Raw genomic sequence first — 45,475 nt, forward strand, 5'->3', positions numbered from 1 at the left:
GCGTACGGGACGCTGGCCGGCTTCCGGGAGGGCCGGGAGGTGGCCCCCGTCCCGGACGGCAGCTGCGACGTCACCGCCCACGTGGCCCTGGACTCCTGCGCCGGGCCGGGCGCGGTGCTGCTGACCCAGCGGGAGGCGCTGGCCGCGCTCGGCGTCTCGGGCGCCCGGCCGCCGCTCGCGCTGGCCTCCTCGGACCCGGCGGGCTACGTCCGCGCCCTCGCCTCGGCGGGGGAGGCGGCCGAGCTCACCGCCCGCGGCGGGCTGGGCGACTTCGGCTGGCTGGTGCAGCCGGTCGGCGTGGCCGCCTGGCCGGACTGACACGTGCTGGAGGGGCCGGCAGCGCCGGCCCCTCCGTCCGCCCGAAGGCGACTGCCACCCGGTTACCCGGTCACCCCGGTTACCCGGTCACCCCGGTTACTCGGTCACCTCACTGCCGTGTCCGGCGTGCAGGCCGCCGCTGCCCGAGCCGCCGCCGGTCGGCTGCGAGACCACCGGCTTCGACAGCGGCGCCAGGTCGTGGGCGTAGTGGCCGACCGCGTCCGCGATGACGTCCACGTTGATGTCCAGCGCCTTCTGGTCGATGTTCTTCAGGTCGTCGCCCTTGGCGTGGTAGTTCGGGTCGTAGGCCTTGCCGGCCTCCCCACCGAACTTCGCCGCCTGCGCCGCCGTCTTGATGCCCTCGGCGCCGGTGAAGGTGCCGCCGGCCGGGATGCCGGCCTCGATGAACGGCCCGTAGTCCGAGCGGCCGTCGAAGTCGGTGCCCTCGTGCGGGATGTTCTTCGAGTCGAGGAAGTCGGTGATCCCCCGCTCCAGCTGGGCGGAGCCCTCCGGGCCCGGGCCGGCGCCGACGCCGTCGGAGTTGTCGCCGTCGTAGACGAAGTAGGCCGGGTTCGGCGAGCCGATCATGTCGAAGTTCAGGTACAGCTTGATCTGCTTCTTCTGCGCCTCGGTCAGGCCGCCGACGTACGCCTCGGAGCCGAGCAGGCCGAACTCCTCGGCCGACCACCAGGCGAACTTCACCTTGTTCTTGATCTTCTTCTGGTCGCCCGCGAGGCGCTGCGCGACCTGGAGGATGCCGGCCGAGCCCGAGCCGTTGTCGTTGATGCCCGGCCCGCCCGCGACCGAGTCGAGGTGGGCGCCGAGGAAGACGGTGTTGTTCTCGTCGCCTCCCTGCGTCTCCGCGACGACGTTGAACGTCTTGCGCTGCTCCCGCAGTTCGCGGATGTCCAGGGTGACCTCGACCGGGCCGGCGGCGGCGTCGGCGGCGAGGCGCTGGCCCTCGGCCTGGGTGATGCCGCCGGTCGGGATCTTGCCGACGGCCGGGTCGCCGAGGGTGCCGTTGAGGGCGCCGTCGGTGTTGTTGTAGATGATCGCGCCGACGGCGCCGGCCGCGGCCGCGTTGGTCTGCTTGGCGGCGAAGGTGCAGCCGCCGCGCTTGATCAGGGCGATCTTGCCGGTGAAGGCGCCCGCGGCGAAGTCGCCGGGCTCGCAGCCGTTGGTGCCGTCGGCGTCGACGGGCGCCGGGGCGATCTGCGCCGTGACGCCGGACTCGGGGCCGCTCGCGGTGTACGTCATCAGGTGGATCGGCACGTCGCGGCCGCCCGCGCCGTTGACCTTCAGGGTCTCGGCGATGGTCTCGACGTAGGTGAACTCGAACTCGTTGCGCGAGACCTTGTACCCGGCGTTCTTCAGCACCGCCTCGACGTACTGGGCGGACTGCACGTGGCCCTTGGATCCGGCCACGCGGGTGCCGTTGTTGTAGTCGGCGATGGACTGGAAGACCTTCAGGTGGTTGTAGGCGCCTTTGCCGGTCGAGTCCTTGACCAGTTTCCTGGCCAGTGCGTCCGCCCGGGCTGCGTCGCTCTGCGGGCTGGTGGCGCCGGCCGGGCCGGCCAGGAGCAGCGGCGAGACGAGGGTTGCGGCGGCCAGGGCGGCGGTCGCTGCGGCTATGCGGCGTGAGGGCATGAAGGTCCTTCCACGACAGGTGCGAGCAGACAGACGGATGGCAATGCGCGGTACGTGGGGGGAGTGGTGGACGCACGCTATAGACGAGGAGGCGGATCTGGCCAGTGTTTTCGCTGATTCCGGTTTGTGAATTCCGTATATCGGAGCATCTGCGCAGTAAGGAACCGGCCACCGCTAGCGCAGGATGCCCTCGATGAAGTCGGGTCCGATCCGGGCAACGACGCCCAGATCCAACTGGTGCTGGGCATACCGCCCCTGACGCCGCGTATGGAGCAGTCCGGCCTTCTTCAGGGCGGACAGGTGCCGCGACACCTCCGGCGGGGTGATCCCGAGTACGGTCGCCAGCTCGCTCGTCGTGTACGGCGCGCGGGCCAGGCTCCGGCACAGCAGCATCCGCACCGGGTGGGCCAGGGCCTCCATCCGCCGCCGGAGCAGCTCCACCGAACCGGAGGACGGCAGTTCGGGGTTGCGGACCGGGTAGTGGACCACCGGCCGCCAGCCGGGGGCGTGCAGCACGAGCAGGTGCGGCCAGCCGAAGTGCGTCGGGACGAAGACGAGGCCGGCGCCTATCTCCCGATCGGTCGCGGTCGCGGTGCCGTTGACCATCTTGTCCGCGGTGATGGTGGTGCGGGCCTCGTCGACGCTCAGCGCGGCGGAGACCTCCTGCAGCGCGGCGGGCAGCCCCTTGCGGCGCAGCACCTCGGTCTTGTGCCGGGCGTCGGCGATCTGCTCGGGTTCTATCCGCCGCCAGGTCTCGGCGAAGAAGGCCTCCTCGCAGTCCTCCAGGAGCCTGCGCATCCAGACGCGTACGCCGGCGGTGTCGTCCAGCAGCCGAAGCGAGAACTCCAGCCGGCCTGGCCCGCGGGCGGCGGCCGTCTCCAGCACCCGGGCCCGGGCGCCCGCGTCGGTCAGCGGGGAGGGCCCGCCGCCCTCGTTGTACAGCGCCAGCCAGCAGTGCTCCAGGGCGGCCATCACGAACCGCTCGTCGTCCAGCGCGTCGAGTACGTCGAGCTCCTCGGCCAGGGTCGCGGCGGGCCGCCCGGTGCCGCCGGGGATGCCGGCGAAGGCCATGAAGATGTCGGAGAAGGAGGAGCGCCACATGAAGTCGCCCTCCAGCAGCCGGTCCGCGAGGCAGGGGTCGAGCCCGGCGGCGGTGGCGGCGGTCCAGGAGGCGAGCCCGGGGTGGTGGGCGGGCTGCGAGAGCGCGTGCAGGGTCATGCAGAGCTCGGCGAGCGGCGAGGGGGCGAAGGAGATGTGCTCGTCGGGGAGCCCGGCGATGTCGATGGTGACGCTCATCGGCCCATTCTGGCCGCCGCCGGCCCCGATCCGGGCGTGCCGCGGCCACCGGCGCGGCGCAGGGCCGCCGACTGTCCCCCGAAGGGCGGCAGTGGGGGCTGCGCCGCTGGTCAGAGCGTCGATTGACCAGCGGCGTCAATCGACGAGCGGTCTGCCGCCGGAGGGCTCAGGGTGGACGTATGACAGCGATCGAGCAGTACCTCATCGACACGTACCGGGCGTCCCAGCAGGGCGCCCCCATGCCCCCGCCGCCGGGCCGCGACGACGTCGCCGTGGTGCGGGCGGCCCGGGGCTACGTGCAGTTCCGGGCCGTACTGGACGGCCGGACGGCACGCCGCCCGTGGCGGGCGGCCCTGCGCCGCCTGCTGAGCCGCCCGAGGCCCTGCTGAGCCGCACCGGCCCCGCCGACCGCGGCCCTGCCGGCCGCACCCAGACCCTGCCGAGCCGCACCGGCCCTGCCGAGCCGCACCGGCGCCGCCGACCGCGCCCCTGCCGGCCGGCTCAGGAGAAGTTCGGCGCGTTCCGCTCGTAGACCAGGCGCAGCCCGATCAGCGTCAGCCACGGCTCGTGGTCGTCGATCACCGACGACTCGCCGAGCACCATCGGCGCCAGCCCGCCCGTGGCGATGACCCGGACGTCGTCCGGATCGCCGTGCGGGCCGGCCAGTTCCCGGGCCATGCGGGTGACGACCCCGTCGACCTGGCCCGCGAATCCGTACACCACGCCCGACTGCATCGCCTCGACCGTGGACTTGCCGATCACGTGCCGCGGCCGGGCCAGCTCGATCTTGCGGAGCTGCGCGCCGCGCACGCCCAGGGCCTCCATCGAGATCTCTATGCCCGGGGCGATCACACCGCCGACGTACTCGCCCTTCGCGGACACCGCGTCGAAGGTGGTCGCCGTACCGAAGTCGACCACGATCGCCGGGCCCCCGTAGAGGTCGACGGCCGCGACCGCGTTGATGATGCGGTCCGCGCCGACCTCCTTCGGGTTGTCCATCAGGATCGGCACGCCCGTCTTGATGCCCGGCTCGACGAGCACCGAGGGGACGTCGCCGTAGTAGCGGCGCGTCACCTCGCGGAGCTCGTGCAGCACCGACGGGACCGTCGAGCAGATCGCGATGCCGTGGATGCCGTCGCCCAGCTCGCTGCCGAGCATCGGGTGCATGCCCATCAGGCCCTGCATCAGGACGGCCATCTCGTCGGCCGTGCGGCGCGGGTCGGTGGAGATGCGCCAGTGCTCGACGATCTCGTCACCGTCGAACAGGCCGAGCACGGTGTGGGTGTTGCCGACGTCGATGGTGAGCAGCACCGGTTACACCGCCGCGCGCAGGTCGAGCCCGATGTCCAGGATCGGCGAGGAGTGCGTCAGCGCGCCGACGGCAAGGAAGTCCACGCCCGTCTCGGCGTATGCCCGGGCGTTCTCCAGGGTCAGCCGGCCGGAGGACTCCAGGATCGCCCGGCCCTTGTTGTGCTCCCTGTTCAGGATCACGGCCTCCTCGGTGTCCATCGGCGTGAAGTTGTCGAGGAGGATCAGGTCGGCGCCGGCGTCCATGACCTCGCGCGCCTGGTGCAGGGTGTCGACCTCGACCTCGATCGGCACCTCCGGGAACGCCTCGCGCACGGCCCGGAACGCCTGCGCGACCCCGCCGGCGGCGACGACGTGGTTGTCCTTGACCAGCGCCGCGTCCGACAGGGACATGCGGTGGTTCACGCCGCCGCCGCAGCGCACCGCGTACTTCTCCAGCGAGCGCAGGCCCGGCGTGGTCTTGCGGGTGTCGCGGACCTTGGCGTTGGTGCCCTCCAGCACGTCCGCCCAGCGGCGGGTGGCCGTCGCGATGCCCGACAGCCGGCACAGGATGTTCAGCGCGCTGCGCTCGGCGGTCAGCAGGTCCCGGGTCAGGGCCCGCACCGACAGCAGCACGTCGCCCTTCTTCACGGTGTCGCCGTCCTCGGCGTGCCGCTCGACCTCGAAGGCCTCGCTGCACGCGACGGAGAAGACCGCCTCGACGACGCGCAGCCCGGCCACGACGCCGTCCTCGCGGGCGACGAAGTCGGCCACGGCCTCGGCGTCCTCGGGCACGGTCGCGACGGTGGTGACGTCCACGCCGCCGTCGAGGTCCTCGGCCAGCGCCATGTGGGCGATGTCCTCGACCTCGACGGGGTCGAGGCCCGCGTCGGCCAGCAGTCCGGCGAGGGCCGGGTCCAGGCCGCTCTCCTCGCCGTCGCCGCAGCCGCAGTCGTCGCCGCAGCCGCCTTCGTTCTGCTCGATCAGGGGGAGTTCGGGGGTGCTCACGATGCCTGCTCCTGGCTCAAGGGGTGCTGTACGGACGGGAGGTCCGCGGAGTCGGTGGGGATGACGACGAGGGCCCGCTTCTCGGTGCGGGACAGCCTGACGACGAGGTGGCGGCGCCAGGCGGCGTCGTCGCGGTCGGGGAAGTCCTCGCGCCAGTGGCAGCCGCGGGTCTCCTCGCGCCGCAGGGCCGCGGCGACCAGGACCCGGGCCACGCACAGCAGGTTCGTGGCCTCCCACGTCTCGGTGCCCGGCACGGCGGTCTTGCCGTTCGTCTCCAGGGCGGTGAGCGCGGTGGCGTACAGGTCCTCCAGGGCGGCGGCCGCCGCCCGCAGGGACTCCGCGGAGCGGAGCACGCCCGCGCCCTCCGTCATGATGCGCTGGACCTCGTAGCGGGCCTCGGCGGGCTGCAGCGGGCCCGTCGAGGGGACCGGTATGCCCGGGCCGCTGCCCGCCGGGGCGCTCGCCACGATGTCCTCGGCGATCCGCTCGGCGAAGACCAGCCCCTCCAGCAGGGAGTTGGAGGCCAGCCGGTTCGCGCCGTGCACACCGGTGCAGGCGACCTCGCCGCACGCGTACAGGCCGGGCACGGTGGTCCGGCCGGACAGGTCGGTGCGGACGCCGCCGGACGCGTAGTGCGCCGCCGGTGCGACCGGGATCGGCTCGGTCACCGGGTCGATGCCGTGGGCCCGGCAGGCGGCCAGGATGGTCGGGAAGCGCTGCTCCCACATCTCGGCGCCGAAGTGCCGGGCGTCCAGGTACATGTGCTGCGCGCCCTGCTCCTGCATGCGGCGCGTGATGCCCTTGGCGACGATGTCGCGCGGGGCTAGCTCGGCCAGCTCGTGCGCGCCGACCATGAAGCGGACGCCGTCCGCGTCGACCAGGTGGGCGCCCTCGCCGCGGACCGCCTCCGACACCAGCGGCTGCTGCCCCTCGGCGTCCGCGCCGAGGAACAGGACGGTGGGGTGGAACTGGACGAACTCCAGGTCGGAGACCTCGGCCCCGGCGCGCAGCGCGAGCGCCACCCCGTCGCCGGTGGACACCGACGGGTTGGTGGTCGCGGAGAACACCTGGCCCATGCCGCCGGTCGCGAGGATCACGGCGGGCGCGTGGACGGCGCCGACCCCGTCGTGCTGGCCCTCGCCCATGACGTGCAGGGTGACACCGGCCGTGCGGCCCTCGGCGTCCTGCAGCAGGTCCAGGACCAGCGCGTTCTCGACGGTCTCGATGCCGGCCGCGTGCACGGCCTCGACCAGCGCGCGGGAGATCTCGGCGCCGGTGGCGTCGCCGCCCGCGTGCGCGATCCGCCGCCGGTGGTGGCCGCCCTCCCGGGTCAGCGCGATCTCACCGGTCTCCGCGGACGTGTCGAAGACGGCACCGGAGGCGATCAGCCGGCGCACCGCGTCGGGCCCCTCGGTGACCAGCAGCCGGACGGCCTCCTCGTCGCACAGGCCGGCGCCCGCGACCAGGGTGTCGTCCAAGTGCTGCCCGGGGGTGTCGCCCTCGCCGAGCGCGGCGGCGATCCCGCCCTGCGCCCAGCGGGTGGAGCCGTCGTCGAGCCGGGCCTTGGTGACCACGACGGTACGGCGGCCCGCGGCGGCGCAGCGCAGCGCGGCCGTCAGACCCGCCACGCCCGAGCCGACGACCACGACGTCGGCCTCGACGGCCCAGCCGGGGGCGGGCGCGTGAAGCCGTATGCCGGTACCGGCGGGACCTGTGCCTGGGGTGCTCACGAGTGTGCTCCGAACTCCAATGGGATGTTGTCGATCAGCCGGGTCGCGCCGACCTTCGCGGCGACGGCCAGCACGGCCCGGCCGGTGAAACCGGGGCCGACGTCGGTGAAGTCCTGCGGGTCCACCAGCGCCAGGTAGTCCAGGACCAGCGGCGGCTCGTGCCGGCCCGCCTCCTCCAGGATGTGCCGGGCCGCGGCCCGTACGGCGTCCGGCAGGCCGGTGCCCGCCGCGGCGGCCGCGGACGACACGGCGTGCGCGTCGGCCGAGGCCCGGATCTCGCCCAGCCGGGCCAGGGCCGTGGCCCGCTCGTCGCTGGCGGGCGCCGCCTCGGCGCGGGCGCGCAGCGCGGCCTGCGCGGCGAGCCGGTCGCGGCCCGCGAACAGGGCGCGGGACAGGGCCAGGGCGGTGCGCCGCTCCGGGGCGGAGAGGTAGCGGTTGCGGGAGGACAGCGCGAGCCCGTCCTCCTCGCGGACGGTCGGTACGCCGACCACCTCGACGGGGAAGTTCAGGTCGGTCACCATCCGCCGGATCAGCGCCAGCTGCTGCGCGTCCTTCTGGCCGAACAGGGCCAGGTCGGGGCGGGTGAGGTGGAGCAGCTTGGCGACGACGGTCAGCATGCCGTCGAAGTGCCCGGGCCGGGTGGCGCCCTCCAGGCGGGTGCCCATCGGGCCGGCGCTGACCCGCACCTGGGGGTCCCCGCCGGGGTAGACCTCGTCGACGGCCGGGGCGAACACGGCGTCCGCTCCCGCCCCGCGGGCCAGCTCCAGGTCGGCGTCGAGGGTGCGCGGGTAGCGGTCGAGGTCCTCGTTCGCCCCGAACTGCAGCGGGTTGACGAAGACGGTGACGACGACCTGGCCCTCGGGCCCGGCCTGCTCCCGGGCCGACCGGATCAGGGTGGCGTGCCCCTCGTGGAGGGCGCCCATCGTCATGACGACCGCGCGCGGCCCGGAGCCGGCGCGCGGCAGCTCCGCGAGCTTCTCCGCGGTGTCGATCAGCAGCAGGTCGTGGCTCACCGGCCGTTGCCCCCTTCGGGTCCCTCGGTGCCGTTCACGTCTCGCCCGCCCGGACCGGCGCCCGGACCGGTGTCCGCGCCGGCGCCGTCCGCGAGGACCCCCAGCAGGTCCTCGGCCAGCTCGGGCTTGAGCAGCCCGTGCGCCAGGGCCCGGTCCGCGGTCGTCCGGGCCATCGCCAGGTACCCGGCGAGCGTCCCCGGGGCGTGCCGGCGCAGCTCCGCCACGTGCGCGGCGACCGTCCCGGCGTCGCCGCGGGCCACCGGCCCGGTCAGCGCGGCGTCCCCCGAGCGCAGGGCGTTGTCCAGGGCCGCGCCGAGCAGCGGGCCGAGCATCCGGTCGGGGTGCTCCACACCGGCCTTGGCCAGCAGCTCCATGGCCTGGGCCACCAGCGTGACCAGGTGGTTCGCGCCGAGGGCGAGGGCGGCGTGGTAGAGCGGGCGGTTCGCCTCCGCGATCCACTCGGGCTCCCCGCCCATCTCGATGACCAGGGCCTCGGCCGCGAGCCGCAGCTCGTCGGGGGCGGTGACGCCGAAGGAGCAGCCGGCGAGCCGCTGCACGTCGACCTCGGTGCCGGTGAACGTCATCGCGGGGTGCAGGGCCAGCGGCAGCGCGCCCGCCCGGCGGGCCGGGTCCAGCACGGAGGCCCCGTACCGACCCGAGGTGTGCACGAGCAGCTGCCCGGGCCGGACCGCGCCGGTGTCGGCGAGGCCCTGTACGAGGCCCGGCAGGGCGTCGTCGGGCACGGTCAGCAGCACCAGGTCGGCCAGCTCCAGCACCTGCGCGGGCGGGACGAGCGGCACATCGGGCAGCATCCGCTCGGCGCGGCGGCGGGAGGCGTCCGAGACGCCGGACACGGCGACCGGGCGGTGCCCCGCCTGCTGGAGGGCGCGCGCCAGGGCCGGGCCGACCCGGCCGGCCCCGACGACGCCGACGGTGAGCCGGGCAGGTCGGGCGGACGGATCCCGGGGTTCCGTCTGATGGGGTGCGTTCACGCGGGGCGGGCCTTCCGTTCCAGTCCGCGGGGGTACCGGACGATACGCCGCCATGCTAAGCGCTCCGCGGGAGGCGCCGCGATGGGCCGGCGGCCGTCTGCGGCCCGGTCGCGGCCGGTCGCGCGGTTCCCCGTGCCCCTTCGAGGTGATCGGCGATGATCTGGGCCATGACCGATGACATCGAGCGGACGGACCGGCTGGTCGCGGCGGGGCGCTCGGCCGGGCGCAAACTGTGGGGCGGCGCGCGCGAGACGACGGTCGGCGAACTGCTCGCCGAACTGGCCGCGCCCGACCCCGACGAGCCCGCCGACATCTACGGCGACGGGGTCGTGGCCAGGCTGGAGGAGCGGGTCGCCGAACTCCTCGGCACGGAGGGGGCCGCCTTCTTCCCCTCGGGCACGATGGCCCAGCAGATCGCCCTGCGCTGCTGGGCGGGCCGCACCGGGAACCCGGTCGTCGCCCTGCACCCGATGAGCCACCCCGAGGTATGGGAGGGCGGCGCCCTGTCCCTGGTCTCGGGCCTGCGCACGGTGCACCCCACCCGGGAGCCCCGCCAGCCCACCGCCGAGGAGGTCGCCGACCTCGCCGAGCCCTTCGGCACGCTGATGCTGGAGCTCCCGCTGCGCGAGGCGGGCTTCCTGCTGCCGTCCTGGGAGGAGCTGGAGGAGCTCGTCGGCGCGGCCCGGGAGCGGGACGCGGTCGTCCACTTCGACGGGGCCCGGCTGTGGGAGGCCACGACCCGCCTCGGCCGGTCCCTGCCGGAGATCGCGGCCCTGGCCGACTCGGTGTACGTGTCCTTCTACAAGTCGCTGGGCGGGCTGAGCGGCGCGGCGCTCGCGGGCCCGTCCGCGCTGATCGCCGAGGCGAAGGTGTGGCGCCACCGCTACGGCGGCCAGATCTTCCGCCAGTTCCCGCAGGCCCTGTCGGCCCTGGCCGGCCTGGAGCGGGAGCTGCCGCGGCTGCCCTCGTACGTCGCGCACGCGCGCGTCGTGGCGGAGGGGCTGAGGGAGGGCTTCCGGGCCGCCGGGACGCCCTGGTTCCGGATCCACCCGGAGGTGCCGCACACCCACCAGTTCCAGGTCTGGCTGCCGTACGAGGCGGACCGGCTGACGGACGCCGGGATCCGGCTGGCGGAGGAGACGGGCACCGTCCTGTTCCGCCGCTGGGAGCCGGCGCCCGTGCCGGGCCTGGCGGTGACGGAGGTGACGGTCGCCGAGCCCGGCCTGACCTGGACCGGCCAGGACACCGCCGACGCCGTCGTCGCCTTCCTCACCCGCCTCTGACACCCCGCAGGCCCACGCACAACGACACAACCAGCCCCCCAGCGCCCCGCAGGCGCGCGGGGAACCGCGCGACCAGCCCCTCACCTTGCCCGCCTCCAGCGCGCCCCGCAGGGGCGCGGGGAACTGCGCGACCAGCCCCCCACCGGCCCGCAGCAGGGGCGCGGGGAACTGCGCGACCGGCCCCCGCCGGCCCGCGGCGCCATGACCGGACTCCCCGCGGAGCGACCCGGTTTCGGCCATCTCCAGGCCGGTCCGGGCCGTTCCCCGGCCCGGACCGGCCGACCGCGGAACGCCGTTCCGCAGCCCGCTCCGGGGTGGTTCCGCCCGCCGCCACGGCACCCCGGCCCGCCGGGTGCGACGCACCGGATTCGGCCGAAGTGGCCGACCAGGGGCCCCTGCGGGGTTACCGTCCCACCACGGGAGCACCAGCCCGTCGATCGGAGGAGAGACACCATGACCGCTGACCCCGCGTGGCAGAAGTCCTCGTACTGCGGTGAGGGGGAGGCCTGCGTCTACGTGCTCGCCACCCCCGGGCACCTCGTCCGCGTGGCCGACCGCGCAGACCCGGCGCACCTCGTCCTGGCCACCACGCAGGCCGCCTGGGCCGACTTCCTGCGCGCCGTGAAGGAGCGCGGCTGACCCGCCGCCGGCCCGCGGCCGTTCCGCCGCGCCGGAATCACGGCGATCAGGGGATTTTGTCCGATTAGCGCGTATCTTCGGCGCATGCCCACGCCCTACGGATCCCGCGGCGGCATGGCGTTCAGCGCCGCCGAGCTGCGCGTGCTCAGGCGCACCCTCGCCCATGCCCTCCAGTCCTCCACGGCCCCCCTGACGGCACCCGAGGTGCAGGACTGCCTGCGTCTCGCACAGTCGGTGGACGAAGCGGTCCAGGAGGCGGGCCGGCTCAGAACGTTCCTCCTCGCCGACCTCGCGCGCTACCGCAGCGCCCTGCCCGGCAGCCTCTCCGGCTACCTGGAGCTGCTCCAGGACGCCCTGGCCGCCGGCTACGAGCCCACGCCGGACGATCTCGCCGCCCTGCGCGCCCTGCGCGCCAACCCGGTCGCGGCGGTCCTGCTGGAGCATGCCCAGGCCGTTGCCGGGCGCGCGCTGCGCCGGCGGCTGCCGGCCGCCCCGCCGCCCCGGACCCGGCTGCTGGCCCTGGCCGGCGGCAGGGACTCCACCAAGGAGCCGCCGCGCCCCCAGCCGTCCCGGCCGTCCCCGGAGACCCCGCCGCGCCCGGACCGGCCCGTACCGACCCCCGGCGAGGTGTTCCCGCCGCGCCGGAAGCCGACCCCGCCCCCGGCGGCCGGGCTGGCCGCCGGGTAGTCGACCGGCCGTGGGGAAGTCGACGGCAGTTCGGCAGCGCCCGAAGGGGCGCGGGGAACTGCGCGATCAGCCGCGGCCGGGCCGCAGGCGATCGCCGGACCCGCGCCCGGACCCCATCGCGGCCCCTCCCGCGGAGCGCTTAGGCTGGGGCCATGGACTACGTTTCCGCGCTCGTTCCCCCGTTCGTGATGGCTGCGTTCTTCATCGCTCTCGTCGTGACGATCGTGAAGAGCCAGGGCGGCGCCAACAAGGCGAAGGAGGACGCGGCCGTCGACGCCGCCCTCTCCCGCGCCGAAGCGGCTCAGCAGGCGCAGCCCCGCCCTTAGCGGGCGGGTTGTTCCGGGCGTACGGCCTCCGGGCCGTACGCCCGGTTTTTGTTGCCCGGTGTCGCGTGAATGGCCGGGCAATTCCCCACAATCCGCACTATCGTGCTGGTGTGCCTCGCCCCTTGGGAGAACTCGAAGACGCGGTCATGACGCGGGTGTGGCAGTGGAACCGCCCGGTCACCGTACGTGAAGTCCTGGAAGACCTCCAGCAGGAACGGTCCATCGCGTACACCACGGTGATGACCGTTATGGACAATCTCCATCAGAAGGGCTGGGTCCGCCGGGAAGCCGAAGGCCGCGCCTATCGATATACGGCGGTCTCCACCCGTGCCGCCTACTCGGCCGCACTGATGAACGAAGCCTGGTCCACGAGCGACAGCCCCGCGGCGGCTCTGGTGGCCTTCTTCGGGATGATGTCCCCGGAACAGCGCGAAGCGCTCCGCGACGCCATCCGGATCGTCCAGCACGACGAGGAGTCGGCCGCCGACCAGGCCGCCGACCAGGCCCCCGGCCCCGCGCCCCGGCAGGCCCCCGAGGCCCCCGAAGCCGCCGGACAGGCCCCCGAAGCCGCACCCGAAGCGGCCTCGGGCACCGAGGGGGACTCCGCCGCCGACCGCCCCGGCCCGGGGCGATAACGTCCCGTCATGGCCGAGATTTCCGCTGCCCCAGCAAAAACGGTGACGATCCGCCGTGCCCGTACCGGCGATGTCCGCGCACTGCGCCGCCTGCTCGACCAGTACGTGCAGCAGCGGATCCTCCTCGACAAAGCCCCGGTCACGCTTTACGAGGGCATCCAGGAGTTCTGGGTCGCGGAACGCCTCTCCGACGGCCGGGTGGTGGGCTGCGGCGCACTCCACGTGATGTGGGAAGACCTCGCCGAAGTGCGCACTCTCGCCGTCGACCTCGACTTGAAGGGGGCGGGAGTCGGCCATCAGCTGCTCGCGCAGTTGTTGGACACCGCCCGCGCCGTGGGGGTCCGCCGGGTTTTCTGCCTCACCTTCGAAGTGGACTTCTTCGCGAAGCACGGCTTCGTCGAGATCGGGGAGACGCCGGTCGAGACCGATGTGTACATGGAGCTCCTGCGTTCCTATGACGAGGGCGTCGCCGAGTTCCTCGGTCTCGAACGAGTGAAGCCGAACACCTTGGGCAACAGCCGGATGCTTCTGCACCTCTGAACGATCACGCCGACTTTTCCCGGGCTCCGCGCACCTGTGGCCTATGTCCGAATCGCGTACGTTTCCCTCCTCGCTGCGGTCCTGAACCTCTCCCGGGGGGTTTGTGTTTTTCCGGGAAAGGCGGTTTCCTTTCCGCGTACTGCTTTTCGATGAAAGGAAATCCGGTGGCACAGAAGGTTCAGGTCCTTCTTGTCGACGACCTCGACGGTGGCGAGGCGGACGAGACCGTGACGTTCGCTCTGGATGGCAAGACCTACGAGATCGACCTCACCACCGCCAACGCGGAAACGCTCCGTGGTCTGCTCGAGCCGTACACCAAGGGCGGTCGCCGCACCGGCGGCCGTGCCGCCGCCGGCCGCGCCAAGGGCCGCGCTGCAGTGAGCTCCGGCAACCCGGACACCGCCGAGATCCGCGCCTGGGCCAAGGCCCAGGGGATGAACGTCAACGACCGCGGTCGGGTTCCGGCGGAAATCCGCGAGGCCTACGAGAACGCCAAGGGCTGATCCCGTACCGGCGTACGCCGTCGCAGCCGCGCCCGGTGGCATTCCGTCGCCGCCGCGGCGACCAGGCGTACGAGATCGGGCGCAGCACCCGGCCGGAGGCCGAGGCCGCCCTGCCCAGGACCGGGCAGGGCCGGCAGCAGCGCCTCACACCCCTGCTCGGGGGGTCGCAGCCACACGGCGGCCCCCCGGGGACTTCCCCCCGCGGCCCGTCCCGGGGGAACCGGAGCCGTGATCCGGCCACCGGCGCCCAGGGCGGTGAGGTCGAGGGCGACCCCGCCCCACTCCAGCCAGTCGAGCAGCCCCGGCAGCTCCTCCGCGGACCCCGCCGCCACCAGGAACCGCATCCTGCGGCCCATGAGGGCGACCGGGCCGGTGGCCACCGGCCGCCGCAGCAGCTCCGCCCCCGCGTCGGACGGCAGCTCCAGCACGTCGAACCGGGTCCCGGTGACCAGCTGGGCGGGCGGCCCGCCCGCGACGGTCCAGCCCAGCACCCCCTCGTACCAGGACGCGCAGCAGTCCTCCGGAGCGGTGCGGGGCGGGGGAACGGTGAAAGCCATGACAGGAGCAACTCCGAACGGCTTCCCGGGTTACGCTGTGCACTCCGGCCAATGCGGAACGTAAAGCTTCAGGGGGTGGGGTCCCACATTCGGGACCGAATCGTGTTCGCCCGTAGCGGAGTCACCCGGTGGCGAGCGCATGGACCGTCAGTGCTTACGGGTAAGACATTCCTAGTGGATCGGGGCGACACGCTGATTTGAGCGGGTTCCGTTCGCCATCGGCGTACACCTGTGACGGGTATCTGCCTGGCCTGCGGGAACATCGTCTCGCACCATCGGGTTGGAGCAGTTGTCGGCTGTTGCAGCCGGTTTTCCCCACTGACATGGGGGTGAGCCGCGGACGGATGTCGGCAGTTGGAATGAGCTGTCCCGCCCCGCGGGACTAGCATGCGGAAGGACAGGGCGGGGACCGACCCCGAACTGCCCGACCGCTCTGAGGAGCGATAAACGATGTTCGAGAGGTTCACCGACCGCGCGCGGCGGGTTGTCGTCCTGGCTCAGGAAGAAGCCCGGATGCTCAACCACAACTACATCGGCACCGAGCACATCCTCCTGGGCTTGATCCACGAGGGTGAGGGTGTCGCCGCTAAGGCCCTGGAGAGCCTCGGGATTTCGCTCGAGGCTGTTCGCCAGCAGGTTGAGGAGATCATCGGCCAGGGCCAGCAGGCCCCGTCCGGCCACATCCCCTTCACCCCGCGGGCGAAGAAGGTCCTGGAGCTCTCGCTCCGAGAGGCCCTCCAGCTCGGCCACAACTACATCGGCACCGAGCACATCCTGCTGGGCCTGATCCGCGAGGGCGAGGGTGTCGCGGCCCAGGTCCTGGTCAAGCTGGGCGCCGATCTCAACAGGGTCCGGCAGCAGGTCATCCAGCTGCTCTCCGGCTACTCCGGCGGAGGCAAGGAGTCGGCCACGGCAGGCGGCCCGGCCGAGGGCACCCCCTCGACCTCGCTCGTCCTGGACCAGTTCGGCCGCAACCTCACCCAGGCGGCCCGCGAATCCAAGCTCGACCCGGTCATCGGGCGCGAGAAGGAGATCGAGCGGGTCATGCAGGTGCTGTCCCGCCGCACCAAGAACAACCCGGTCCTCATCGGCGAGCCCGGCGTCGGCAAGACCGCCGTCGTCGAGGGCCTGGCCCAGGCCATCGTCAAGGGCGAGGTGCCCGAGACCCTCAAGGACAAGCACCTCTACACCCTCGACCTGGGCGCGCTCGTCGCCGGCTCCCGCTACCGCGGTGACTTCGAGGAGCGCCTGAAGAAGGTCCTGAAGGAGATCCGCACCCGCGGCGACATCATCCTGTTCATCGACGAGCTCCACACGCTGGTCGGTGCGGGTGCCGCGGAAGGCGCGATCGACGCGGCCTCGATCCTGAAGCCGATGCTGGCCCGCGGTGAGCTCCAGACCATCGGTGCCACCACGCTCGACGAGTACCGCAAGCACCTGGAGAAGGACGCGGCCCTGGAGCGCCGCTTCCAGCCCATCCAGGTCGCCGAGCCGTCGCTGCCGCACACGATCGAGATCCTCAAGGGTCTGCGCGACCGCTACGAGGCCCACCACCGCGTCTCCATCACGGACGAGGCCCTCGTCCAGGCGGCCACCCTGGCCGACCGGTACATCTCGGACCGCTTCCTGCCGGACAAGGCGATCGACCTGATCGACGAGGCCGGCTCCCGGATGCGCATCCGCCGGATGACCGCGCCGCCGGACCTCCGCGAGTTCGACGAGAAGATCGCGGCCGTGCGCCGGGACAAGGAGTCGGCCATCGACTCCCAGGACTTCGAGAAGGCGGCCTCCCTCCGCGACAAGGAGAAGCAGCTCCTCGCCGCGAAGGCCAAGCGCGAGAAGGAATGGAAGGCCGGCGACATGGACGTCGTCGCCGAGGTCGACGGCGAGCTGATCGCCGAGGTCCTCGCGACCGCGACCGGGATTCCCGTCTTCAAGCTCACCGAGGAGGAGTCCTCGCGCCTGCTGCGCATGGAGGACGAGCTCCACAAGCGGGTCATCGGCCAGAAGGACGCCATCAAGGCGCTCTCCCAGGCGATCCGCCGTACCCGTGCGGGTCTGAAGGACCCGAAGCGCCCGGGTGGCTCGTTCATCTTCGCCGGCCCGTCCGGTGTCGGTAAGACCGAGCTCTCCAAGACGCTCGCCGAATTCCTCTTCGGCGACGAGGACGCGCTGATCTCCCTCGACATGTCGGAGTTCAGCGAGAAGCACACGGTTTCCCGCCTCTTCGGTTCGCCCCCCGGCTACGTGGGCTACGAAGAGGGCGGCCAGCTCACCGAGAAGGTGCGCCGCAAGCCGTTCTCCGTCGTCCTCTTCGACGAGGTCGAGAAGGCCCACCCGGATATCTTCAATTCCCTTCTCCAGATCCTGGAGGACGGCCGCCTGACCGACTCCCAGGGCCGGGTCGTGGACTTCAAGAACACGGTCATCATCATGACGACCAACCTGGGCACCCGGGACATCTCGAAGGGCTTCAACCTGGGCTTCGCCGCCCAGGGCGACGTCAAGACCGGCTACGAGCGCATGAAGGCCAAGGTCAACGAGGAGCTGAAGCAGCACTTCCGCCCCGAGTTCCTGAACCGTGTCGACGACACGGTGGTCTTCCACCAGCTGTCGCAGGAAGACATCATCCAGATCGTCGACCTGATGATCGCCAAGGTGGACGAGCGCCTCAAGGACCGCGACATGGGCATCGAGCTCAGCGGCGAGGCCAAGCTCCTGCTGGCCAAGCGCGGCTACGACCCGATCCTGGGCGCGCGCCCGCTGCGCCGCACGATCCAGCGCGAGATCGAGGACATCCTGTCGGAGAAGATCCTCTTCGGCGAGCTGCGCCCCGGTCACATCGTGGTCGTCGGCACGGAGGGTGAGGGCGAGAACGTCAAGTTCACCTTCCGCGGCGAGGAGAAGTCGGCCCTGCCGGACCTCCCGCCGATCGAGGCCACGGGCTCGGGCCCGGACCTCAGCAAGGGCTGACGGCCCGCCCGCACCGCGGGCAGCCGTCACAGGCACCAGGGGCGGCCCCGGAACCACACACGGTTCCGGGGCCGCCCCTCGTGCGTGCAAGGCCCCTTGCGGCCCGGGGCGGGGATCCTGCGGGGCCCGCACCGCGGGGCGCCTGCGGGCCGTACGGCGGGGGTGGCGGGAGCCGTCGTACGGCAGTGGGGCCGGGGGAGGCGTACGTACGGCAGTGGGGGCCGGGGAGGCGGCCGTCCGCGGGCTGCGGGGGAGGGATCCGAGGGCTCCGGGGGGAGGGCTGCGGGGGTCTGCGCGGCTCTGCGGGATGCAGGACTTCGGGCCCGGAACGGGGCCGCGGGGGCCCTGGGGCGGTGACAAGCCGCACAGGGCAAATCGGACCTCCTACCACCTTTCGTAGATCCGATATCCGATTTGTCCCCCATGTTCACCCAGGAAGAGGCCGGTCAAGCAGGTGCGCCACACCCCCCTCCCCTACGAGCCGCCGTAGTAATCGGGACGTTTGGGGATGTCGCAGGACGCGGGTTACCAAGGTTGGGCAAGCCCGGCACACCGCCGCTCGCGGTGCCGGGCTCGCTCACTGCCTGACTGCCCCGTCCCCGGCCCCGGAGGTCTCCTACATGTCCGCGAAGCGCATCAGCACCCGTCGTACCCGCCTCGCCATCGGCGCCACCGCCCTCGGTGCGACCCTGGCCCTCGGGGCCGGCGCCACTGCCGCCTTCGCCGCCACCCCCGCCGCCCTGCCCGCCGCACAGTCCTCCACCTCGGCCGCCTCGGCCAAGGCCGGCGCCTGGCAGAAGCCCCTCGCCGCCTACACGCTTTCCGCGACGTACGGCAAGGGCGGCAACCTCTGGTCCGCCAAGCACTCCGGCCAGGACTTCGCCGTCCCCGTCGGCACCGCGGTCACGTCCGTCAGCGCCGGCACCGTCGTCAAGGCCGGCCCCAACGGCGGCGGCGACGGCCCGGCCTACGGCAACGCCATCGTGGTCAAGCACGGCAACAACACGTACTCGCAGTACGCGCACCTGGCCAAGATCCAGGTCAAGATCGGCCAGAAGGTCGCCAAGGGCGCCCAGATCGGCCTGTCCGGCAACACCGGCAACTCCACCGGCCCGCACCTGCACTTCGAGATCCGGACCACGCCGAACTACGGCTCCTCCGTGAACCCGGTCGCCTTCCTGCGCGCCGCCGGCGTCACCCTCTGACGCACCCGGACCACCCGGGACCATCCGGACAGGCAGCAGAACCGGCCCGCCGAGCGGGCCGGTTCTTCGCGTGTTTTCCGCGTCTTCCTCGCGTGTTCCCCGCGTGTCAGAACAGCAGCCACGCCCCCGAGGGCTTGGTCTTCGCGTCGACCCGGCCGGCCTTGAGGGTGTCGATCTGGGCGGGCGACAGCAGCGCATCGTAGGTCTGGATGCTGTCCATGGCGCCGCTCCACGCGGCGGTCCACTTGTCCTCGTGGCGGGCACGGGCCACCTGGAGCGGGCCCGGCGCCTGGAAGACGCCGGTGACGGCGCTCTCCCCGGCCTTCTTGCCGTTGACGTACAGGGCGATCTGCTTGCGCTCGGCGTCGTACGTCGCGGTCAGCTGGGCGAAGGTCTTCTCCATCTTGGCGCTCTCGCCGCTGACGGTGACGACGGTGGACTCGGCGCCCTGATCGCCGGTCTGCACGCGGAAGACCCACGCCGGCTTGCCGTTCACCTGGTCCAGGCCCAGCTCGAACGCGAACGACTTCTCGGCGCCCTGGCTGACGGCCATCTGCCGGCCCTTCGCCGAGCGGCTCCACACCCGGGCCGAGACGGTGAAGCTCTTGGACGTGTCCACGATCTGGCTCTCGGCCTCGGCGTACGAGTTCTCGTTGCCCTTGGTGCGGAGCTCGAACCGCTTGTCGATGGGGAAGACCCCGGCGTCGGCGCCCATCTTCAGCGGAGCCTTGCCGGCGCGGTCCCGGATCTTGGTGGGGTCGTCCTTGACGGTCGGCGTGTTGTCGACCGGAGCCTTGCTCTTGGAGCCGCTGGGGGAGGGCGAGGCCGAGGCCGAGGTGGAGGGCGAGGGGTCGCCGCCGGCGTCGTCGCTGCCCTTGTCGTTCCCGCCCATGAGCAGGAACGTTCCACCGCCGGCGAGCAGCGCCAGTACGGTCACCCCGCCGCCGATCATCCACAGCCGCTTCTTGCGCCGCTCGGCCGCGGAGCGGTCGGCCATCGCCTCCCAGTCGGGCTGCTCGGACTGCAGCGGCGGGAACGGCCCGGGCCCCGGGGCGTCCTGGACGGGCAGCCCGGCCGGCGGCCACTGCGCGGGCGGGACGGCGGCGTTCTGCTGGAACGGAGCAGGACCCCCACCCGGTTGATACGGACCCGCCCCCGGACCCGCAGGCGCGCCCGGAGCCCCCGGAGCGCCGGGACCCCCCGGAGCCGCAGGCGTGCCCGGGACTGCCGGAGCACCGGGTGCGCCCGGAGCTCCCGCCTGCCCCGGGAAGCCGTGGCCGCCGGGCTGGCCGGGCGCCGCGGGCTGACCGGGCGCGCCGGGACCCCCCGGAGCTCCCGCCTGCTGCGGGAAGCCGTAGCCGCCGCCGGGCTGGCCGGGAGCGGCCGGCGGGCCGGGGACGGTGGGCGGGGGGCCGAAGGCGCCGACGGGGGCCTGCGGGCTGCCCGGGGCCGGGGCGGTGCCCGGGTAGCCGTAGCCGCCGGGGGCCGGCGGTACCGGCGGGAATCCGTAGCCGTTCCCCGGGGCGGGCTCGGGCTGCGGGGTGCTCGGGGGATTCTTGCCGTCGGTCATGCCACGGATGCTAGAACACCGGTCCGTACATACGAACGACCCGGTCCTTCTCGGCATGCCCCTGCCGGCCCGCGCAGCGCCTGCGCGGCCGCGCGGGGCCGTCCCGCCCGCCAGAGGGGTGCGGGCCGTGCGGGGCTGAGCGCGCGGTTCCCCGCGCCCCTGGGCGGCCCTGCCCGGTCGGTGGACGGCGGCCAGGCAGGGGCTTGGGGCTCTGGTGGGCCGCGCGCTGCCGAGCGGGGGTGTCCCGCTCTTCAGGGGCGCGGGGAACTGCGCGGGCAGCCACCGACCACCCGTAGCCGAACAGCGGCGGGGTGGCCCCCGGGCCGTGGGCCTTCCGACCACCCCGCCGCCACACGGTGCGGGCCGTGCGGGGCTGAGCGCGCGGTTCCCCGCGCCCCTGGGCGGCCCTGCCCGGTCGGCGGGGCATGCCCGGGCGAGCGGCTCCCGCTCAGGGGCTCACAGGATCCCCGCGGAGCGCCCCGCTCAGCCCGGCAGCTGGATGATCGGGAAGCTGCCCGTGGCCGTCGGCGCGTGCTCCGGCAGCCACAGCACGGCCACCGCGCCCGCCGCCGCCCCCTCGCGGTCCGCGCCGCTCGGCGCGGCCACGTTGCGGAAGGTCAGCCGGGCGCCCAGGACCCGCGCCTGGCCCTCCGCGATGGTGAGCCCCAGCCCGTGGCCCACCCCGGCCCGGTCGGTGGACCCGGTCCGGAACCGGCTCGGCCCTTCCCGCAGCAGGTCTTCGGGGAAGCCGGGCCCGTGGTCCCGGACCCGCAGGACGCGGCCTTCGATGTCGACCTGGACCGGGGGCTGCCCGTAGCGGGCGGCGTTCGCGAGCAGGTTGCCCAGGATCCGCTCCAGCCGCCGCGGGTCGGTGCTGACGATCTCGTCCGCGACGACCCGGACCGATGCCTCCGGCATCAGCGCGGTCACCCGGCGGCTCACGAACTCGCCCAGCGCCACGTCCTGGAGTTCGGCCCGCTCCGACGCGCTGTCGAGCCGGGCCACCTCCAGTACGTCCTCGACCAGTGCCCGCATGGCCTGGGCGCGGTCGCGGACCAGTTCTGTCGGCCGCCCCGGAGGCAGCAGCTCCGCGGCCGTGAGCAGGCCCGTCACCGGGGTCCGCAGCTCGTGTGCGATGTCCGCGGTGACCCGCCGTTCGGCCTCCAGCCGCTGCTGGAGCGCGTCGGCCATGGCGTCGACGGCCCGCGCGAGGTCGTCGGTCTCGTCCCGTACGACACCGCCGACCGCGTCCCGGACCCGTACGTCCGGGTCGCCGTGCGCCACCCGCTGGGCGGCGGCCGCGGCCTTGCGCAGCCGGCTGGAGATCTGCCCGCCGATGAGGACGCCGAGGGCCGCGCCGGCGACGACGGCGGTCAGCGATCCGACGACCAGGGCCTGGTCGAGGTCGCGCACCAGCTTGGCGCTCTCCTTGAACGTGGTGTGCAGGGACAGCACCGCCCCGTTGCCCAGCGGTACCGCGGCCCACACCTCGGGCCCCTTGGGGGATTCCTGGATGTAGGTGCCGCGCCGCCCGGACCGGGCCTTCTCCCGGAGTTCGGCGGGCAGGTCGGGATCGTTGACCTTGGCACCCATGGGCGGCTTGCGCCCGACGTCGACGTTGCGGGAGATGAACTGCACCCGGTCGAGCTGGACCTCGCGGGCGCTGTTCAGCATCGAGGTGCGGGCACCGCTGTGCACCACCAGGCTCAGCGCGACCACGACGAGCGCGGCGACGGCGGCGATGGCGGCGGCGATCTTCCAGCGGATCCCCGTACGGAAGGTGAAGCGTCTCATCCCTTGAGCTTGTATCCGAAGCCGCGGACCGTTTCGATCCGGTCCTGCCCGATCTTGGTGCGCAGCCGCTGCACGTGGACGTCCACGACGCGGGTGTCACCGCCCCAGTCGTAGTCCCAGACGCGCTCCAGCAGCCGGTCGCGGGAGAGCACGGTGCCCGGCGCCGAGGAGAACTCCAGCAGCAGGCGCATCTCGGTCGGCGTCAGCGCCACCGGTGCCCCGGCCCTGCGCACCTCCATGCCCTCGGTGTCGACCTCCAGGTCGCCGAAGGCCAGCAGGCCGCGCTCGGCGGATCCGTCCCCGCCGCCCGCGCCGGCGCCGTTCGCGCCGCCGGCGTGGCCGAAGCGGCGCAGCACGGCGCGGATCCGGGCGACGAGGACGGCGCCGTCGAAGGGCTTGGTGACGTAGTCGTCGGCGCCCGCCTCCAGGCCGAGGACCACGTCGATGGAGTCGGCGCGCGCCGACAGCATGATCACCGGGACGGTGGACTCGTCGCGGATCCGGCGGCACAGGCTCACGCCGTCCATGCCGGGCACCATCACGTCGAGCAGGGCGATGTCGGGCCGGTCGGCCCGGAAGGACTCCAGGCCGGACAGGCCGTCGGGCATGGCCGTGACCGTGAACCCGTCGCGTTCGAGCGCCAGGGTGGTGGCCTCGCGGATGACGTCGTCGTCCTCCACGAACAGGACATGGGTCTCGGCCATGCGCAAGCCTCGCCTCGGTTCCTTCGCTGCGGGTGGGTCAGTTCTTCTGGCTGATCGCCGGCGCGGGCTGGCCTCCGCCGTCGATGTTGCTGTAGTCGGTGTGGACGCGGTCCTGCTCGGTGAACTTCCCGCCGTTCCACCGGTACGTGATCACGTCCTCGCCCGACGGGTAGGCGAGGGCGTCGCTCTTGCCGTAGACGGGCTTGGTGACGACCAGGTCGCCCCGGTCGATCTCCGCGTAGACGGGCGGCTGCTCGTCCGAGAACACATTCTCGTACGTCCCGCCCTCCGCCCGGTACACGTACGAGCCCCGCCCCAGCGCATCCGCGCAGGACAGCACGTTGATCACGATGTCGGTCACGGAGCCGCCGGTGATCTTCCCGTAGCTCACGTCGACGGGGTACTCCTTGCCCGTGCACGGCTTGAGGTCCCGTTTGACCTCGGCACTGACCCGTGGGTCCGCCTTCAGCAGCGCGACCGGGTCGATCCTCCGCTCCGGCTTGCCCGAGGGGGCCGTCCGGATCGGGGCGGGTTCGGCGGGGGAGGACGGCGCCCCGCTCCTGGCCGCCGCATCGCTGCGGGCGGGCCCGCCGTCGCGCAGTCCGGTCCCGGTCGGGGAGCAACCGGCCGCGAACAGCACAGTGCCGACGAGGACGACCGTCCCCGCCGACATCAATACCAGCGGACTTCTACCGCTCAAGCTTTGGCCGTTCAGGCCGCGCACCGCTCACGCCTCTCGTACCGGATGGTGTGGTCCCCGCGGTGGTCACCGCGCTCCAGCGCGCGCATGTCCAGGTCCCGGCTCTCCAGTTCCTGCCGGAGGCGGGCCAGTGCGCGGTGCAGGGTGCTCTTCACGGTACCGGTAGACATGCCGAGTGCGGCAGCCGTCTCCTCCGTGCTCATCTGCTCCCAGTGCCGCAGGACGACCACGCTGCGCTGCTTGGGGGCGAGCACCTTGAGGATGTCCATCAGCAGGGCCCGGTCGGCGCGCTGCTCGGTGCCGTCCTCGACGGAGGCGTCCGGGAGCTGCTCGGTGGGGACCTCTTCGAGCTTGCGGGCGCGCCACCACTCCGTACGGGTGTTGATCATGACGCGGCGCAGGTAGGCGTCGGCCAGGGCCTTGTCGGCGATGCCGTCCCAGCGGCCGTAGGTGCGCACCAGGGCGGTCTGCAGGAGGTCCTGGGCGTCGGTGGGGTCCGGAACGAGGCGCCGGGCGCTGCGCAGCAGCGCGTCCTGCCGAGTGCGGACGTACTCCTCGAAGCCGAGTACCTCGCCGTGCGCCATCTCTGACCGCCTCCGTTCCGACCAACGGCTCATCCGCTGCCCAACGGAGACGACGGTACGGAGGCGTTGTCACGAGCCTGTGCGGGCCAGCCTGCGGTGGGCGCACGGACACCCATAGGTTGTGTAACAACGGCCGTGAGCTGGGGTTTCCCCGCAACAAACGGAATGGATCAGTCAGTTTGCGGGCGGGTCTGCGGCAGCCGGTACATGCCCCCGGCGAGCGGCTCGACCAGCCCGTCCGAGACCAGCCCGTCCAGGGCGCGGGCCCGCTGCACGGGCTCGTTCCACACGGTGTCGAGCACGCTCTGCGGAACCGGCCCGACCGCCTCCCGCAGCACGGCCAGCAGCTTGCCGCGGACCTGCCGGTCCGTCCCCGCGTACGTCTGCCCGCGCCGCGGCGGCCCGTCGTGCGCCGGCTTCCCGGCGAGCCGCCACGCGCACAGCCCGGCCACCGGGCAGCGGGCGCAGTCCGGGCTCTTGGCCGTGCACACCAGCGCCCCGAGCTCCATGGACGCCGCCGCCCAGCGGGCCGCCGTGGCCTCGTCCCCGGGCAGCAGGGCCCGGGCCAGGCGCCGCTCGGCGGCGGTGGTGGCGTTCGGCGGGTACTCGACGCCGGTCGTGGTGCGGGCGAAGACCCGGCGCACGTTGGTGTCGAGCACCGCGTGCCGCTGCCCGTACGCGAAGGAGGCCACCGCGGCCGCGGTGTACTCGCCGATGCCGGGCAGCGCCAGCAGCTGCGCGTGCTCGCGGGGCACGTCCCCGCCGTGCCGCTCCGTTATCGCCACGGCCGCGCCGTGCAGCCGCAGGGCCCGGCGCGGGTAGCCGAGCCGCCCCCAGGCCCGTACGGCCTCGCCGGGGGCCTCGGCGGCCAGGTCGGCGGGCCGGGGCCAGCGGGCCAGCCACTGCTCGTACACGGGCAGGACCCGGCTGACGGGGGTCTGCTGGAGCATGAACTCGCTGACCATGACCCCCCAGGCGCCGGCCTCGGGGCGGCGCCAGGGCAGGTCGCGGGCGTGCTCGTCGAACCAGGCGATGACCGGGGAGTGCAGTGCGTGGACCGCCTCCGCGGCTTCGGCGTCCGGGGGCACGGCGGCCGCGGTCTCGGCGGGGGAGGAGGTTGTCCGGGATGCAGTCATGACATACGGCATCCTGGCACGTTTCACCGCCGTCGCGCGGAGCCCGGACCGGTGAACCAGAGCGCCGCCGGGTTGCCGCTCGTCCGCACGGCGGCGGTGATCCTACTGATCGGACCGGTCAGCGCGAGGACGAAGAGCGCGGCGACGATGCCGCCGGCGACCGCGCCCACGGCCACGTCGTGCGGGTAGTGCACGCCGACGAACACCCGCGAGTACGCCATCAGCAGGGCCATCGGCACCGTCAGCAGCACCAGCCGGCGCAGCGCGAGGGCCAGCGCCACGGCGGCCGCACCCGCGATCGCGGAGTGGTTGCTCGGGAAGGACCAGTCGCCCGGGGCCGGGCATTCCACGAGCGAGGCGACGGCACCGGCCACCGCCCGGCAGGGGCGTTCCTCCGTCACGACCAGCTTCACGCTCTCGGAGGCCACGTAGGCCACGGCGGTGGCGAGCGGGGCGAGGACGGCGAGCGCCATCGCCTGCGGGTTGCGCTGCCCGCGCGCACGCCACCACACGGTTATGAACAGGACGCCGAACAACAGCAGTCCGTATTCGGTCCACACCTCGAAAGCCGACTGCACCCAACCGGGCGCTGAGTGGGCGGAGTCGGTGATGTCGCGGTAGAGGTCGGAAGTGTCCATGGTCACCGACCGTACTCAACCGGCGGAGACGCCCTTGCACGGCCCCTGGCCGATTCGTTTCGGTCGGATCCCCGCAGCAGGCTGATCATCGGCAAAACCTGCCGGATACGCGGCATGTGGGGCGCGGATCGGGCCCCGGACTCTCGTAAAGTTCCGTCCGTGGGATCTATGCGCAATCCGGTCGGGCCGCTCCCCTCCTCCATCTACTGGCGACGGAGGGCTGTGCTGGCGTCCGTCGTCGCGCTCCTCGCGCTCCTCGCCGTATGGGCCGTCAGTTCCTCAGGGGGCACGTCGAGTACGAACGGCAAGGGTCAGAAGGGACCCGACCCCGTCTCCTCGATCACCCCGGGTCCGTCCGGGACCGGTCCGGCGATCGGTCAGGCGCCGGGCGGGCGCACCGAGTCGGGCGGCGGCACGGGCAAGAACGGTGACCCGGGCGCCGGTTCCGGTTCGGGCGGCGGTGCGGGCTCCGGTTCGGCCGCGGCCGGCGCCGGCAGCGCCGGCGCGGGGGCGAACGGCGGCGGCGCGGGCGGCGCGGCGGCCGTCCCGGCCGACTCCCCACTGCCCACCTGCTCGTCGAGCTCCCTGCAGTGGGACGTCAAGAGCGTCAAGAACGATTACGAGGCGGGCGAGAAGCCCCGCCTCGAACTGATCGCCCGCAACATCACCGGATCGACCTGCAAGGCCGACCTCGGCCCGAAGCAGGCCGTGCTGACCATCCTCCAGGCGAGCACCAGCAAGGCCGTCTGGTCCTCGGGTGACTGCCCCACCGGCCCCGGCAGTGCCTTCTACCGCGTACCGGCGCAGGGCGAGACCAAGCAGGTCGTCGAGTGGGACCGCAGGTTCAGCGCCGCCGACCAGTGCCAGACGCCCCCGGCGGGCAGCGCCGCCCCCGACACCTACGTGGTGGAGGCCAAGTTCCCGGGCCTGCCCGTGGCCCGCACCTCGTTCGTCCTCAAGCCGGAGTAGCCCCCGGCCGGAGCGGCTCCGGCCGGGGTGACACCGGCCCGCGCGACACCGGCCGGGGCGACACCGGCCGGGGCGGGCCTCAGACGTACCGCTCCAGGATCGAGGACTCCGCCAGCCGGGACAGGCCCTCGCGGACGCTCCGGGCGCGGGCCTCGCCCACCCCGTCGACCGTCTGCAGGTCGTCGACACTGGCCGCCAGCAGCTTCTGCAGCCCGCCGAAGTGCTCCACCAGCCGCTCGATGATCGCCCCGGGCAGCCGCGGCACCTTCGCCAGCAGCCGGTAGCCCCGCGGCGACACCGCCGAGTCCAGGGTCTCCGGCGAGCCCGTGTACCCCAGCGCCCTCGCCACGTTGCCCAGCTCCAGCAGCTCCGGGTGGGTCAGGGCGTCCAGCGCCGGCAGCGCCTCCTCCACCGTCCGCGACCGCTTGGCCGTCGGCTCCGGCACGTAGTCGCGGATCACGAGCTCCCGCTCCTGCTCGATCCCGACCGTCAGCTCGTCCAGCTGCAGCGACAGCAGCCGCCCGTCCGTGCCCAGCTCGACCACGTATTCCGCGATTTCCGTCGCGATCCGGCGAACCATTTCCAGCCGCTGCGCCACCGCCGTCACGTCGCGCACCGTGACCAGGTCCTCGATCTCCAGCGCCGACAGCGTCCCGGCGACCTCGTCGAGGCGCAGCTTGTACCGCTCCAGCGTGGCCAGCGCCTGGTTCGCCCGGGACAGGATCGCGCCCGACTCCTCCAGGACGCGGCGCTCCCCGTTCACGTACAGCGCGATCAGCCGCATCGACTGGGATACGGACACGACGGGGAAGCCGCACTGCTTCGAGACGCGGTCCGCCGTCCGGTGCCGGGTGCCGGTCTCCTCCGTCGGGATCGACGCGTCCGGAACCAGCTGCACGCCGGCCCGCAGGATCTTCGTCAGGTCCTTGTCGAGGATGAGCGCGCCGTCCAGCTTGCACAGCTCCCGCAGCCGGGTCGCGGTGAACTCCACGTCCAGCACGAAACCGCCGGTGCACATCGCCTCGACGGTCTTGTCCATCCCGAGGACGATGAGCCCGCCGGTGTTGCCGCGGACGATCCGCTCCAGGCCGTCGCGCAGGGGCTGACCAGGTGCGACCGCGCTCAGCGAGGCACGCATCATGGATTCCTGCCTGGAGCTCGCGCCCGACTTCCCGGATGCTGCTGCCCCGTCCTTGGCTGCCACTGCACTCCTCCGGTCGCGGGTTGCGCCGCCTGCCTGGGCCGGGCGGACCAGCACAAAGTCTACCGGCGTGCGCTCGGCGCCCGCCGTGGCTTGGCAAGGTGCGCCCGCACGGGACCCCGTACCGGCCCGGCCGCGGGCCGCCGGGAGGCTACTGGGGGGCCGCCTCGCGGGCCGTCCCGCGGGCCGTCTCACGGGTCGTTTCGCGTGGCGCCTCACGGGTCGTTTCGCGGGTCGTCTCACGGGACCGCCGACGGGGCAGGACCCGCAGCGCATCACCGATGTCGGCGACCTCCGTCACCTTCATCCCGGGCGGCACCTTCCCCGGGTCGACCGGCACCAGGGCGTGCGTGAAACCGAGCCGGTGCGCCTCGGCCAGGCGCCGCTGCACCCCGGTCACCCGCCGCACCTCGCCGGCCAGGCCGACCTCCCCGATCGCCACCAGGTTCTTCGGCAGCGGGACGTCGCTCGCGGCGGAGGCCAGCGCCAGCGCGACGGCCAGGTCGGCGGCCGGCTCGGTGAGCTTCACCCCGCCCACGGTCGCGCTGTAGATGTCGCGCTTGCCGAGCGCGGTGATCCGGCCGCGCTGCTCCAGCACCGCCAGCATCATCGACACCCGGGAGGTCTCCAGGCCCGACGTGGTCCGCCGCGGCGAGGGGATCTGCGAGTCCACGGTGAGCGCCTGCACCTCGGCGACCAGCGGCCGCTTGCCCTCCAGGGTCACGGTCAGGCAGGTGCCCGGGACCGCCTCCGCACGCCGGGTCAGGAACAGCCCGCTCGGGTCGGCGAGCCCGGTGATCCCCTCGTCGTGCAGCTCGAAGCAGCCCACCTCGTCGGTGGCCCCGTACCGGTTCTTCACGCCGCGGACGAGGCGCAGCCGGGCGTGCCGGTCGCCCTCGAAGCCGAGGACCACGTCCACCAGGTGCTCCAGCAGCCGCGGGCCGGCGATCGCACCGTCCTTGGTGACGTGCCCGACCAGCAGCGTCGCCATCCCGCGCTCCTTGGACGCGCGGATCAGCGCCCCGGCGACCTCGCGCACCTGGGCCATGCCGCCCGGTGCGCCGTCGATCTCGGGGGAGGCCACGGTCTGTACGGAGTCCATGATCAGCAGCGAGGGCTGCACGGCGTCGAGGTGGCCCAGCACCGCCGACAGGTCGGTCTCGGCGGCCAGGTACAGGTGGTCGCTGAGGGCCCCGATCCGGTCGGCCCGCAGCCGCACCTGGCTCGCCGACTCCTCGCCGGTGACGTACAGCGTGCGGTGGGTCTCGCTCGCCGCCTTGGCCGCGACGTCCAGCAGCAGCGTGGACTTGCCGACGCCCGGCTCGCCGGCCAGCAGGACCACCGCCCCGGGCACCAGCCCGCCGCCGAGGACCCGGTCCAGCTCGGCCACGCCCGTGCTGCGGGCGGTCGCCGTCCGGCCGTCGACCTGCGCGATCGGGAGCGCGGCCGAGGTGACGCGGCCGGCGGAGGTGGTCCGCACGGCGGGCGCACCCATCTCCTCGACGGTGCCCCAGGCCTGGCATTCGGGGCAGCGGCCGAGCCACTTCGCGGTGGTCCAGCCGCACTCGGTGCAGCGGTAGGAGGGCCGGTCCTTGGCGGACGATCGGGATGTACGGGCAGCCATGCGGCCCACCGTATCCGCCCCCGCCGACAGCCCCTGCCGACAGCCCCCGCCGACGGCCCCGCCGGCAGCCCCGCGCGCGCCCGGCACCACGGCGTCCGCGCCCGGCGTTCGCGCCCGGCGTCAGGGCCGCGGTCAGCACCTGCTCGATCTCTTCACCCGTAAGGGCTAAAACAGCTCAAGGCTTCACGGGCCCCGCCGGGCGGCCGCCTACCTTCGCCAGGGTGGACCGCAGCAACCAGGAGAGCCCCGCCCCGCGCACCGGCGCACAACGGGCGCACGGGCGCACACCCCGTGAGGGGGCCGCCGCCGCAGAGCAGCCGCCGCCGTTCCGGCACGAGCCGTACCTGGACGGCCTGTTCACCTACTGCCTGTCGGTGCTGTGCGACCACGACACCGCCACCGACGCGCTCGCCGAGGTCCTCGCCGTCGCCGAGCGGCACCCCGGCCGCTGCCCCGACGAGGGCGAGCGCCGGGCCTGGCTGTACGCCCTCGCCCGCTGGGCCTGCGTACGCCGGATGACCGAGCAGCGGCGCGGCCGCCTGGGGGCGCACTCCGCCCGGCGCACGCCGGAGCACGCCGGTACCGAGCATGCGCCGGAGGTGCACCGCTCCCCGGGCTCCCCGGGCTCCCGCGACTCCCACAGCTCCCCCGGCTCCCTTGACGTGTACGCGTACCGGCGCACCGAGCTCGCCCGCCTCGCCTGGCCCGAGGCCGCCGGCACCACACCCGAGCAGCGCGAGGCCCTCGAACTCGCCGTCCGCCACCGCCTCGGCCTCCCCGAACTCGCCGCCGTCCTCGGCACGCCCCCGGCCAAAGCCCGCGAGCTCCTCGCCGGCGCCGCCTGCGAGGTCGAACGCACCCGCGCCGCCCTCGCCGCCGTAGAGACCGGCGGCTGCCCGTCGGTGTCCCGGCTCACCGGCGGGGGACAGCTCCTGCTGTCCACCACCCTGCGCGCCGAGCTCGTCCGCCACGTCGACGACTGCCCGCGCTGCCGCCGCGCCGCCGAACGCGCCGGCGCCGCCGCCCCCTGGCCCGGCTCCTGCGGCATCGACGCCGCCCTCCCCCTCGTCCCGGCGCCCCGGGCCGCCGTCCACGCGGCCATGCAGCGCACCGGCCGCGGCCGCCGCCCCGCCGTCCCCCGCTTCAACCGCACCGGCTTCCCCATGGACCCGCGGGACCGGGCCGCCCGCCGCGACCGGATGCGCGCCCGCGTGGTGACCACCACCGTCGTCGCCACCGTCGTCGCGGCTCCGGTCCTGGCGCTGTGGGCGGCGTACCGCGGCGCACCCGACACCGGCGAGCCCGCGGGCGCCGAATCCGGGATCTCGGCGAGCGACTCCGACATCCCGCCCCACCAGGGCGGCGTCCCGATGCGCGCGTACGAGAACGCCGGCGCCGGCCTCACCGCCGGCCTCACCGCCCGCACCGCCGGCTTCCCCGCCGGCACCCCCGGCCCCGGCTGGGACGTCTCCGTCCAGGTGATCGGCACCGGGCCGCCCGCCGCCCCCGACGGACCCGGCGCCCCCGGCCGGCTCACCGTCGCAGCCGCCCCGCACGGCGGGACCACCGTGCTCACCCTCACCGCGTCCGGCGGAGCCCCGGTGGACTGGCAGCTCCGGTCCGACGCGCCCTGGCTGCGGGCGAGCCGGACCGCGGGCACCCTGGCCCCCGGAGAATCGGTCACCCTGCACATCACCGTCGACCCCGGCACCGAGCCCGCGGGCCCCTGGGCGGCCCGGGTCGCCGTGGACCCCGGCGGGGCCGTGGTCGCGATCCGGGGCCACGGCCGCCCCGCCCCCACACCGCCCGCGACTCCCGCGCCGACGCCGACCCCCACGCCGCCCGCGCCCGACCCGACGGACCCCCCGAAGCCCACACCCACGCCGACTCCCACGCCCACCCCGACCCCGAGCGCGTCCGAGTCCGCCCCCGGCCCGGACCCCGGCGGAACGGTTCCTCCGCCCCCGGGCACCCCCGCCGCCCCCTCCCCGTGACAGCGCGCCCCGTCGCCGCACACCGGGGCGCACCACCGCCGAGATGCGCGAAAGGATCACGCCGGAGACCCTGGAGAGGTCACGACCCCGAGGCCGAGGAGGCCGGAATGAGCGTGATCGACAAGCTCAAGCAGATGCTGAAGGGCCACGAGAGCCAGGCCGCGCAGGGCATCGACAAGGCCGGCGATTTCGTCGACCAGAAGACCGGCAGCAAGTACGCGAGCCAGGTCGACACGGCCCAGGAAAAGCTCAAGGAGCAGCTCCGCGACCCCGAGAGCGGGCAGGGCGAATCGCCCCGGGCCTGAACGCACCGGCCCCGCCCCGGGCGCACCGGACGCCCGGGCACACCACCCGCCGGCGCCCGCCGGCCCCGCCCTACACCGGGTCGGCGGGGTGCGGGGCCATCGGCAGCAGGGAGGCCAGCCGCGCCTCGCAGTGCTTCACGAGCTCCGCGTACCCCTCCTTGCCCATCAGCTCCGTCAGCTCGGCCCGGTACGACACGTACACCGGCTCGCCCGCGCCGTGCGCCGACGTCGCCGAGGTGCACCACCAGTGCAGGTCGTGGCCGCCCGGGCCCCAGCCGCGCCGGTCGTACTCGCCGATCGTGACCTGCAGCACGCGCGTGTCGTCGGGCCGGTCGATCCACTCGTACGTCCGCCGGATCGGCAGCTGCCAGCACACGTCGGGCTTGGTCTCCAGCGGTTCGCGCCCCTCGCGCAGCGCGAGGATGTGCAGCGAGCAGCCGGCGCCGGCCGGGAAGCCGGGCCGGTTCAGGAAGATGCACGCACCCTCCCACCGGCGGGTCTGCCGCTCCCCGTCCTCGTCCTTCTGGACCCAGCCCGACTCGGTGCCCACGTCGTGGAACTGCCACAGCTCCGGGGACAGCCGCGCCACGTGCCCGGCGACCCGCTTCTCGTCGTCCTCGTCGGAGAAGTGCGCGCCGAGCGTGCAGCAGCCGTCGCTGGCGCGGCCCGCCTGGATGCCCTGGCAGCCGCTGCCGAAGATGCACGTCCAGCGGGACGTGAGCCAGGTCAGGTCGCAGCGGAAGAGCTGCTCGGCGTCGGCCGGGTCGGGGAACTCCACCCAGGCCCGGGGGAAGTCGAGGCCCTTCTCGTCGCCCGCGGGCGCACCGGACGCAGCCGTTCCGGCGGCCTCGGCCTTGGCCTTCGGCTTGATCTTCGTCTTGGTCTTGGACTTGTCGGCCTTCTTCATCTGTGGCACAAACCCAAGCCTAAGCGCCCCTAACGCCGCCCATCCTCCCGCCGCACAGTAGCGTTTCCTCGTATGAGACTCGGTGTCCTTGACGTGGGTTCGAACACGGTGCATCTGCTGGTGGTGGACGCGCACCCCGGCGCGCGCCCGCAGCCCGCGCATTCGCACAAGGTGGAACTGCGGCTGGCCCAGCTGCTCGACGAGGACGGCTGTGTCACCGCCCAGGGCATCGAGCACCTCGTGGCGGTGATCGCCGACGCCGTCCAGGCCGCCGAGGACAAGGGCTGCGAGGACGTGCTGCCGTTCGCGACCAGCGCCGTACGGGAGGCCACCAACGCCGACGAGGTCCTCGCCCGGGTCAAGGCCGAGACCGGTGTCGAGCTGCCCATCCTCAGCGGCGACGACGAGGCCCGGCTGACCTTCCTCGCCGTCCGCCGCTGGTTCGGCTGGTCGGCGGGCAAGCTCCTCGTCCTCGACATCGGCGGCGGCTCGCTGGAGATCGCGTACGGCATCGACGAGGACCCGGACGCGGCCGTCTCCCTGCCGCTCGGCGCCGGCCGCCTCACCTCCACCTGGCTGCCGGGCGACCCGCCGGACCCGGCCGACATCCGCGCGCTGCGCCGCCACGTACGGGCCCAGATCGCCCGCACGGTCCGCGATTTCAGCCGCTTCGGGGTGCCGGACCACGTCGTCGCCACCTCCAAGACGTTCAAGCAGCTGGCCCGTATCGCCGGTGCGGCCCGCTCGACCGAGGGCCTCTACGTCCAGCGGGACCTGACCCGCAAGGCCCTGGAGGAGTGGGTGCCGAAGCTGGCGGAGATGACGGTGGCCCAGCGGTCCGCCCTCCCCGGTGTCTCGGAGGGCCGCGCCGCCCAGCTGCTGGCCGGAGCCCTGGTGGCCGAGGGCGCGATGGACCTCTTCGGGGTCGACAGCCTGGAGATCTGCCCCTGGGCCCTGCGCGAGGGCGTCATCCTCCGCCGCCTGGACCACCTCCCCACGACGCCCACCGCCTGACGCCCGCCGCCCGCGGCCCCGCCGTCAGCCAGTCCGGGCCGTCAGCCAGTCCGGGCCGTCAGCCAGGACGGGCCGTCAGCCAGGACGGGCCGGCGGGCCGGCGGGCCGACGGGCCGGCGGGCCGACGGGCCGCGGCCGCGCGGTACGGACGGACGGACGGACGGACGGACGGACGGACGGACGGACGGACGGATGGGTCCGGAGGGGAGTCCTTCCGGCCGGCCGGGCCCTCGGTACCCTGTCCCCGTGGCAGAACCCGTCCGCATTCCGACCGCGAAAGTCGCCCTCTCCACCGCCTCCGTGTACCCGGAGTCGACGGCGACCGCCTTCGAGATCGCCGCACGCCTCGGCTACGACGGCGTCGAGGTCATGGTCTGGACGGACCCGGTCAGCCAGGACATCGACGCCCTGCGCCGCCTGTCCGACACCCACGGCATCCCCGTCCTGGCCGTCCACGCCCCCTGCCTCCTGATCACGCAGCGCGTCTGGTCCACCGACCCGTGGACCAAGCTCCAGCGGGCCCGGTCCGCCGCCGAACGCCTCGGCGCGAGCACCGTCGTCGTGCACCCGCCCTTTCGCTGGCAGCGCCAGTACGCGCGGGACTTCGTCACCGGCATCGCACGGATGGCCGACGAGACCGACGTCCGCTTCGCCGTGGAGAACATGTACCCCTGGCGCTACCGCGACCGCGAGATGCTCGCGTACGCCCCCGAGTGGGACGTCACCAAGGACGACTACCGCCACTTCACCGTCGACCTGTCCCACACCGCCACCGCCCGCACGGATGCCATGGACATGGTCGACCGCATGGGCGACCGCCTCGCGCACGTCCATCTGGCCGACGGCAACGGCTCCGCCAAGGACGAGCACCTCGTCCCCGGCCGCGGCTCCCAGCCCTGCGCCGAGCTGCTGGAACGCCTCGCGGCGAACTCCTTCGACGGCCACGTCGTCATCGAGGTCAACACCCGCCGGGCCATGTCCTCCGCGGAGCGCGAGGCCGACCTCGCCGAGGCCCTGGCCTTCACCCGCCTCCACCTGGCGGCGAGCACCGGCCGGGACGTGACCGCCCGATGACCCCCCGCACCGGCGACACCGCCGCCCCCCGCCCCCGCCGCGGCCCCGGCCGCCCCCGCCAGGACGAGGCCGACAGCGGCCCCGGCACCATGGAGCGGATCCGCCTCGCCGCCCGCTCCGAATTCGCCGCGCGCGGCTACGACAAGACCTCCCTGCGCGGCATCGCCAAGACCGCCGGCGTGGACGCCTCCCTGATCCACCACTACTTCGGCAGCAAGGACGAGCTCTTCGCCGACACCATCGAGCTGAGCCTGGAGCCCGCCCTCCTGGTCCCGCAGATCCTCGGCGCCGGGCCCGACGGCATCGGCGAGCGCCTGGTCCGCTCCTTCCTCGGCATCTGGGAGAACCCGGTCGGCCGCGCCCCGCTCCTCGCGGTGATCCGCTCCGCCCTCACCCACGAGGCCGCGGCCCGGGTGCTGCGCGACCTGGTCCTGCGCCGCCTGCTGGAGCGGGTCGCCGACGAGCTGAACGTCCCCGACCCCACCTTCCGGGCCGAGCTCGCCGCCTCCCACCTGGTCGGCATCGCGGTCCTGCGCTACGTCGTCCAGGTCGAGCCGCTGGCCTCCGCGGACCCGGACCACATCATCGAGCTGGTGGCCCCCACCCTCCAGCGGTACCTGACCGAGGGCTGACCCTCCCGTCCCGGCATCCGGACGACCTGTCCGTATCCCGGGCCGGGGGCGTAGCCTCGTAACCGAGCCATATCCACAGTCGCGGCGGGCGCGGGAGCGCCGCCGCAATCATGGGGAGTACCCGATGCCCGAGCTGAGGTCCCGCACCGTCACCCACGGCCGCAACATGGCAGGCGCTCGTGCGCTCATGCGCGCGTCGGGCGTAGCGAGCGAGGACATCGGCAAGCCGATCATCGCGGTCGCCAACTCCTTCACCGAGTTCGTCCCCGGCCACACCCACCTCGCCCCCGTCGGCCGGATCGTCTCCGACGCCATCCGCGCCGCCGGCGCCGTCCCCCGCGAGTTCAACACCATCGCCGTCGACGACGGCATCGCCATGGGCCACGGCGGCATGCTGTACTCGCTGCCCTCCCGCGACCTGATCGCGGACTCCGTCGAGTACATGGTCGAGGCGCACTGCGCCGACGCCCTGATCTGCATCTCCAACTGCGACAAGATCACCCCGGGCATGCTGATGGCCGCCATGCGCCTCAACATCCCGGCCGTCTTCGTCTCCGGCGGCCCGATGGAGGCCGGCCAGGCCACCCTCGTCGACGGCACCGTCCGCAAGCTCGACCTGATCAACGCGATCGTCGACGCGGTCAACGAGAACGTCTCCGACGAGGACGTCCTGCGCATCGAGGAGAACGCCTGCCCGACCTGCGGCTCCTGTTCCGGCATGTTCACCGCCAACTCGATGAACTGCCTCGCCGAGGCCATCGGCCTGGCCCTCCCCGGCAACGGCTCCGTCCTCGCCACGCACACCGCCCGCCGCGCCCTGTACGAAGAGGCCGGCCGCACCATCGTCGAGATCACCAAGCGCCACTACGAGCACGACGACCCCACGGTCCTCCCCCGCAGCATCGCCACCCGCGAGGCCTTCGAGAACGCCATGGCCCTCGACATCGCCATGGGCGGCTCGACCAACACGATCCTGCACCTGCTGGCCGCCGCCCAGGAAGCCGGCCTGGACTACGACCTCAAGGACATCGACGCCGTCTCGCGCCGCGTCCCCTGCCTCGCGAAGGTCGCCCCGAACGTCGCCCCCGGCGGCACGTACTACATGGAGGACGTGCACCGCGCCGGCGGCATCCCCGCCATCCTCGGCGAACTGCACCGCGGCGGCCTCCTGAACAAGGACGTCACCACCGTCCACTCGGCCAACCTCGACGACTGGCTGGGCACGTGGGACGCCCGCTCCGGCACCACCTCCGCCGAGGCCGTGGAACTGTGGCACGCCGCCCCCGGCTGCAAGCGCTCCGCGACCGCCTTCTCCCAGTCCGAGCGGTGGGAGTCCCTCGACCTCGACGCCGAGAACGGCTGCATCCGCTCCGTCGAGCACGCGTACTCCAAGGACGGCGGCCTGGCCGTCCTCAAGGGCAACATCGCGGTCGACGGCTGCGTCGTGAAGACCGCCGGCGTCGACGAGTCCATCTGGACCTTCGAGGGCCCGGCAGTCGTCTGCGAGTCCCAGGACGAGGCCGTCGACAAGATCCTCTCCAAGCAGGTCAAGGAGGGCGACGTCGTCGTCATCCGCTACGAGGGCCCCCGCGGCGGCCCCGGCATGCAGGAGATGCTCTACCCGACCTCCTTCCTGAAGGGCCGCGGCCTCGGCAAGGCCTGTGCCCTCATCACCGACGGCCGGTTCTCCGGCGGCACCTCCGGCCTGTCCATCGGCCACGCCTCCCCGGAGGCGGCCTCGGGCGGCACCATCGCCCTCGTCGAGGACGGCGACCGGATCCGCATCGACATCCCGAACCGCTCGATCGACCTCCTCGTCGACGACGCGACCCTGGCCGCCCGCCGGGAGGCCCTCGGCGGCGTCTACGCCCCGAAGAACCGCGAACGCAAGGTCTCCGCGGCCCTCCGCGCCTACGCAGCCATGGCCACGAGCGCCGACAAGGGCGCAGTCCGCGACGTAACCAAGCTCGCCTGACCCCGTCCCCGCCCGACCACCCCGGGCGGGGGCAACCCATCCCACCCGCGCTTGAGGCACGGTGTCCGGCAACCTCAGCCCGCCGACGCTTCGAGACGGAGGCCCGCCCCATCAGCCCCGCCGACGCTTGAGTTGCGGGGGCCGCCCCATCAGCCTCGCCGGCGTTTGAGGCGCGGGGCCTGGGGCGGAGCCCCAGGAACTCCCGGCTCCGCCGGGCCCGGAGTGCCCACCCCCGGGGCCGGGGCCGGGGCCCGGCCCATCCAGCCCCGCCGGCGTTTGAGGCGCAGGCTCCGCGGCGGCCCCCGGCGGCCGCCGGACCGGCGGAGCTACCACGCGGCGGGATCACCGGCGGCAACGGCGAACACGGCCCCGTCGGGCGCGGTCGCAAACACCCGCCCCCCGGCAGCAACCGGCGCAGGCAGCGTAGCCGTGAAGGCACCGCCGCCCTGCCCGGCCGCCGCCGCTCCCATCCGGGGCCGTGTCTGCCCGGCCAGCCGCCCGGCCGTGCCGTCCACGGCGAGCAGCCGCCCGTCGACCGCGGTCAGGTAGACCCGCCGGTCACCGCCGAGCACCGGCCGGGAGGCGGCCGTGACCCCGGTCTGCAGCCGCCATTCCTCGCGCTGTGCGCCCACCGCCGCCAATGCGCCCGACACTCCGAACACGTACGCCGTGCCGTCGGGGCCCACGGCCGCCTGGGCCTGGAGCAGCGGGGCCGACAGCGGTACGGACCGCACGGCCCGGGAGCCGAGGTCCACCCGCAGTACCGAGCGGGCCATCGCCCCGGCGTCGTTCTCCAGCAGGAACAGCCCGCCACCGGCGACGCCGACCGGCTCCGCCGTGCCCGTGGTCCGGGCCAGCGCGCGCACCGCACCCGTGACGGGGTCGACTTCCGAGACCTGGGTGGATTTCCCGTCGGCCGCGGGCGTGGCCACGTACAGGGCGGGGGCCGCACCCGGCTGCGCCGCACCCGGCTGCGCCGCACCCGGCTGCGCCGCACCCGGCTGGGCGGTACCCGGCTGCGCGTCCCCGCCGGCACACGCACACCACACCGAGCCGACCCCGCCGAACTGCTTGGTCCACTGGGCGACCCCGGTGGCCGCGTCCACGGAGATCGCCTTGCCGTCGGGCAGTGCGATCATCACCCGCGGTCCGGCGGGCACGACCCGCGACCCGGGCAGCAGCACCCGCTTCCACCGCTCCGCCCCGGTCGCCGGGTCCAGTGCCCGCAGGGCGTGGCCGCCGGACGAAGTGGTGAGGACGAGTCCGCCGTCGTGCAGCGGGGCGGCGGTCTCGACGGTGCCGGGGGAGGCCTGGACGGACCACACGACGGAGCCGTCGGCGGGGTCCAGCCGGGCCGCGGCCAGCCCGTGTCCCGAGCAGTACAGGCTTCCGTCCGCCCAGGAGCAGGCGGTGGGCGCGGTCCCGGCCGGCCCGGCGGTCCCGGTCCCGGTTCCGGATCCGGGCCTGCCCAGTACCCGCGACCAGGGTGTGAACGCCTTCTGCGCGCCCGCGGCCGACTGCGTGTCACCGCCCGCCGGCTGCCGCGGGCCGTCGTCGTCGCCGCGGAGGTACCAGCCGCCGCCCACTGCCCCGCCGGCCAGGAGCAGCCCGGCCGCGGCGGCGGCCATCACCCGCGCCCGCCGCCGGCCGCGGCCTGCCGGCCCCGGGGCGGTCCCGGCGGCTGCGGCGATCGCGGCGGCCGCAGCGGCTTCGGCGGGGGTCCGGGCCCGCTGGTGCGTCGGCTCCTCGGCGCGGCGCCGCGCCGCGTCCGCCACGGTGGGGGAGGCGGGGCGCCGCGGCTGCGGGACGAAGGTCTGGGTGTCTTCGCCGGTCGGGTAGGCGAGGGCGCGCATCGCCGAGATCAGGGCGTCGGCGGTGGGCCGCTCGGCGGGGTCCTTCGACAGGCAGCGGGCGATGACCGGCGCGAGCTGCGGCGGCAGCCCGGTGAGGTCGGGTTCGCCGTGCACCACCTGGTACGCGACGAGGTAGTGGCTGTCGGAGTCGAAGGGGCCCCGCCCGGTGGCCGCGTGCACGAGGACGGCGCCGAGCGCGAACACGTCGGCGGCGCTGCCGACCTCCCGGGGCCGCTGGAACTGCTCGGGCGCCATGAAGGGCGGGGTTCCGATCAGCTTCCCGGTCTCGGTGCGCAGGTCGCTGTCGGCGGGCCGGGAGATGCCGAAGTCGATGACGCGGACCCCGTCGGGGGCCATCAGCACGTTGCTCGGCTTCAGGTCGCGGTGGACCACCCCGGCCCGGTGGATGTCGCGCAGGGCCTCCGCGAGTCCGGCTGCGAGCCGGGTCAGTTCGGCGGGGTCCAGGACCCTTTCCCGTACGCGTTCGGCGAGGGTGGGGGCGTCGATGAAGAGGGTGGCCATCCAGGGCCGCTCGGCGTCGGGGTCGGCGTCGACGACGGGCGCGGTGAAGGCGCCGCTGACCCGCCGGGCGGCGGCGACCTCCTGGCGGAACCGGGCGCGGAACTCGGGGTCGACCGCGTGCTGGGGGTGCACGATCTTGACGGCGAGTTTCAGCCCGGAGCCGGACGTGGCCAGGCGGACGATGCCCATGCCGCCGGATCCGAGCACGGATTCGAGCCGGTACTGGCCGGCGTATTCCGGAAAGCCCACGTCCGCGCGCAGTGACTGCACTGCTCACCACCCCCGCCGGAGCCTAGTCGATATCCCGTGTGAATCTCCAAGGGCCTGCTACCCTGCGCGAGTTGTTCACAGCAGTGCCAAAAGGGGGGAGTTTTCACATGTCCGCAGAGAACGAATCCAGCCACATCGAGGCCCTCGCCGCGGGGTCCGGATTCCAGACCTTCCCGGTGGCGCCGGGCCACAGGGTGAACGTCCGCACCGGTCCCGGCACCGGCTACTCCATCGTCAGGGTCCTCCCGTACGGCGCGTCCGTGACGATCCGCTGCCAGACGGAGGGCGAGACGGTCAGCGGCCCGTACGGCACCACCCGCATCTGGGACTGCGTCGGCAACGGCGAGTTCGTGTCCGACGCGTACGTCAGGACGGGCAGCGACGGCTACGTCGCCTCTCCCTGCGGCTGACACGGACACAGGGGGTGCCGCGGCCCGGTCCGTCTGACGGCGTCTGACCGCGTCTGACACGTGAGACGCACCGGGCCGTCCGCCGCCGGCGGTGGATAATCGCCGGTGTGAGCGACGAACAGCAGCAGACCCCCGCCGAGACGCCCCCGGCCCCGCCCGCCGGGCCGCAGCCGGAGCCGATCCCGTTCTTCGGCACCACGTGGGTCGAGCGCGACGGCGGCTACGCCGTGCGCCGCGTCGCCGCCGGCGTGGGCTCGCTCGTCGCGGCCTTCGCCGCCGCCTACCTGCTGCGCTTCGCGTACGAGGGCCTGGAGATCGGGAACGTCGGCCCGGTCCTCAGCATCGCCGTCGTCGTCCTGTTCGCGATCGCCAGCGCGATCGCGTTCCTCAAGACCTGGGAGTCCTTCGGCCGCCGCCCGGCCCCGTCCTCGGACGAGGCCTCGCTCAAGGGCCTGAAGATGATCGGTTTCATCGGCTCCCTCATCGCGTACTTCCTGCGCTGCTTCCAGGAGGCTCCCGGCGAGAAGCTCCGCCGCACCGAGTACGAGCGCGCCGTCGTCGAGTACGAGCGCCGCCGCCGCTCCCGTACGGGCAACCCGGCCGCGCGCCGCCCCAAGCGCAAGAAGTAGCCCGCCCGCGAGCCCCCCCCGCAGCCCCCTTCCGCCGCGGTGTCCGGCCTGTTGACGGCCGGCACCGCCGGGCCCATTATTCATCGCATGATGAATAACTCGGAGCAGGGGGCCGCCCCGGCCCCGGCCCCCGCCGTCCACGCCGACGGCCTGACCGTCCGCCGCGGCACCGCCCGCGCCCTCCGGACTGTCCTCGACTCCCTCTCCTTCGACGTCCCCCGCGGCCGCATCACCGGCCTCCTCGGCCCCTCCGGCTGCGGAAAGTCCACGCTCATGCGCGCCGTCGCCGGCACCCAGGCCCACGTCACCGGCACCCTCGACGTCCTCGGCCGCCCCGCCGGCCACCCCGAGCTCCGCTCCCGCATCGGCTACGTCACCCAGGCCCCGTCCGTCTACGACGACCTCACCGTCCGGCAGAACCTCGACTACTTCGCCGCCGTCCTGGACCCCGGCCGCGCGGCCGCCGAACGCCGCCGCGCCGCCGTCACCCGGGCCGTCGCCGACGTCGACCTCACCGGCCACGCCGACGCCCTCGCCGGCAGCCTCTCCGGCGGCCAGCGCAGCCGCGTCTCCCTCGCCGTCGCCCTGCTCGGCGCCCCCGAACTCCTCGTCCTCGACGAACCGACCGTCGGACTCGACCCCGTCCTGCGCCGCGACCTGTGGAACCTCTTCCACGACCTCACCGCCACCCGCGGCACGACGATCCTCGTCTCCTCCCACGTCATGGACGAGGCCGAACGCTGCCACGACCTCCTCCTCATGCGCGAAGGCCGCCTCCTCGCCCAGGACACCCCCGACGCACTGCGGGCCCGTACGCACTCCACCACCGTCGAGGAGGGCTTCCTCCGCCTCGTCGACGAAGCCAACGCCCCCGCCGCCCAGGACCCCGCCCACGGCCTCGCCGCCCAGGAGCAGCCCCGATGAACGCCGCCCGCACCACCGCCACCGCCGCCCGCGTCCTGCGCCAGCTGCGCCACGACCCGCGCTCCATCGCCCTGATGCTGCTGGTCCCCGTCCTGATGCTGACCCTGCTCCGCTTCGTCTTCGACGGCAGCCCCCGCACCTTCGACGGCATCGGCGCGTCCCTCCTCGGGATCTTCCCGCTGATCACCATGTTCCTGGTGACCTCCATCGCCACCCTGCGCGAACGCACCTCCGGCACCCTCGAACGCCTCCTCGCGATGCCGCTCGGCAAGGGCGACCTGATCGCCGGCTACGCCCTCGCCTTCGGCGCCGTTGCCGTCGTCCAGTCCCTCCTCGCCACCGGCCTCGCCCTCTGGCTCCTCGGCCTCGACGTCGTCGGCTCCCCCTGGCTGCTGCTGCTCGTCGCCCTCCTCGACGCCCTGCTCGGCACCGCCCTCGGCCTGTTCGTCTCGGCCTTCGCGGCCTCCGAGTTCCAGGCCGTCCAGTTCATGCCGGCCGTGATCTTCCCGCAGCTGCTGCTGTGCGGCCTGTTCGCCGCCCGCAGCACGATGCACCCGGTCCTCGAAGGTATCTCCGACGTCCTGCCCATGTCGTACGCCGTCGACGGCATGACCCAGGTCGTCACCCACACCGACATGACCGCCGACTTCGTCCGCGACGTCCTCGTCGTCGCCGCCTGCGCCCTGCTCGTCCTCGCCCTCGGCGCGGCCACCCTCCGCCGCCGCACCCCCTGACCGCCCGTTCTGCGGACACCCGCCCCCACCCCCCGCGCCCGGGTGCAAGGATGAGGAGGACTACGCAGCACACGTACGCGCACCCAGTTCGGCGAGGTGACACCGCATGACCCAGACAGTCGCAGTCCTCGGTACCGGAAAGATCGGCGAGGCCCTGCTCAGCGGAATGATCCGCGGCGGCCGGCCCGCCTCGAAGCTCCTCGTCACCGCCCGCCGCCCCGAGCGCGCCGAGGAGCTGCACGCCCGCTACGGCGTCGAGGCCGTCAGCAACGCCGAGGCCGCCAAGCGCGCCGACACCCTCATCCTCACCGTCAAGCCGCAGGACATGGGCAAGCTCCTCGAAGAGCTCGCCCCGCACGTTCCCGCCGACCGCCTCGTCATCAGCGGCGCCGCCGGCATCCCCACCTCCTTCTTCGAGGAACGGCTCGCCCCCGGCACCCCGGTCGTCCGCGTCATGACGAACACCCCGGCCCTCGTCGACGAGGCCATGTCCGTCATCTCGGCCGGCAGCCACGCCACCGCCGAGCACCTCGCCCACGCCGAGGAGATCTTCGGCGGCGTCGGCAAGACCCTCCGCGTCCCCGAGTCCCAGCAGGACGCCGCCACCGCCCTCTCCGGCTCCGGGCCCGCCTACTTCTACTTCCTCGTCGAAGCCATGACCGACGCCGGCATCCTCCTCGGCCTGCCCCGCGCCCAGGCCCACGACCTCATCGTCCAGGCCGCCATCGGCGCCGCCGTGATGCTCCGCGACAGCGGCGAACACCCGGTCAAGCTCCGCGAGGCCGTCACCTCCCCGGCCGGCACCACCATCAACGCCATCGTCGAACTCGAACGCCACGGCGTCCGCGCCGCCCTCATCGCCGCCCTCGAAGCCGCCCGCGACCGCAGCCGCGAACTCGCCTCCGGCACCAGCTGACCTCCGGCTCGGGCTGACCCGGCTCGGGCTGACCCGGCTCGGGCTGAACCGGCCGCCCGCACCCGGGCCCGCCTCCGCGGCGGGCCCGGCGGCCGGCGGACCCTACGGGGCCAGCAGTCCGATCGCCTCGTACGCCCGGTCCACCATCGGCCGCGCGATCGCCCGGGCCCGCCCGGCCCCCTCCCGCAGCACCCCGTCCACCAGCCCCGGATCGGCCGCCAGCCCGGCGTGCCGCTGCTGCACCGGCCGCAACACCTCCACCACCGCCTCGGCGACATCCCGCTTGAGCGCCCCGTACCCGCCGTACCCGTCGGCGAGCACCGCCGGATCCCCGCCGGTGCAGGCGGCCAGCACGTCGAGCAGGTTCGCCACCCCGGGCTGCGCCTCCCGGTCGTAGACCACCCCGCCGTCCCCGCTGTCGGTCACGGCCCGCATCACCTTCCGGCGCACCACGTCCGGCTCGTCGAGCAGGTAGACCACACCCGGCCCGCCGCCCATGGACTTCCCCATCTTCGACCGCGGGTCCTGCAGGTCCATGACCCGCGCGGCCACCGCCGGATGCGTCGCCTTCGGCACCGTGAACGTGTGCCCGTACCGCTGGTTGAAACGCGCGGCCAGATCACGGGTCAGCTCCACGTGCTGCCGCTGGTCCTCGCCGACCGGCACCTCGTCGGCCGCGTACGCCAGGATGTCCGCCGCCATCAGCACGGGATAGGTGAGGAGTGACAGCCGCACACCGGCCCCGGCGGCCTGCGCCTGCGCCGCCTTCTCCTTGTACTGGATCATCCGCCGCAGCTCCCCGTCGGCCGCGGTGCACTCCAGCAGGTACGCCAGCCGCGCGTGTTCGTCCACATGGCTCTGGACGAACAGCGTGCACTTCTCCGGCGCCAGCCCGGCGGCCAGCAGCAGCGTCGCCGCCTGCCGGCTGAGCCGCCGCACCCGCGCCGGATCGTGCTCGACCGTCAGCGCGTGCAGGTCCACGACGCAGAACAGCGCCTCGTCCGGCTTCTGCTCGGCGGCGACCCACTGCCGTACGGCTCCCAGGTAGTTGCCCAGCGTCAGGTGGCCGCTCGGCTTGATACCGCTGAAGATCCGCGCCATGTTCCGTCTCCCTGTCTGTCCCTGTCGGTGTGGTGTGGGTGGCCGCTGTGTCCGGCGACCGGGCCACTCCCGGGAGGGGAGAAACGAAAACGGCCGCCGAGGCGGCGGCCGTGAGCGCATGCGTGCTCGCGTGGAAGGTCGGCCGCCGTCAGGCGGCCCACCAGCGAAGGCTGAGCGTGAGCGCATGCGTAGTCATGGGAGCCAGGCTAGCCCCTCGGACGGGGCGCGTCCTGGATTTGACACGCCCGTGCGTGATCCGTAAGGTTCTTCGAGTTGTCCGACGTGAGCGCCGACTTCGGTCGGTCCCCGGACAGCCCATCCCGCACTGCACACCCGAACGAACGGCGCACTCTGCCGTCTCGTTTTCATGCGTATTTGCGAATGGGGAATCCGCGTTCCAGGACGCAGCCGCCGATTGGCTTCGGGGGCAGGGAATCCGCTAATGTCTCACTCGCCGCAAGGGCCAACGGCCCGCGCAGCAAATCCCGCTGACTGGGAGTCGGGCCGAAAAGGTTCTGATAGAGTCGGAATCGCCGGAAGGGGAAACGCGAAAGCGAAGAGCCGGAAAGCGAAGCGCGAAACACTCTGATAGAGTGGGAAACGCAAGAACGAAAGCCCGGAGGAAAGCCCGAGAGGGTGAGTACAAAGGAAGCGTC

At 73.6% G+C, this 45,475-nt stretch carries 43 protein-coding genes (1 of these 43 only partly in view); 23 read left to right on the forward strand and 20 right to left on the reverse strand.

Going from position 1 to position 45,475, the window contains the following annotated elements:
• On the forward strand, nucleotides 1-318 hold the final stretch of the coding sequence (locus ACIQUT_RS29255) for an SAM-dependent methyltransferase (protein ID WP_403567107.1). 654 nt of this gene lie to the left of the window's left edge; only the last 318 of its 972 coding nucleotides appear in the window; the start codon falls outside the window, past its left edge; it ends in the stop codon at nucleotides 316-318.
• A gap of 96 nt (nucleotides 319-414) precedes the next feature.
• Here the strand turns inward: ACIQUT_RS29255 and ACIQUT_RS29260 are convergent, their stop codons facing one another.
• Nucleotides 415-1,965: a M28 family metallopeptidase gene (locus tag ACIQUT_RS29260; RefSeq protein ID WP_403567109.1), complete on the reverse strand. Its 1,551-nt coding sequence runs from the start codon at nucleotides 1,963-1,965 to the stop codon at nucleotides 415-417.
• 174 nt (nucleotides 1,966-2,139) lie between these two features.
• The gene (locus ACIQUT_RS29265; protein ID WP_403567111.1) at nucleotides 2,140-3,261 is read right to left on the reverse strand and encodes a DUF5937 family protein; all 1,122 of its coding nucleotides are present in this window, start codon (nucleotides 3,259-3,261) and stop codon (nucleotides 2,140-2,142) included.
• A 179-nt stretch (nucleotides 3,262-3,440) separates the two neighbouring features.
• On the opposite strand from ACIQUT_RS29265, the gene ACIQUT_RS29270 reads away from it, so the two are divergent.
• On the forward strand, nucleotides 3,441-3,650 hold the full coding sequence (locus ACIQUT_RS29270; RefSeq protein WP_403567113.1) for a hypothetical protein: 210 nt from the start codon (nucleotides 3,441-3,443) through the stop codon (nucleotides 3,648-3,650).
• Between the two features lie 112 nt (nucleotides 3,651-3,762).
• Here the strand turns inward: ACIQUT_RS29270 and ACIQUT_RS29275 are convergent, their stop codons facing one another.
• Genes ACIQUT_RS29275 through ACIQUT_RS29295 form a run of 5 tightly spaced genes read right to left on the reverse strand, consistent with a single transcriptional unit; the run spans nucleotide 3,763 to nucleotide 9,291 of the window.
• The gene (locus ACIQUT_RS29275) at nucleotides 3,763-4,572 is read right to left on the reverse strand and encodes a type III pantothenate kinase (protein WP_403567115.1); all 810 of its coding nucleotides are present in this window, start codon (nucleotides 4,570-4,572) and stop codon (nucleotides 3,763-3,765) included.
• A 3-nt stretch (nucleotides 4,573-4,575) separates the two neighbouring features.
• The gene (nadC, locus tag ACIQUT_RS29280; RefSeq protein ID WP_403567117.1) at nucleotides 4,576-5,556 is read right to left on the reverse strand and encodes a carboxylating nicotinate-nucleotide diphosphorylase; all 981 of its coding nucleotides are present in this window, start codon (nucleotides 5,554-5,556) and stop codon (nucleotides 4,576-4,578) included.
• Complete coding sequence (locus tag ACIQUT_RS29285; protein WP_403567119.1) at nucleotides 5,553-7,286, reverse strand: L-aspartate oxidase; 1,734 nt, start codon at nucleotides 7,284-7,286, stop codon at nucleotides 5,553-5,555. Before ACIQUT_RS29285 ends, nadC begins: the two co-directional genes overlap by 4 nt.
• The gene (gene panC, locus ACIQUT_RS29290; RefSeq protein ID WP_403567121.1) at nucleotides 7,283-8,299 is read right to left on the reverse strand and encodes a pantoate--beta-alanine ligase; all 1,017 of its coding nucleotides are present in this window, start codon (nucleotides 8,297-8,299) and stop codon (nucleotides 7,283-7,285) included. The genes ACIQUT_RS29285 and panC overlap by 4 nt, the downstream gene beginning before the upstream one ends.
• Nucleotides 8,296-9,291, reverse strand: a complete 996-nt coding sequence (locus ACIQUT_RS29295; protein WP_403567123.1) for a Rossmann-like and DUF2520 domain-containing protein — start codon at nucleotides 9,289-9,291, stop codon at nucleotides 8,296-8,298. The genes panC and ACIQUT_RS29295 overlap by 4 nt, the downstream gene beginning before the upstream one ends.
• A gap of 167 nt (nucleotides 9,292-9,458) precedes the next feature.
• Here ACIQUT_RS29295 and ACIQUT_RS29300 point away from each other — a divergent pair, with 167 nt between their 5' ends.
• The 7 genes from ACIQUT_RS29300 to ACIQUT_RS29330 all read left to right on the forward strand — a co-directional run bounded on the left by ACIQUT_RS29300 (nucleotide 9,459) and on the right by ACIQUT_RS29330 (nucleotide 13,904).
• Nucleotides 9,459-10,574 (forward strand): threonine aldolase family protein, encoded by a 1,116-nt coding sequence (locus ACIQUT_RS29300; protein WP_403567125.1) that lies wholly within the window; start codon nucleotides 9,459-9,461, stop codon nucleotides 10,572-10,574.
• Nucleotides 10,575-11,027: 453 nt separating this feature from the next.
• Nucleotides 11,028-11,213, forward strand: coding sequence for a DUF397 domain-containing protein (locus ACIQUT_RS29305; protein ID WP_403567127.1), 186 nt, complete (start codon nucleotides 11,028-11,030; stop codon nucleotides 11,211-11,213).
• A gap of 84 nt (nucleotides 11,214-11,297) precedes the next feature.
• Nucleotides 11,298-11,900, forward strand: coding sequence for a hypothetical protein (locus ACIQUT_RS29310; RefSeq protein ID WP_403567129.1), 603 nt, complete (start codon nucleotides 11,298-11,300; stop codon nucleotides 11,898-11,900).
• A gap of 152 nt (nucleotides 11,901-12,052) precedes the next feature.
• Complete coding sequence (locus ACIQUT_RS29315; protein ID WP_403567131.1) at nucleotides 12,053-12,226, forward strand: hypothetical protein; 174 nt, start codon at nucleotides 12,053-12,055, stop codon at nucleotides 12,224-12,226.
• Between the two features lie 110 nt (nucleotides 12,227-12,336).
• On the forward strand, nucleotides 12,337-12,861 hold the full coding sequence (locus tag ACIQUT_RS29320; RefSeq protein WP_403567133.1) for a BlaI/MecI/CopY family transcriptional regulator: 525 nt from the start codon (nucleotides 12,337-12,339) through the stop codon (nucleotides 12,859-12,861).
• A gap of 9 nt (nucleotides 12,862-12,870) precedes the next feature.
• On the forward strand, nucleotides 12,871-13,401 hold the full coding sequence (locus tag ACIQUT_RS29325; protein WP_403567134.1) for an amino-acid N-acetyltransferase: 531 nt from the start codon (nucleotides 12,871-12,873) through the stop codon (nucleotides 13,399-13,401).
• A 164-nt stretch (nucleotides 13,402-13,565) separates the two neighbouring features.
• On the forward strand, nucleotides 13,566-13,904 hold the full coding sequence (locus ACIQUT_RS29330) for an Lsr2 family protein (RefSeq protein WP_403567135.1): 339 nt from the start codon (nucleotides 13,566-13,568) through the stop codon (nucleotides 13,902-13,904).
• On the opposite strand, the gene ACIQUT_RS29335 is transcribed toward ACIQUT_RS29330, so the two are convergent.
• Nucleotides 13,883-14,461, reverse strand: coding sequence for an SCO3374 family protein (locus tag ACIQUT_RS29335; RefSeq protein WP_403567137.1), 579 nt, complete (start codon nucleotides 14,459-14,461; stop codon nucleotides 13,883-13,885). The genes ACIQUT_RS29330 and ACIQUT_RS29335 overlap by 22 nt on opposite strands.
• A 450-nt stretch (nucleotides 14,462-14,911) precedes the next feature.
• Between ACIQUT_RS29335 and ACIQUT_RS29340 the strand changes: the two genes are divergently transcribed.
• Complete coding sequence (locus ACIQUT_RS29340; RefSeq protein WP_360639996.1) at nucleotides 14,912-17,434, forward strand: ATP-dependent Clp protease ATP-binding subunit; 2,523 nt, start codon at nucleotides 14,912-14,914, stop codon at nucleotides 17,432-17,434.
• Between the two features lie 620 nt (nucleotides 17,435-18,054).
• Nucleotides 18,055-18,639, forward strand: a complete 585-nt coding sequence (locus tag ACIQUT_RS29345) for a M23 family metallopeptidase (RefSeq protein WP_403567139.1) — start codon at nucleotides 18,055-18,057, stop codon at nucleotides 18,637-18,639.
• 106 nt (nucleotides 18,640-18,745) lie between these two features.
• Here ACIQUT_RS29345 and ACIQUT_RS29350 read toward each other — a convergent pair whose 3' ends face one another.
• From ACIQUT_RS29350 to ACIQUT_RS29380, 7 genes are all read right to left on the reverse strand, one after another.
• A complete protein-coding gene (locus tag ACIQUT_RS29350; protein ID WP_403567140.1) occupies nucleotides 18,746-20,209 on the reverse strand; it encodes a LamG-like jellyroll fold domain-containing protein in 1,464 nt (487 codons plus the stop codon).
• Nucleotides 20,210-20,692: 483 nt separating this feature from the next.
• Entirely contained in the window at nucleotides 20,693-22,003 is a 1,311-nt protein-coding gene (gene cseC, locus ACIQUT_RS29355) for a two-component system sensor histidine kinase CseC (protein ID WP_403567142.1), read from the reverse strand.
• Complete coding sequence (gene cseB, locus ACIQUT_RS29360) at nucleotides 22,000-22,707, reverse strand: two-component system response regulator CseB (RefSeq protein WP_403567144.1); 708 nt, start codon at nucleotides 22,705-22,707, stop codon at nucleotides 22,000-22,002. The genes cseC and cseB overlap by 4 nt, the downstream gene beginning before the upstream one ends.
• Before the next feature lie 37 nt (nucleotides 22,708-22,744).
• Entirely contained in the window at nucleotides 22,745-23,380 is a 636-nt protein-coding gene (locus ACIQUT_RS29365) for a hypothetical protein (protein WP_403567145.1), read from the reverse strand.
• A 38-nt stretch (nucleotides 23,381-23,418) separates the two neighbouring features.
• Complete coding sequence (locus ACIQUT_RS29370; RefSeq protein WP_179177312.1) at nucleotides 23,419-23,991, reverse strand: SigE family RNA polymerase sigma factor; 573 nt, start codon at nucleotides 23,989-23,991, stop codon at nucleotides 23,419-23,421.
• Nucleotides 23,992-24,161: 170 nt separating this feature from the next.
• A complete protein-coding gene (locus tag ACIQUT_RS29375) occupies nucleotides 24,162-25,127 on the reverse strand; it encodes an A/G-specific adenine glycosylase (protein ID WP_403567147.1) in 966 nt (321 codons plus the stop codon).
• 23 nt (nucleotides 25,128-25,150) lie between these two features.
• Nucleotides 25,151-25,765, reverse strand: coding sequence for a phosphatase PAP2 family protein (locus tag ACIQUT_RS29380; protein ID WP_403567150.1), 615 nt, complete (start codon nucleotides 25,763-25,765; stop codon nucleotides 25,151-25,153).
• 168 nt (nucleotides 25,766-25,933) lie between these two features.
• Here ACIQUT_RS29380 and ACIQUT_RS29385 point away from each other — a divergent pair, with 168 nt between their 5' ends.
• Entirely contained in the window at nucleotides 25,934-26,734 is an 801-nt protein-coding gene (locus ACIQUT_RS29385) for a hypothetical protein (protein WP_403567184.1), read from the forward strand.
• 79 nt (nucleotides 26,735-26,813) lie between these two features.
• Here ACIQUT_RS29385 and disA read toward each other — a convergent pair whose 3' ends face one another.
• Nucleotides 26,814-27,938 (reverse strand): DNA integrity scanning diadenylate cyclase DisA, encoded by a 1,125-nt coding sequence (gene disA / locus ACIQUT_RS29390; protein ID WP_403567151.1) that lies wholly within the window; start codon nucleotides 27,936-27,938, stop codon nucleotides 26,814-26,816.
• Nucleotides 27,939-28,086: 148 nt separating this feature from the next.
• Complete coding sequence (radA, locus tag ACIQUT_RS29395) at nucleotides 28,087-29,559, reverse strand: DNA repair protein RadA (RefSeq protein ID WP_403567153.1); 1,473 nt, start codon at nucleotides 29,557-29,559, stop codon at nucleotides 28,087-28,089.
• Nucleotides 29,560-29,780: 221 nt separating this feature from the next.
• Here radA and ACIQUT_RS29400 point away from each other — a divergent pair, with 221 nt between their 5' ends.
• Nucleotides 29,781-31,553 (forward strand): hypothetical protein, encoded by a 1,773-nt coding sequence (locus ACIQUT_RS29400; RefSeq protein ID WP_403567155.1) that lies wholly within the window; start codon nucleotides 29,781-29,783, stop codon nucleotides 31,551-31,553.
• Nucleotides 31,554-31,660: 107 nt separating this feature from the next.
• Nucleotides 31,661-31,858, forward strand: a complete 198-nt coding sequence (locus tag ACIQUT_RS29405; RefSeq protein ID WP_403567157.1) for an antitoxin — start codon at nucleotides 31,661-31,663, stop codon at nucleotides 31,856-31,858.
• A gap of 70 nt (nucleotides 31,859-31,928) precedes the next feature.
• Here the strand turns inward: ACIQUT_RS29405 and ACIQUT_RS29410 are convergent, their stop codons facing one another.
• The gene (locus ACIQUT_RS29410; RefSeq protein WP_403567159.1) at nucleotides 31,929-32,774 is read right to left on the reverse strand and encodes a hypothetical protein; all 846 of its coding nucleotides are present in this window, start codon (nucleotides 32,772-32,774) and stop codon (nucleotides 31,929-31,931) included.
• 63 nt (nucleotides 32,775-32,837) lie between these two features.
• On the opposite strand from ACIQUT_RS29410, the gene ACIQUT_RS29415 reads away from it, so the two are divergent.
• The 4 genes from ACIQUT_RS29415 (at nucleotide 32,838) to ilvD (ending at nucleotide 37,460) form a co-directional block, all read left to right on the forward strand.
• Nucleotides 32,838-33,779: a Ppx/GppA family phosphatase gene (locus ACIQUT_RS29415; RefSeq protein ID WP_403567160.1), complete on the forward strand. Its 942-nt coding sequence runs from the start codon at nucleotides 32,838-32,840 to the stop codon at nucleotides 33,777-33,779.
• Between the two features lie 246 nt (nucleotides 33,780-34,025).
• Nucleotides 34,026-34,853: a sugar phosphate isomerase/epimerase family protein gene (locus ACIQUT_RS29420; protein ID WP_403567162.1), complete on the forward strand. Its 828-nt coding sequence runs from the start codon at nucleotides 34,026-34,028 to the stop codon at nucleotides 34,851-34,853.
• On the forward strand, nucleotides 34,850-35,485 hold the full coding sequence (locus tag ACIQUT_RS29425) for a TetR family transcriptional regulator (RefSeq protein WP_403567163.1): 636 nt from the start codon (nucleotides 34,850-34,852) through the stop codon (nucleotides 35,483-35,485). Before ACIQUT_RS29420 ends, ACIQUT_RS29425 begins: the two co-directional genes overlap by 4 nt.
• Nucleotides 35,486-35,609: 124 nt before the next feature.
• Nucleotides 35,610-37,460 (forward strand): dihydroxy-acid dehydratase, encoded by a 1,851-nt coding sequence (gene ilvD / locus ACIQUT_RS29430; protein ID WP_403567165.1) that lies wholly within the window; start codon nucleotides 35,610-35,612, stop codon nucleotides 37,458-37,460.
• 326 nt (nucleotides 37,461-37,786) lie between these two features.
• On the opposite strand, the gene ACIQUT_RS29435 is transcribed toward ilvD, so the two are convergent.
• Nucleotides 37,787-40,105, reverse strand: a complete 2,319-nt coding sequence (locus tag ACIQUT_RS29435) for a protein kinase (RefSeq protein WP_403567167.1) — start codon at nucleotides 40,103-40,105, stop codon at nucleotides 37,787-37,789.
• Nucleotides 40,106-40,212: 107 nt separating this feature from the next.
• On the opposite strand from ACIQUT_RS29435, the gene ACIQUT_RS29440 reads away from it, so the two are divergent.
• The 5 genes from ACIQUT_RS29440 (at nucleotide 40,213) to proC (ending at nucleotide 43,718) form a co-directional block, all read left to right on the forward strand.
• On the forward strand, nucleotides 40,213-40,515 hold the full coding sequence (locus ACIQUT_RS29440) for an SH3 domain-containing protein (RefSeq protein ID WP_403567169.1): 303 nt from the start codon (nucleotides 40,213-40,215) through the stop codon (nucleotides 40,513-40,515).
• Between the two features lie 107 nt (nucleotides 40,516-40,622).
• On the forward strand, nucleotides 40,623-41,144 hold the full coding sequence (locus tag ACIQUT_RS29445; protein ID WP_403567172.1) for a hypothetical protein: 522 nt from the start codon (nucleotides 40,623-40,625) through the stop codon (nucleotides 41,142-41,144).
• Between the two features lie 87 nt (nucleotides 41,145-41,231).
• Entirely contained in the window at nucleotides 41,232-42,068 is an 837-nt protein-coding gene (locus ACIQUT_RS29450; RefSeq protein WP_403567174.1) for an ABC transporter ATP-binding protein, read from the forward strand.
• On the forward strand, nucleotides 42,065-42,802 hold the full coding sequence (locus tag ACIQUT_RS29455) for an ABC transporter permease (RefSeq protein ID WP_403567176.1): 738 nt from the start codon (nucleotides 42,065-42,067) through the stop codon (nucleotides 42,800-42,802). The genes ACIQUT_RS29450 and ACIQUT_RS29455 overlap by 4 nt, the downstream gene beginning before the upstream one ends.
• Before the next feature lie 106 nt (nucleotides 42,803-42,908).
• Nucleotides 42,909-43,718 (forward strand): pyrroline-5-carboxylate reductase, encoded by an 810-nt coding sequence (proC, locus tag ACIQUT_RS29460; protein WP_403567178.1) that lies wholly within the window; start codon nucleotides 42,909-42,911, stop codon nucleotides 43,716-43,718.
• Between the two features lie 102 nt (nucleotides 43,719-43,820).
• On the opposite strand, the gene trpS is transcribed toward proC, so the two are convergent.
• On the reverse strand, nucleotides 43,821-44,819 hold the full coding sequence (gene trpS / locus ACIQUT_RS29465) for a tryptophan--tRNA ligase (RefSeq protein WP_403567180.1): 999 nt from the start codon (nucleotides 44,817-44,819) through the stop codon (nucleotides 43,821-43,823).
• Nucleotides 44,820-45,475 lie beyond the last annotated feature (656 nt).

This window comes from Streptomyces sp. NPDC090445 (genome assembly GCF_044769385.1).
Lineage (GTDB): Bacteria > Actinomycetota > Actinomycetes > Streptomycetales > Streptomycetaceae > Streptomyces.

What these genes read in the sequence shown, in the direction of transcription:
- ACIQUT_RS29260 (WP_403567109.1), bottom strand. Translation starts at nt 1,965, where the DNA reads ATGCCCTCACGCCGCATAGCCGCAGCGACCGCCGCCCTGGCCGCCGCA.
- ACIQUT_RS29265 (WP_403567111.1), bottom strand. Translation starts at nt 3,261, where the DNA reads ATGAGCGTCACCATCGACATCGCCGGGCTCCCCGACGAGCACATCTCC.
- ACIQUT_RS29270 (WP_403567113.1), top strand. Translation starts at nt 3,441, where the DNA reads ATGACAGCGATCGAGCAGTACCTCATCGACACGTACCGGGCGTCCCAG.
- ACIQUT_RS29300 (WP_403567125.1), top strand. Translation starts at nt 9,459, where the DNA reads ATGACCGATGACATCGAGCGGACGGACCGGCTGGTCGCGGCGGGGCGC.
- ACIQUT_RS29305 (WP_403567127.1), top strand. Translation starts at nt 11,028, where the DNA reads ATGACCGCTGACCCCGCGTGGCAGAAGTCCTCGTACTGCGGTGAGGGG.
- ACIQUT_RS29310 (WP_403567129.1), top strand. Translation starts at nt 11,298, where the DNA reads ATGCCCACGCCCTACGGATCCCGCGGCGGCATGGCGTTCAGCGCCGCC.
- ACIQUT_RS29315 (WP_403567131.1), top strand. Translation starts at nt 12,053, where the DNA reads ATGGACTACGTTTCCGCGCTCGTTCCCCCGTTCGTGATGGCTGCGTTC.
- ACIQUT_RS29325 (WP_403567134.1), top strand. Translation starts at nt 12,871, where the DNA reads ATGGCCGAGATTTCCGCTGCCCCAGCAAAAACGGTGACGATCCGCCGT.
- ACIQUT_RS29335 (WP_403567137.1), bottom strand. Translation starts at nt 14,461, where the DNA reads ATGGCTTTCACCGTTCCCCCGCCCCGCACCGCTCCGGAGGACTGCTGC.
- ACIQUT_RS29340 (WP_360639996.1), top strand. Translation starts at nt 14,912, where the DNA reads ATGTTCGAGAGGTTCACCGACCGCGCGCGGCGGGTTGTCGTCCTGGCT.
- ACIQUT_RS29345 (WP_403567139.1), top strand. Translation starts at nt 18,055, where the DNA reads ATGTCCGCGAAGCGCATCAGCACCCGTCGTACCCGCCTCGCCATCGGC.
- ACIQUT_RS29350 (WP_403567140.1), bottom strand. Translation starts at nt 20,209, where the DNA reads ATGACCGACGGCAAGAATCCCCCGAGCACCCCGCAGCCCGAGCCCGCC.
- cseC (WP_403567142.1), bottom strand. Translation starts at nt 22,003, where the DNA reads ATGAGACGCTTCACCTTCCGTACGGGGATCCGCTGGAAGATCGCCGCC.
- cseB (WP_403567144.1), bottom strand. Translation starts at nt 22,707, where the DNA reads ATGGCCGAGACCCATGTCCTGTTCGTGGAGGACGACGACGTCATCCGC.
- ACIQUT_RS29365 (WP_403567145.1), bottom strand. Translation starts at nt 23,380, where the DNA reads ATGTCGGCGGGGACGGTCGTCCTCGTCGGCACTGTGCTGTTCGCGGCC.
- ACIQUT_RS29370 (WP_179177312.1), bottom strand. Translation starts at nt 23,991, where the DNA reads ATGGCGCACGGCGAGGTACTCGGCTTCGAGGAGTACGTCCGCACTCGG.
- ACIQUT_RS29375 (WP_403567147.1), bottom strand. Translation starts at nt 25,127, where the DNA reads ATGACTGCATCCCGGACAACCTCCTCCCCCGCCGAGACCGCGGCCGCC.
- ACIQUT_RS29380 (WP_403567150.1), bottom strand. Translation starts at nt 25,765, where the DNA reads ATGGACACTTCCGACCTCTACCGCGACATCACCGACTCCGCCCACTCA.
- ACIQUT_RS29385 (WP_403567184.1), top strand. Translation starts at nt 25,934, where the DNA reads ATGCGCAATCCGGTCGGGCCGCTCCCCTCCTCCATCTACTGGCGACGG.
- radA (WP_403567153.1), bottom strand. Translation starts at nt 29,559, where the DNA reads ATGGCTGCCCGTACATCCCGATCGTCCGCCAAGGACCGGCCCTCCTAC.
- ACIQUT_RS29405 (WP_403567157.1), top strand. Translation starts at nt 31,661, where the DNA reads ATGAGCGTGATCGACAAGCTCAAGCAGATGCTGAAGGGCCACGAGAGC.
- ACIQUT_RS29415 (WP_403567160.1), top strand. Translation starts at nt 32,838, where the DNA reads ATGAGACTCGGTGTCCTTGACGTGGGTTCGAACACGGTGCATCTGCTG.
- ACIQUT_RS29425 (WP_403567163.1), top strand. Translation starts at nt 34,850, where the DNA reads ATGACCCCCCGCACCGGCGACACCGCCGCCCCCCGCCCCCGCCGCGGC.
- ilvD (WP_403567165.1), top strand. Translation starts at nt 35,610, where the DNA reads ATGCCCGAGCTGAGGTCCCGCACCGTCACCCACGGCCGCAACATGGCA.
- ACIQUT_RS29440 (WP_403567169.1), top strand. Translation starts at nt 40,213, where the DNA reads ATGTCCGCAGAGAACGAATCCAGCCACATCGAGGCCCTCGCCGCGGGG.
- ACIQUT_RS29450 (WP_403567174.1), top strand. Translation starts at nt 41,232, where the DNA reads ATGATGAATAACTCGGAGCAGGGGGCCGCCCCGGCCCCGGCCCCCGCC.
- ACIQUT_RS29455 (WP_403567176.1), top strand. Translation starts at nt 42,065, where the DNA reads ATGAACGCCGCCCGCACCACCGCCACCGCCGCCCGCGTCCTGCGCCAG.
- proC (WP_403567178.1), top strand. Translation starts at nt 42,909, where the DNA reads ATGACCCAGACAGTCGCAGTCCTCGGTACCGGAAAGATCGGCGAGGCC.
- trpS (WP_403567180.1), bottom strand. Translation starts at nt 44,819, where the DNA reads ATGGCGCGGATCTTCAGCGGTATCAAGCCGAGCGGCCACCTGACGCTG.